The sequence below is a fragment of the Galbibacter mesophilus genome (genome assembly GCF_023721415.1).
GTDB lineage: Bacteria > Bacteroidota > Bacteroidia > Flavobacteriales > Flavobacteriaceae > Galbibacter > Galbibacter mesophilus.
This window is the reverse complement of record NZ_JAMQVC010000003.1, coordinates 288,358-346,028: the sequence shown is the minus strand read 5'-3', so window position 1 is coordinate 346,028 and position 57,671 is coordinate 288,358. Positions and strand designations below refer to the sequence as shown.

The 57,671-nt window shown below is 37.4% G+C and carries 50 protein-coding genes (1 of these 50 running past the window's edge); 9 read left to right on the top strand and 41 right to left on the bottom strand.

The features are described 5' to 3' along the window. Window positions 1-20: 20 nt before the first annotated feature. The 9 genes from guaB to NDQ75_RS13155 all read right to left on the bottom strand — a co-directional run bounded on the left by guaB (window position 21) and on the right by NDQ75_RS13155 (window position 11,443). Window positions 21-1,493: an IMP dehydrogenase gene (gene guaB / locus NDQ75_RS13195; RefSeq protein WP_202029392.1), complete on the bottom strand. Its 1,473-nt coding sequence runs from the start codon at window positions 1,491-1,493 to the stop codon at window positions 21-23. 439 nt (window positions 1,494-1,932) lie between these two features. Next, window positions 1,933-4,368: a TonB-dependent receptor domain-containing protein gene (locus NDQ75_RS13190; protein WP_202029393.1), complete on the bottom strand. Its 2,436-nt coding sequence runs from the start codon at window positions 4,366-4,368 to the stop codon at window positions 1,933-1,935. Beyond that, on the bottom strand, window positions 4,349-5,698 hold the full coding sequence (locus NDQ75_RS13185; protein WP_202029394.1) for an HTTM domain-containing protein: 1,350 nt from the start codon (window positions 5,696-5,698) through the stop codon (window positions 4,349-4,351). Before NDQ75_RS13185 ends, NDQ75_RS13190 begins: the two co-directional genes overlap by 20 nt. A 28-nt stretch (window positions 5,699-5,726) precedes the next feature. Then, window positions 5,727-6,830 (bottom strand): imelysin family protein, encoded by a 1,104-nt coding sequence (locus NDQ75_RS13180; protein WP_202029395.1) that lies wholly within the window; start codon window positions 6,828-6,830, stop codon window positions 5,727-5,729. Between the two features lie 24 nt (window positions 6,831-6,854). Next, complete coding sequence (locus NDQ75_RS13175; protein ID WP_202029396.1) at window positions 6,855-8,066, bottom strand: DUF4856 domain-containing protein; 1,212 nt, start codon at window positions 8,064-8,066, stop codon at window positions 6,855-6,857. A 135-nt stretch (window positions 8,067-8,201) separates the two neighbouring features. Next, window positions 8,202-9,065 carry a hydroxymethylglutaryl-CoA lyase gene (locus NDQ75_RS13170; RefSeq protein WP_202029397.1) on the bottom strand — a complete coding sequence of 288 codons (864 nt, stop codon included), beginning with the start codon at window positions 9,063-9,065 and terminating at the stop codon, window positions 8,202-8,204. Beyond that, window positions 9,065-9,724 carry an HAD family hydrolase gene (locus NDQ75_RS13165; protein ID WP_202029398.1) on the bottom strand — a complete coding sequence of 220 codons (660 nt, stop codon included), beginning with the start codon at window positions 9,722-9,724 and terminating at the stop codon, window positions 9,065-9,067. Before NDQ75_RS13165 ends, NDQ75_RS13170 begins: the two co-directional genes overlap by 1 nt. A 78-nt stretch (window positions 9,725-9,802) precedes the next feature. Beyond that, the gene (locus NDQ75_RS13160) at window positions 9,803-10,420 is read right to left on the bottom strand and encodes a LysE family translocator (protein WP_202029399.1); all 618 of its coding nucleotides are present in this window, start codon (window positions 10,418-10,420) and stop codon (window positions 9,803-9,805) included. Then, on the bottom strand, window positions 10,421-11,443 hold the full coding sequence (locus tag NDQ75_RS13155) for a quinone-dependent dihydroorotate dehydrogenase (protein ID WP_202029400.1): 1,023 nt from the start codon (window positions 11,441-11,443) through the stop codon (window positions 10,421-10,423). It abuts the gene before it with no gap. 135 nt (window positions 11,444-11,578) lie between these two features. On the opposite strand from NDQ75_RS13155, the gene pepT reads away from it, so the two are divergent. Next, entirely contained in the window at window positions 11,579-12,817 is a 1,239-nt protein-coding gene (gene pepT / locus NDQ75_RS13150) for a peptidase T (RefSeq protein WP_202029401.1), read from the top strand. Continuing rightward, entirely contained in the window at window positions 12,804-13,394 is a 591-nt protein-coding gene (locus tag NDQ75_RS13145; RefSeq protein ID WP_202029402.1) for a YdeI/OmpD-associated family protein, read from the top strand. The genes pepT and NDQ75_RS13145 overlap by 14 nt, the downstream gene beginning before the upstream one ends. A 227-nt stretch (window positions 13,395-13,621) precedes the next feature. Here the strand turns inward: NDQ75_RS13145 and yajC are convergent, their stop codons facing one another. The 4 genes from yajC to NDQ75_RS13125 form a co-directional block, all read right to left on the bottom strand. Next, window positions 13,622-13,915 (bottom strand): preprotein translocase subunit YajC, encoded by a 294-nt coding sequence (yajC, locus tag NDQ75_RS13140; protein ID WP_202029403.1) that lies wholly within the window; start codon window positions 13,913-13,915, stop codon window positions 13,622-13,624. Window positions 13,916-13,925: 10 nt separating this feature from the next. Beyond that, window positions 13,926-14,393 (bottom strand): DUF1573 domain-containing protein, encoded by a 468-nt coding sequence (locus tag NDQ75_RS13135; RefSeq protein ID WP_202029404.1) that lies wholly within the window; start codon window positions 14,391-14,393, stop codon window positions 13,926-13,928. A 92-nt stretch (window positions 14,394-14,485) separates the two neighbouring features. Further along, a complete protein-coding gene (gene nusB, locus NDQ75_RS13130) occupies window positions 14,486-15,427 on the bottom strand; it encodes a transcription antitermination factor NusB (RefSeq protein WP_242513714.1) in 942 nt (313 codons plus the stop codon). Window positions 15,428-15,592: 165 nt separating this feature from the next. After that, complete coding sequence (locus NDQ75_RS13125; protein ID WP_207190469.1) at window positions 15,593-16,696, bottom strand: Glu/Leu/Phe/Val family dehydrogenase; 1,104 nt, start codon at window positions 16,694-16,696, stop codon at window positions 15,593-15,595. Between the two features lie 133 nt (window positions 16,697-16,829). Between NDQ75_RS13125 and NDQ75_RS13120 the strand changes: the two genes are divergently transcribed. Together NDQ75_RS13120 and NDQ75_RS13115 are read left to right on the top strand one after the other, a co-directional pair. Further along, complete coding sequence (locus NDQ75_RS13120; protein WP_202029405.1) at window positions 16,830-18,587, top strand: ABC transporter ATP-binding protein; 1,758 nt, start codon at window positions 16,830-16,832, stop codon at window positions 18,585-18,587. A gap of 76 nt (window positions 18,588-18,663) precedes the next feature. Then, a complete protein-coding gene (locus NDQ75_RS13115) occupies window positions 18,664-19,047 on the top strand; it encodes a PUR family DNA/RNA-binding protein (protein WP_202029406.1) in 384 nt (127 codons plus the stop codon). A 47-nt stretch (window positions 19,048-19,094) separates the two neighbouring features. Here the strand turns inward: NDQ75_RS13115 and NDQ75_RS13110 are convergent, their stop codons facing one another. Together NDQ75_RS13110 and NDQ75_RS13105 are read right to left on the bottom strand one after the other, a co-directional pair. Next, the gene (locus NDQ75_RS13110; protein WP_202029407.1) at window positions 19,095-19,433 is read right to left on the bottom strand and encodes a tRNA-binding protein; all 339 of its coding nucleotides are present in this window, start codon (window positions 19,431-19,433) and stop codon (window positions 19,095-19,097) included. Window positions 19,434-19,448: 15 nt separating this feature from the next. After that, on the bottom strand, window positions 19,449-19,751 hold the full coding sequence (locus NDQ75_RS13105; protein ID WP_202029408.1) for a phosphoribosylpyrophosphate synthetase: 303 nt from the start codon (window positions 19,749-19,751) through the stop codon (window positions 19,449-19,451). Window positions 19,752-19,913: 162 nt separating this feature from the next. Between NDQ75_RS13105 and NDQ75_RS13100 the strand changes: the two genes are divergently transcribed. Further along, the gene (locus NDQ75_RS13100) at window positions 19,914-20,474 is read left to right on the top strand and encodes a thioredoxin family protein (protein ID WP_202029409.1); all 561 of its coding nucleotides are present in this window, start codon (window positions 19,914-19,916) and stop codon (window positions 20,472-20,474) included. 563 nt (window positions 20,475-21,037) lie between these two features. Beyond that, on the top strand, window positions 21,038-21,679 hold the full coding sequence (locus NDQ75_RS13095; RefSeq protein WP_202029410.1) for a peroxiredoxin: 642 nt from the start codon (window positions 21,038-21,040) through the stop codon (window positions 21,677-21,679). A gap of 163 nt (window positions 21,680-21,842) precedes the next feature. On the opposite strand, the gene dsrP is transcribed toward NDQ75_RS13095, so the two are convergent. The 6 genes from dsrP to NDQ75_RS13065 all read right to left on the bottom strand — a co-directional run bounded on the left by dsrP (window position 21,843) and on the right by NDQ75_RS13065 (window position 28,373). After that, window positions 21,843-23,117 (bottom strand): sulfate reduction electron transfer complex DsrMKJOP subunit DsrP, encoded by a 1,275-nt coding sequence (gene dsrP, locus NDQ75_RS13090; protein WP_202029411.1) that lies wholly within the window; start codon window positions 23,115-23,117, stop codon window positions 21,843-21,845. Between the two features lie 16 nt (window positions 23,118-23,133). Beyond that, window positions 23,134-24,198: a 4Fe-4S dicluster domain-containing protein gene (locus NDQ75_RS13085; RefSeq protein ID WP_202029412.1), complete on the bottom strand. Its 1,065-nt coding sequence runs from the start codon at window positions 24,196-24,198 to the stop codon at window positions 23,134-23,136. 78 nt (window positions 24,199-24,276) lie between these two features. Then, window positions 24,277-24,906, bottom strand: a complete 630-nt coding sequence (locus NDQ75_RS13080; RefSeq protein ID WP_202029413.1) for a cytochrome c3 family protein — start codon at window positions 24,904-24,906, stop codon at window positions 24,277-24,279. After that, the gene (locus NDQ75_RS13075; protein ID WP_251762030.1) at window positions 24,903-25,592 is read right to left on the bottom strand and encodes a cytochrome C; all 690 of its coding nucleotides are present in this window, start codon (window positions 25,590-25,592) and stop codon (window positions 24,903-24,905) included. Before NDQ75_RS13075 ends, NDQ75_RS13080 begins: the two co-directional genes overlap by 4 nt. Window positions 25,593-25,735: 143 nt before the next feature. Continuing rightward, window positions 25,736-28,060 (bottom strand): molybdopterin-dependent oxidoreductase, encoded by a 2,325-nt coding sequence (locus tag NDQ75_RS13070; protein ID WP_202029414.1) that lies wholly within the window; start codon window positions 28,058-28,060, stop codon window positions 25,736-25,738. A gap of 61 nt (window positions 28,061-28,121) precedes the next feature. After that, a complete protein-coding gene (locus NDQ75_RS13065; protein WP_202029415.1) occupies window positions 28,122-28,373 on the bottom strand; it encodes a hypothetical protein in 252 nt (83 codons plus the stop codon). Between the two features lie 278 nt (window positions 28,374-28,651). Here NDQ75_RS13065 and NDQ75_RS13060 point away from each other — a divergent pair, with 278 nt between their 5' ends. Next, window positions 28,652-29,935: a chloride channel protein gene (locus NDQ75_RS13060; protein WP_202029416.1), complete on the top strand. Its 1,284-nt coding sequence runs from the start codon at window positions 28,652-28,654 to the stop codon at window positions 29,933-29,935. 6 nt (window positions 29,936-29,941) lie between these two features. Continuing rightward, on the top strand, window positions 29,942-30,313 hold the full coding sequence (locus NDQ75_RS13055; RefSeq protein ID WP_202029417.1) for a group III truncated hemoglobin: 372 nt from the start codon (window positions 29,942-29,944) through the stop codon (window positions 30,311-30,313). Here the strand turns inward: NDQ75_RS13055 and NDQ75_RS13050 are convergent. Continuing rightward, window positions 30,302-30,925, bottom strand: coding sequence for an HPP family protein (locus NDQ75_RS13050; protein WP_202029418.1), 624 nt, complete (start codon window positions 30,923-30,925; stop codon window positions 30,302-30,304). The genes NDQ75_RS13055 and NDQ75_RS13050 overlap by 12 nt on opposite strands. A gap of 123 nt (window positions 30,926-31,048) precedes the next feature. Beyond that, complete coding sequence (locus NDQ75_RS13045) at window positions 31,049-31,993, bottom strand: NAD-dependent epimerase/dehydratase family protein (RefSeq protein WP_202029419.1); 945 nt, start codon at window positions 31,991-31,993, stop codon at window positions 31,049-31,051. 234 nt (window positions 31,994-32,227) lie between these two features. On the opposite strand from NDQ75_RS13045, the gene NDQ75_RS13040 reads away from it, so the two are divergent. Further along, window positions 32,228-33,127 carry a MerR family transcriptional regulator gene (locus tag NDQ75_RS13040; RefSeq protein ID WP_202029420.1) on the top strand — a complete coding sequence of 300 codons (900 nt, stop codon included), beginning with the start codon at window positions 32,228-32,230 and terminating at the stop codon, window positions 33,125-33,127. A gap of 46 nt (window positions 33,128-33,173) precedes the next feature. On the opposite strand, the gene NDQ75_RS13035 is transcribed toward NDQ75_RS13040, so the two are convergent. From NDQ75_RS13035 to NDQ75_RS12955, 18 genes are all read right to left on the bottom strand, one after another. Next, window positions 33,174-33,731 (bottom strand): TlpA family protein disulfide reductase, encoded by a 558-nt coding sequence (locus NDQ75_RS13035; RefSeq protein ID WP_202029421.1) that lies wholly within the window; start codon window positions 33,729-33,731, stop codon window positions 33,174-33,176. Window positions 33,732-33,833: 102 nt separating this feature from the next. Then, window positions 33,834-35,252 carry a hypothetical protein gene (locus NDQ75_RS13030; RefSeq protein ID WP_202029422.1) on the bottom strand — a complete coding sequence of 473 codons (1,419 nt, stop codon included), beginning with the start codon at window positions 35,250-35,252 and terminating at the stop codon, window positions 33,834-33,836. A gap of 59 nt (window positions 35,253-35,311) precedes the next feature. Next, complete coding sequence (locus NDQ75_RS13025; protein WP_202029423.1) at window positions 35,312-35,995, bottom strand: Crp/Fnr family transcriptional regulator; 684 nt, start codon at window positions 35,993-35,995, stop codon at window positions 35,312-35,314. A 250-nt stretch (window positions 35,996-36,245) separates the two neighbouring features. After that, window positions 36,246-38,159, bottom strand: coding sequence for a glycoside hydrolase family 97 protein (locus tag NDQ75_RS13020; protein WP_202029424.1), 1,914 nt, complete (start codon window positions 38,157-38,159; stop codon window positions 36,246-36,248). A 1-nt stretch (window position 38,160) separates the two neighbouring features. Beyond that, a complete protein-coding gene (locus NDQ75_RS13015; RefSeq protein ID WP_202029425.1) occupies window positions 38,161-39,660 on the bottom strand; it encodes a sulfatase family protein in 1,500 nt (499 codons plus the stop codon). 12 nt (window positions 39,661-39,672) lie between these two features. Beyond that, on the bottom strand, window positions 39,673-41,997 hold the full coding sequence (locus NDQ75_RS13010) for a GH92 family glycosyl hydrolase (RefSeq protein WP_202029426.1): 2,325 nt from the start codon (window positions 41,995-41,997) through the stop codon (window positions 39,673-39,675). A gap of 24 nt (window positions 41,998-42,021) precedes the next feature. Continuing rightward, window positions 42,022-42,840 (bottom strand): sialate O-acetylesterase, encoded by an 819-nt coding sequence (locus NDQ75_RS13005; protein WP_202029427.1) that lies wholly within the window; start codon window positions 42,838-42,840, stop codon window positions 42,022-42,024. Window positions 42,841-42,857: 17 nt separating this feature from the next. Next, window positions 42,858-44,018 carry an alginate lyase family protein gene (locus tag NDQ75_RS13000; RefSeq protein ID WP_202029428.1) on the bottom strand — a complete coding sequence of 387 codons (1,161 nt, stop codon included), beginning with the start codon at window positions 44,016-44,018 and terminating at the stop codon, window positions 42,858-42,860. Continuing rightward, the gene (rbsK, locus tag NDQ75_RS12995; protein ID WP_202029429.1) at window positions 44,015-44,926 is read right to left on the bottom strand and encodes a ribokinase; all 912 of its coding nucleotides are present in this window, start codon (window positions 44,924-44,926) and stop codon (window positions 44,015-44,017) included. Before rbsK ends, NDQ75_RS13000 begins: the two co-directional genes overlap by 4 nt. Window positions 44,927-44,933: 7 nt before the next feature. Then, window positions 44,934-45,935 carry a GRP family sugar transporter gene (locus tag NDQ75_RS12990; RefSeq protein WP_242513715.1) on the bottom strand — a complete coding sequence of 334 codons (1,002 nt, stop codon included), beginning with the start codon at window positions 45,933-45,935 and terminating at the stop codon, window positions 44,934-44,936. 117 nt (window positions 45,936-46,052) lie between these two features. After that, a complete protein-coding gene (locus tag NDQ75_RS12985; RefSeq protein ID WP_202029430.1) occupies window positions 46,053-47,861 on the bottom strand; it encodes a carbamoyltransferase family protein in 1,809 nt (602 codons plus the stop codon). Further along, window positions 47,858-48,238, bottom strand: coding sequence for an SxtJ family membrane protein (locus NDQ75_RS15995; protein WP_394368767.1), 381 nt, complete (start codon window positions 48,236-48,238; stop codon window positions 47,858-47,860). Before NDQ75_RS15995 ends, NDQ75_RS12985 begins: the two co-directional genes overlap by 4 nt. A gap of 1 nt (window position 48,239) precedes the next feature. After that, window positions 48,240-48,389, bottom strand: coding sequence for a SurA N-terminal domain-containing protein (locus NDQ75_RS12980; protein WP_262895560.1), 150 nt, complete (start codon window positions 48,387-48,389; stop codon window positions 48,240-48,242). Between the two features lies 1 nt (window position 48,390). Beyond that, on the bottom strand, window positions 48,391-50,289 hold the full coding sequence (locus NDQ75_RS12975) for a tetratricopeptide repeat protein (protein WP_202029431.1): 1,899 nt from the start codon (window positions 50,287-50,289) through the stop codon (window positions 48,391-48,393). 68 nt (window positions 50,290-50,357) lie between these two features. Then, complete coding sequence (locus NDQ75_RS12970) at window positions 50,358-51,767, bottom strand: alpha-amylase family glycosyl hydrolase (RefSeq protein ID WP_202029432.1); 1,410 nt, start codon at window positions 51,765-51,767, stop codon at window positions 50,358-50,360. Window positions 51,768-52,199: 432 nt separating this feature from the next. Continuing rightward, complete coding sequence (locus tag NDQ75_RS12965) at window positions 52,200-53,816, bottom strand: sulfatase (RefSeq protein WP_202029433.1); 1,617 nt, start codon at window positions 53,814-53,816, stop codon at window positions 52,200-52,202. A gap of 9 nt (window positions 53,817-53,825) precedes the next feature. Next, window positions 53,826-56,291 (bottom strand): hypothetical protein, encoded by a 2,466-nt coding sequence (locus NDQ75_RS12960; RefSeq protein ID WP_202029434.1) that lies wholly within the window; start codon window positions 56,289-56,291, stop codon window positions 53,826-53,828. A gap of 28 nt (window positions 56,292-56,319) precedes the next feature. Further along, window positions 56,320-57,671 carry the final stretch of a LamG-like jellyroll fold domain-containing protein gene (locus NDQ75_RS12955; RefSeq protein WP_202029435.1) on the bottom strand. 3,814 nt of this gene lie beyond the right edge of the window, so only the last 1,352 of its 5,166 coding nucleotides appear in the window; its start codon lies beyond the right edge, outside the window; its stop codon occupies window positions 56,320-56,322.

The window sequence follows — 57,671 nt, the reverse complement described above, 5'->3', positions numbered from 1 at the left end:
TATATTAACCTCATCGATTATTATCGGCTATAGTTAGGAGCCTCGTTCGTAATGGTTACATCATGAGGATGGCTTTCGTGAATTCCACTAGAAGTAATCTTTACAAAGCGACCGTTTTCTTTTAGGTCTTCGATACTTCCTGCACCGCAATACCCCATTCCAGCACGTAAACCACCAATAAACTGGTGCATACTTTCAAAAAGCTCTCCTTTGTAAGGCACGCGTCCTACAATACCTTCTGGAACTAATTTCTTCAAATCGTCTTCCACATCTTGGAAGTATCTGTCTTTACTACCGTGTTGCATAGCTTCAACAGAACCCATTCCACGATAGGATTTATATTTTCTTCCGTCGTAGATAATCGTTTCTCCCGGAGATTCTTTTGTTCCTGCTAAAAGCGAACCAAGCATAACACAATCTGCTCCTGCGGCAATCGCTTTTGGAATGTCTCCTGTATATCGAATCCCACCATCAGCAATTACCGGAACTCCCGTGCCTTTAAGCGCATTGGCTACTTCTAAAACTGCAGAAAACTGCGGAAAACCAACACCTGCAACAACCCTTGTTGTGCAAATAGAACCTGGTCCGATACCTACTTTAACGGCATCTGCTCCATTCTTAACTAAATATTTTGCTGCTTCTGGAGTAGCAATATTTCCAACAACAACTTCCAAATCTGGAAATTCCTGCTTTACTTCCTTCAAAATAGTTACAACTCCTCTTGTGTGGCCATGTGCAGTATCGATTACGACAGCATCAACACCAGCGTAAACCAAAGCTTTTGCTCTATCTAAAGCATCGCCGGTAACGCCAATGGCAGCTGCTACACGCAAACGACCAAAAATATCTTTATTAGCAATCGGTTTTTGGGTAAGCTTGGTAATATCTCGGAACGTTATAAGTCCGATTAATTTATTGTCCTTTCCAACTACTGGAAGCTTTTCAATTTTATGTTGCTGTAATATTCCTTCCGCATCATCCAAAGAAGTTCCCTCTGCGGCAGTCACCAAATTTTCGGTAGTCATTACCTCAACAATCGGGCGTCTATTATTTTTCTCAAAACGAAGGTCACGATTGGTAACGATCCCTTTTAAATATCCATTCTCATCTACAATTGGAATTCCGCCTATACTGTGTTCTCGCATGCTATTTTTAGCATCCTCAACTTTTGCAGTAAGCGGCAAGGTAACAGGATCTATAATCATCCCGCTTTCGGCACGCTTAACCTTTCTAACTTTAAGGGCCTGCTGCTCGATGGTCATGTTTTTATGCAAAACACCAATTCCACCTTCCCTAGCAATAGCAATCGCCATTCTGCTTTCGGTAACGGTATCCATAGCAGCGGACACAATCGGTACGTTAATCGTAATGTTTCTTGTGAATTTTGTTTGAATGTTTACCTCGCGTGGTAGGACTTCAGAGTAGTTTGGTACGAGTAGTACGTCATCGTAAGTTAACCCTTCGCCAACAAACTTTGCATTGTGAGCTTCCATATTGCAACTTCTAATTTAGTTGCACGCAAATATACTGCTTTTTTCAGTAACAATCTAACCAATAATCAATTTATGAGTATCTTAACTTTATTCTTAAAAACCACTATTTTTCAGTTCATTTTTATTAAAAAAACCATCAGTATCCTAAATATTATATGTTCATTTTTTCCATCGATGAAAAAACGAACCAAATCCCGAAGCTTCGGGATTAGGCTTGCTATAAAAATATAAGAAAATGCTACGGAACCCTCAGCCACTGATAAAAATAACTCTTCCTTCCTACGGTCGACCTCAAACAGATTTTTATCATTTATCCACACTACTTCCTCGATTTTCGATATTTTTCTAAACAGGCAAAACAACCTTAAACAGTTAAAAGTCCGTCTAAATAACTAGTTTTCCATTCATTTTTATTAAAAAAATAACTCTTTCCTATCGATTACCATTTAAACTGAAGTGTTGTGTACCATGTTAAAGGTTCCGCAGGTAAAATACCAGGACCAGGATAACCTGTAGCTCTTCTTGTAAAATAACTGTTGTTTAAAACATTATTGATACCCGTTTCCAGTTTCCATCTTTTATAACTGTAAGCCAAAGAAACATCCATAATATCATAGCTAGGAATTTCACCGATAATTCCAGTGGGACTTGAGAAATCTCTTGATTGGTTAAATGCATCGGAATATTGACTGGATAAATAGGTGTATTGCAAACTTCCCTGCAAATTCTTATAGCCAAACCTCAAACCCGTTTTTAAATTTACATGTGGCACAAACTCCACTTGGTTGCCTTCAACATTTAACTCCTGAGAACTGACGTATTTGGAGTTCGTAAACGCAATGTTTGTAAACACGTTTAATTGCCATTGACTCATACCTTTTAAAAAGGTTGAAGCCATATCCCAATCAGCAAAAGTTTCTATTCCGTAAATAATGGCGTCGCCAATATTTCCACGGAATTCTCTTTCTTCAAGATTGCTTATTTTTCTGCTTATCACACCAATTCTATTGTTGTAAGACAAAAAGTAAGCACTTAAATCGTAAGAAATGAATTTTGCCAATTTCCCCCTAGCACCCAAGTCGGCTGTGTAGCCATCTTCATCTGTAATGTCTGGATCTACTTCAAACGATGGATTTACTATACGAATATCGTTGTACGTTACCGATCGATAGTTTTGAGAGATATTTCCATAGAGTTCAACTGAAGTACTTGGTTTATAACTCAAACCTAACCCTAAAAGCACAAAACTCCTATCGAACAACCGGTTATCCTCAAAAGTTTCATTTTTAGTAGGGTTACCTGCCAAATCCACCTGAATTTCTTTGTAAGTCCCCTCACTTTCAGTTTTAATATATTCAAAACGGAAACCTGGTGTTACGGAAAAAGCGTCGGTGATATTGAAGATGTTTTCACCAAAGACGGAAATATTTCGGTTTGGAAACGTAAAATCGGACTGTCTTGGATAATTAGGAAAATCATCGGTGTAAAAATTAAAGTCGGCATCGGCGTTAGCGCTTCCCGGACCTTGTTTTTCTGCATTATTTGCTTGGTAATATTTAGAACCGATTAAAAAAACTGCATCTTTTTCAGCAATCTTGTAGCGATGTAAAAAACGTGCTTCGGCGCCCCAGTTTCTAAATTTCCCAGAAATGAAATCTCTTGGCGAATTTCCTTCATCGGGTTGATCGACCCGGTTTTCCCTAAACCCAAGCGCATTTCTTGAAGCGTCCAGTCCGAACAGGTTTAAACTGAAATCAGATTTGGAAGAAAATTGATGTTCAAACAGTAAAGAAAACAATTTCCAATCAACTTCGAACCAATTTCTGTAACGATTACTGAAAGTGGGATCTTCTTCAAATTGAGCATCGGTTAAACCGCCGGGCTGCTTTGCTAAATAATTCAGTAACGTAGTTTCAAAACTTATTTTAGTTTTTTCTGAAAATCGATACCCTATATGATTATAAAAGTTTCGCGAATTAAATTGCGAATTCGGTCTAAATCCGTCGCCTTGTTTGTAATTAAAAAAGGTATAATATTCAAAGTCGCCAACGGTACCGCCGAGGCTATTAAAACTGGTAAACAAACCGTACGAACCCAGCGTTTGCCTACTTACCCACTCTATTTTTTTATTGGGGTTGGGCTTTTTCATTTTAAAATTTACGAGTCCGCCAAACTGTGTGCCATACTGAAGGGAAGCCGCTCCCCGAACCACTTGAATTTCACTTAAAGCCTCCGCTGGCGGGGTGTAATAACTTTCTGGATATCCAAGCACATCGGCACTTATATCATACCCATTTTGTCGGGTATTAAAGTTGGCCGTTCTGTTAGGATCAAGTCCGCGTCCACCAATATTTAGTTGAAGTCCGGCATCACCATTTTCATAAATATTTAAACCTACCACCTGCGCATAGATTTGTCTAGGGTTGTTTGCCGCTGTATTTCCTATAATTTGATCAATATCCACTACCTCACTTTTCTTTCCGGCGTAAATAGCAGTTCCCTCAACATTCCGTAACTTTTTTAGAGCAAAAACCCTTTCCTTTTGTCTCGTTAACACTACTTCGGAAAGTGTTTCATTGAGTTCTTCAAGCTCGTAGTTTTTAGTAATATTGGAAGTAACAACGAGCGTGTCTTCAACAATTTTATAATCATAAGAGAAAATGGTGATTATATGTTTTCCCAAGGTTACATTTTCCAAAATGTAGAAGCCGTCTGCGTCAGATTCCACCAATTGTTGCGACTGGTGATCATAAATTTCTACACCTGCGATTGGTTTATTTTCTGAAGAAATAACCCCTTGAATGGAGTATTGCGCCCAAAGTGCTGGAGTGATACAAAATAGTAATACAAAAAGTTTATAATCCTTTAATTTCATCTTTAAAAGGTAAAATCCAGTCTTTATGACGGAATGATTCTTTAATAGTTAATAAATTGGTGGTGCTGTCTATAAATCTTTCGCTTCTCCGCCCGTTAAGGGTGATAAAGCTTTCCACGTACACTTCTAGGTTTTCATGCCCTTGACTGGCAAAATGATTTCCTAAATAATGAGCGTACTCTAAAATAAAATCCGCTTGCGCGGCCATTTCTTTTTCTTGAAAAGGAGTGAGAAAATCGCTGTTATCTACATAAAACCATTTACCTGTATCTCCATCAACGATTTTAAATTGCACATAACCCGTTTTTTCTATCAGCATGACGCGCCATGAAAAGCGAAAACCTTCCTCTGTCCAAAACAATTCACCTGGATAAAGCACATAACGCCATGGAATAAGCAATTGGAGAAAAAAGAAAAAAGCTAAGAAAGGAACAATTATGTTCGTCTTTTTCATTTTCAATTTCTCAGCAGAAACAGTTCCTTTTTTAATTCTGAATACGTATTGAATACCCTTTATGATTTTGTGATGAACTCTGGCATCGAAGAAAATTAAAGCACTTACAATCATAATAAATGGAAACATCCCTATTGGGAAAAAAATACGTGTAAGCACATGAAAGAAAACCACGGCAGCAAAAGCATAAGGCCTTGTTTTTTTGTTCAATAAAAAGAAGGGAATCAATAAATCGTACAAAGCACCGCACCAACTCAAAAGGTAAAGCATCCATTCTTGTTTTAACAAACTCCCAATAACAGGTAAATCGTATTGCGTTGGCAACCAAATTTTTAGCGGCATTGCTCGCAATATCCAATCGCTGTTCAATTTTGCTAAACCTGCATAGATATAAACAATGGAAAGAAGAAGCTTTATACTATCTATTGTCCATTTTGGCACTTGACCAAACGATTTTCCCTGCTTTGCATCCAACGAAAAATAAGCATTTGCTGGAAGGAAAATCATTATAAAACTAAGCAATGAGATAAAATAATAATGATTTAGATAGGTAGTTTTATCCATCAGCTCGATATACGTAAAGCTCAAAAAGAACAATATTATGGCCATTCTGTACTTATAACCAAAAGCTACTGCCAAAGCAGCTAACGCACAGATACCAAATAAAACATACGTATATACACCAAAAGGTTTTACCCATTCAAAACCATAATAGGAAAAGAAAAATTTAGGTTGAATGTAAAGTTGTTCTATCCATCCTTTACTCCAAAAACGTACGATGCTTAAAAACATCATCACACCAAAGAAAATACGAAAGACCGCCAAAGGGGCGGTCTCTGTATAGACTGATAAATAACGTTTTATGGAATTATTCATTTCAAAAAAATGTAAAACTGACTTGTTTTTAATCCCCGTCGTTATCTTGATAAGAAATGGTTACATTTAGTGCTGAAACCATGTCGTTTTTGAATAAAATTGTATTAATCTGAAGTAAATCCCTTAATCCGATAAGTGCATTGTTATTAGTCTCTACTTCCGTAGAAAAGCTGTCTTTTAATTTATCACTTTCACTCTTTATTAAACTGAACTGCTCCAAAATATCATCTGCCAAAATCTTTTTATCCAAATCATTTAATGCACTGTACAAACCAGCGCCCGAACTGTTTCCGCTACTACCTTTATAGAAATTGGTTGTAGCCAATAAAGCCTCCGAAAAAAGTTCTTTTGAAAAATCGTTTGCATAATAAGCCTCTACTCTTTCTGGAAATTTATTACCTGAAAGCGCTCCAGCAGGAATACCAATTTTACCACTTCTTAAAAATCTTTCATAATAAGAGATGTAGGCGTTAACTGTTTTGCTAAAAGAAGCGTTCACCGCATCGCTATCGTCACTTACATAACTGTCGCGATAACCATTTTCCCAAGCATTCAATACTTGACTCGCTAGGGAATTTATTCTTTGGGAAACATCCAACAGATAAGCATTAGCTTTTTCTCTTGAAGTAAAATACGCAATTACTTCTTCGTCTGTCCCGCCTGTTCCGTACAAAAGATAGTCTAATGCAGGGAAACCTTGCTCTGCGTAAGTAGATGGCAATTCTAAATTATAATCTTGTTCACCACTTGTCTTTGCATCAATATTTGCAGTTTGCGTAGGATAAATATTGGTGAAGTTTCTAAGCTGAATTTTTTCAGCCTGACCAATTTCGAACATAGATACTTTTTGCCAATTTTTATAGGCTGATTTGAAAGCACTTCTAAGATTGGAGAGGTTTTCTATAGTATTATCAGCAGCAAAACTTTCAGCAGCAACAGATAATTCCGAAGTAGCACTCGTATATAATTTATAGTTTGGAATTATAAAATTATCTGCCCAATTCGTTAATATCACTGAACGATTGAAATCCCCTTGGTTTCCACCAGAAGCATCTCCATCTTCATTACCATCGGAAGTACATGCAACAACAAAAAGAATACATATTGCTGCTATCCATTTATTAAATTTCATAATTCTAAACCGTTTAAATTATAATTAAGCTTGCTCTAAACCAAAGTTAAATTTTGCAGCAATTTTCACTGAAATTTCTTCTAAAACCTCAGGAGAAACATCCCAAAAACCATTTTCACCTTCAGTAATTTGAGCAATAAATCCTTCAACTTCTTCATTTGTGAAATACGGTGCTCCCGTCTCTGGATTGTGTGTAAACTGCAAGCTGTACAAGAATCCGTATCCCTCAGAAAGGTCGTGAAAAGCAACTCCATAATCTTCTGCTTCAATGGCAGCTTTACCGCCCATTAAATAGTGAACAGCTCTAACTCCAATTACCAGTGATAATTTTTCTTGAATAATAGCAGCTTGTTCATCCCTTACCGTGTAATTTTTGGCAACGATGGCAGCCCTACCCAATTTAAATGCATTGAAAACATCATCTGCAATTCCTTGAAAATCTTCATCTGATTCCAAACTTGCCAAATACTTATTTAAGAATGAATCATCCCCTAGAGTTGCATTTGGATTCTCAGGATTTCCCGAAGCACCATAAACGTAGCCAAAAGCTTCGTCCCATTTATGCTCCATAGTAGTGTAGTTTTTTCCTTCCTCTACTACATCATTATCATTGTTTGCTTGGTTTTCACCCGCATCCAATACTTCATTGCTTAGGTAGTTATTTAAAGCTTGATCCAGCATTAAAGCTCCGATTAACGACTTTGCAAATACTTGGTTATATTCAATTCCATCTGCACTTACATACCTAACCGTAGTAGAACCCACACCTGTAATCTGCCCCGCAACACCTTTTGATGCGATTACATCCTTATTTGGTGCAACCTCTTCAACTTGTGCTTTAAGGGAGGCCTCGAGGTCTGCTTTTATTTGGTTGCTTAAAACTGTATTAGTAGCAAAATAAGCTGCTGAAGCCGCTACTTTACTTTTAATATCTTTAGTAGATTCATTTAAGGAAGCCTCTGAAAACGGATTGTTTTCATTGGTGTACATATTCAACAATAACGCTTCCGAAATATTATCAAAATCCATCAACGCAGCAGATAATTCTGTTGCCATGGCAATTCTAGTTGTTTGGCCGGAAAAACTTACTGTGCTCTCGCTTCCTCTCTCAAAAGTATAAGCAGATGGCGCAGTAACTTCGTTGGTGTTATTACCGTTCATATTATCATCGTCGCTGCTACAGGATGCGAACAATACAGATCCTACAAACAATGATTTTATTAAAGCTGATTTCATAACTCTATTAATTTAGACTTAGTTTAAATAAATTATCAGCAGCAAATATAGTTCTGTTAATAGAATTAACAAACTTATTTAGATTTAATTTAAATAAATATTATTGATGTAAACGAAGTGGAGATATAGAGAATCTTAATGATATTCCCTGAATAATTTTAACGCTTCGTTATAAGCACTTTCAAAACTCATAGCTTTTATACCTGTATCTGCCTTTTGTGAGTTTGCGTAAGAAAATAGCTTTTCAGTAGGCATGTTTCCAGTTAATTCATCCGCAGCCATTGGACAGCCTCCAAAACCTTGTATAGCTCCATCGAAACGTCTGCAACCGGATTGGTAAGCGGCATGCACTTTTTCATGCCACGTGGTTGGTGTGGTATGTAAATGTGCCCCGAATTCAATATTTGGATAGGCGGGAATTAAATTGGAAAATAAATAGTTAATTGTTTCTGGGTTGGAAGTCCCAACGGTATCTGAAAGCGAAAGAATTTCTACCCCCATTGCTGATAGCTTTTCTGTCCACTCTCCTACAATTTCAACATTCCAAGGATCTCCATACGGATTTCCAAACCCCATGGATAAATAAGCTACTACACGTTTATTATTTTTATCCGCATGATTTAGAATTTCAGCAAGAACTTCAATACTTTCGGCAATGGTTTTGTGGGTATTTCGCATTTGAAAGTTTTCCGAAATAGAAAAAGGATATCCCAAAAAATCAATTTCCGAATGCTTGCAGGCATCTATGGCGCCCCTAACATTCGCTACAATTGCCAAAAGCTTGCTACTGGTAGCGGAAAGATCTAGCTTCGATAACACTTCTGCCGTATCCACCATTTGCGGAATGGCTTTAGGTGAAACGAAGCTACCAAAATCAATTGTATCAAAACCACAGCGCAACAACGCTTGAATGTATTGCACCTTCTTCTCCGTCGGGATGAAAGTTTTAATACCTTGCATGGCATCGCGCGGACATTCTATGATTTTTACTTTTTCCACTAATTGGTCATTTTCGTGATAACTTCGGGAGTTAATTTTGAAAAGTCATCGATTACAACATCGGCTTGGGAGAGATTTTGATTACCGGAATTCGGATTTTGGTATCCAATACAAAACATTTCTGCGGCTTTCGCGGCAGCTACTCCGTTTTTACTGTCTTCAATAACCACAAATCTTGAAGAGTCTAATTTATAGTTCTCTGCCACTTTTAGAAAAATGTCAGGAAATGGCTTACTACGCTCCAACGATTCCCCGCTAACCAAAAAGTCAAAATAATCTTTAACAGCTAGTTCTTCCGTAAATCTTTCAATCAATTTTAGCGAGGAAGAAGAAGCCAAAGATAAGTGATAGTTCATTTCTTTAAGACGCTTAATTAGCGAAACAACTTCTGGAACGGCTTCAATTTTTAAATTCTCTGCTTCTATGAAGAAAATTTCTTTGTGAAAATTCATCAATTCCCTAGCATTTGTCTCAATGGTAAAATCCGCTTTTATTTTCTCCCACATGGGCACGGCTGCCATCCCCACTAACGTTTGATGGTACGCATCTGAAAAATTCAGGTTGAGTTCACCAAACACCTTTTCCAAAACCTCTTTATGTGCCGGTTCGCTATCAATGATAACGCCGTCCATATCAAAAATAAAATGATCTTTTATCAAAATAAACGCTTTAAATCAAAGGTACAGAACCTACCCTGCTTACACAAGTGTTTTAGCTTTCTGCTAAGAAGGATTTTTTTATAAAAAGAGAAAGATAGCAATCCCCACAAAAACAATTATTTGCATCCATTTTAAAACCTTACCAGTACTTTTGTTTACTGATAAAAAATGAGATAATTTTCCGGCCAAAAGAGCAATCAAGGAGAAAATTACAAAGGATACCATTATAAATATAGCACCAAGCATGTAAAATTGCCAAACGGGATCAAGTGTTTTACTGAATAGAAATCCAGGAAAAAAAGCCAAAAAGAAAATAGAAACTTTTGGATTAAGTACATTCATTATAAAACCTTGCTTAAACAAAGCGGCATGGGATTTCTTTGGAACTTGCACCTCGCTTGTTTCAATTTCACCACTACTTTTATACACTTTGTAAGCCAAAAACAACAGATAACAAGCCCCGGCAATCTTTAATAGCGTAAACAGAATAGGTGAATTTTTTATAACTGCCGAAACACCAAAAGCAACCAAAGTGGTGTGAATGATACAACCCGACATGAGTCCGACTACCGTGGCCAAACCACTTTTCACTCCATGTACCATACTTTGCATAAGCACATAAATATTATCCGGACCCGGAGCTATAGCCAATGCTGCCGTTGCCAAAACAAAGCCGTATAAAACTTCAAGGCTCAATTAGGACTGTTGTTTCAAAATTGCCTTGTTGATCCTTTTTATTAGTAGCGGACCTTCATAAATAAATCCGGTATAAATTTGTACCAAGGCTGCTCCTGCATTCAGTTTCTCCAAAGCATCTTCTGGGGAATTAATTCCACCAACACCAATTATAGGAAAAGCACCAGCACTTTTTTCAGCTAAAAAACGGATAACCTCTGTAGCTCTTTTAGCTAACGGTGCTCCACTCATTCCTCCCGCTTCTTCTTTGTTTTCAGAAGACAAGCCTTCACGACTTATGGTGGTATTGGTAGCGATAACACCTGCTATTTTGGTCTCTTTTACTATGTCAACAATATCCAATAATTGATCATCGCTAAGATCTGGAGCGATTTTTAATAGTATAGGCTTTGTTTTTTCCTGCTTTTCGTTAAGCAATTGCAGTGTTTGCAGTAATTCCGTTAACGGTTCTTTATCCTGTAACGCCCTCAAATTTGGCGTATTCGGGGAACTTACGTTCACTACAAAATAATCAACATAAGGATAAAGAGCTTCAAAACAAATTTTATAATCTTCAACGGCACTCTCATTTGGGGTTATTTTATTCTTCCCGATATTACCTCCAATGAGTACATTGTTATTCTTTTTCAAACGCTCCACGGCTTCTTCCACACCACCATTATTAAACCCCATTCGGTTCACAATAGCTTTGTCTTCTATCAATCTAAACAACCGCTTTCTTGGATTGCCTGGCTGCGATTTTGGTGTTAGCGTCCCGATTTCAATAAACCCAAAACCAAAATTAGAAAGTTCTTTGTAGAGTTTAGCGTCTTTATCGAAACCAGCCGCCAAACCTACTGGATTAGGGAATTTTAATCCGAATACCTCTCTTTCCAATTTTGGATCGTTCAATTTGAAGCAAGACCGAATCAAGGAAGGTACGCCCGGAATTTTATGAATAAATTTTATGGCTGAAAAAGTGAAATGATGAACGTTCTCTGGATCAAAAAGAAAAAAAATGGGTCTTATGAGCGATTTATACATGGAATGCTTGTTTGCGCAAAAATAATTAATCTAGAAAATCTAATTCTTCTTTTTACCGAATTAATTTAAATATCTTAACCTTGATCTATTTTAAAACATTTAAACTATTGTGTTATTTTTGAAAAAAACTACGCTATGCAAAATATCATCGACCGATTTATCAGTTACGTTAAGATAGACACTCAATCAGACCCCAATAGTGATACCACCCCCAGTACAGAAAAACAGTGGAATCTTGCCCGTAAACTAGCCGAGGAACTAAAGACCATCGGTATGGAAGATGTAACTATTGATGAGAATGCGTACGTAATGGCTACGCTGCCTTCCAACATCAATCGGGAAGTGCCTACTATTGGATTTATCTCGCATTTCGATACGTCGCCAGATTTTAGTGGCACCAATGTTAATCCGCAAATTGTAGAAAACTATGATGGCGGCGATATTATCTTGAATGAAGAGCAAAATATTGTCCTCTCCCCCAACTATTTTGATGATTTAAAACAATACAAAGGGCAAACGATTATAACAACGGATGGAACTACCCTTCTGGGCGCCGATGACAAAGCGGGTATTACAGAAATTGTTACCGCCATGGAATATTTAATAAACAATCCACACATTCATCATGGACCCGTGCGGGTTGCTTTTACCCCCGATGAAGAAATTGGCAGGGGCGCACACAAATTTGATGTAAAGAAATTTGGCGCCAAGTGGGCATACACCATGGATGGCTCCCAAATTGGAGAACTGGAATACGAAAACTTTAACGCAGCGGGTGTAAAAATAACCGTAAAAGGTAAAAGTGTTCATCCCGGCTATGCCAAAGGAAAAATGGTAAACGCTATAACTATAGCTACGGAAATTCTTTCCATGATGCCTAAAAAGGAAATGCCTCAGTTTACACATCACCGAGAAGGTTTTTTTCATTTTTATGATTTTAATGGGAATGTGGAACATGCAGAAATAAATGGTATCATAAGAGATCATGACCGCGATAAATTTGATGCCCGAAAAGAACTTTTAGAACGTATTATAAGTGATTTCACCGATCGATTTGGAAAAATTATTACTTTGGAGATTAATGATCAATATTATAATATGAAAGAAAAAATTGAGCCGGTAATGCATATCGTAGATATTGCAGAACAAGCCATGCTCGATTTAGAGATAGAACCCATTATTAAACCTATTCGCGGTGGTACCGATGGGTCGCAACTTTCGTACATGGGACTTCCTTGTCCGAATATTTTTGCAGGCGGTCACAATTTCCACGGAAGGTATGAGTATGTTCCCGTAGAAAGCATGAAAAGAGCTACGGATGTTATTGTGAAAATTGTAGAGCTAACCGCTAAATATTATAATGATGAAGATTAACACAGCAGACGAGTATCTGCAAAACCATCCTGAATGGATAAGCGAATTAACCCTGTTACGTTCTATTTTGATTGATACAGAACTTACAGAAACCATTAAATGGGGAATTCCAACGTACACCATAAAAAATAAAAACGTGGTTGGTTTGGCAGCGTTTAAAAACCACGTTGGTTTATGGTTTTTTAATGGTGCCTTGCTTAAAGACCGTGCCAATATGCTCATGAATGCTCAAGAGGGAATAACGGTTGCACAACGTCAATGGCGGTTTCAATCAATTTCTGAAATTGACAAGAATTTGGTTGCTGAGTACATTGCTGAAGCTATCCAAAATCAAAAGGAAGGCAAGGAGGTTGTTATTCCGAAGAAGAAAAAGGTGATTTCTGAAATGCTAAAAAACAAATTATCCAGCGATGAAAACCTGAAAGCAAATTTTAAAAAGCTAACTCCAGGAAAGCAAAACGAGTATCACGAATATATAGAATCTGCAAAAAGGGAAGCAACTAAGGTAAGTCGCATTGACAAAATCATTCCAATGATTTTAAACGGTGTTGGATTGAACGATAAATACAAAAAGTAATTCCTGCGAATGCCATTGGAATTAACCCTAGCCTCTTAAAATTCGGAAAAAAGACCCTGCCATAAGTAGGAGCTTATTCAACCAACAAATCCAAATGCACTTTTGCCTTTTGGGGTTTGTATGGGAACTTCCTTCTGTAAAAAAAAGACCCCGACGCATACGGTCGGGGTAATTTCAACTAGCAAATCCCGATGCGCCACCTGCGGCTTTCGGGATTTGGGTTTCAATTATTTCTTTGCAGGCGTAGCAGGTGCGTTTAATTTCTGCGAAAGCTCTAAAGAAAGTGCAGAACGCTCAAACTTCATTTTTCCAGCCATCGTTTCAATTACGCAAGTAGTATCATTGTTTAGATCTACTATTTTTCCGTGCAATCCACTTTTAGTAATTACACGATCTCCGCGCTTTAACTCTTGTGCAAATTTCTTTTCTTGTTTCTGTTTTTTAATTTGCGGACGTATCATAAAAAAATACATCACGGCAAAGATTAAAATAAAAGGGGCAAATTGTTGTAATGCTTCCATTAAGTTGTATTTATGCTTTTGGCGCTGCAGAATCTGCTGCTTCTACAAAAGCTTTGATTTTTAATTGTTCCGTACCTTTTTCAGTATTGGCAGTAATCGTAATTGTTTTTGTTACTTGATTCTTACCGCTACCATTGTATTTTACAAGAATCTCTCCTGTTTCCCCTGGTGCAACTGGTTCTTCCGGTTTTTCAGGAATAGTACACCCACAACTACTTTTGGCATCTGTAATAACCAAAGGAGCATCTCCCGTATTGGTAAACTTAAACACTTTCTCTACAGTTTGTCCTTGTGGGATATTACCGAAATCGTGTTCAGTTTCTTCAAATTTCATTACAGGCAATTTCTTAGCAGCTTGATCCCGCTCTTCAGCCTTTGCTACATTTTCAGAATCTACCTTATCTGCAGCTTTGTTGTCTTTACATGCGGTAAAGCTAAGCGCCACAGCCATAGTCGCTAATAAAAATACTTTTTTCATCGTTAAATGATTTAAATTATGAGTGGTTATTAATTTGCGTTTTCTTCTTAATTTTCCGTTACAATATAAGCTTCAAAAGTAAGAATATTTTTTTACATCAACCCCCTACCCGACTTATTTAACGAATTATTTGCTTGATATTCTTTTACCAATTTATCAAGAATTCCATTGATAAAAATACTACTTTTTGGAGTACTGTACTCTTTCGCTATTTCCAAATACTCATTTATAGTAACTTTCACCGGAATGGATGGAAATTTAAGAAATTCGCAGATAGCCATTTTCAATAATATAGCATCTAGATCTGCAATTCTATCGGTATCCCAGTTGGGAGTTTTGCCTTCTATTTCCTGTTGAATTCTTTCATCATTCAAAATGGTTTTCTTGAACAATAGGCTTGCAAAAAGTTTATCATCGTCATCTTTAAATAAAGAAGGATGGAAATAATTCTCAGCAGCATCACCTTTCAGCTTTTTAATCATTTTCAACAACAACGTGTTCACTAAAGGAAGGTCATCTACCCAAGTAAGTTTTTTATCTTCAATATACTCGTATAGCTTTTCATTTGGTGCGATTACTTTTTGAAAAAGGTCGATAATCACCTTTTTATCATCTTTAAAATCGGTGGTGTCCTTGGCTAAATATTCAGCGTAGATTTCACTTTCCAAAATAGCTTTGTAAATAATTTTTACATACTCTTCATCCAACTCCCAGCTAATACCGCGATTTTCAAGTTTTTCAGCCAAAATAGCATCATTTACTAACTTAAGCAGTACTGGATTATCTACAAATTTTCTTTTCGGATTCTTTTCTTCCTTGGTGGCAAGGTATTTTTTTTGAGAGAGTGTAAGCTGTTCATCAGCCATTTTTTGTATTTCTACCAGCAGGCTCAAGAGCGTTAAGTACAAGTTGTACATATTCTCCATGCTGGATGATAAAAATTTTTCTTCTTTACCTAAATCAGTGTTTTGTGATTGTGTGAATGCATAAATGGATTGCATTACCTTAACCCTGATGTGTCTTCTTGTTAACATGCCTAAAGAACTTACTTTTTAGCGCTCTTAAAAAAAGAGCGCACTACTATTTATTTTTTTTACCCCAATTTTAAATGCTCAGCGAGCCTAAAAAATAAGGGCGAAAGATTTTTTTCTTTCGCCCTGCAAAAATAGTACTATTTTGGATATTCTCTTAGAAACCGCTTATTTTTTTCCAGCTAATTTTCTAGCGTCAATACGGTTTTGCGCAAGCTGTAAAGCAGACGCATGTGTAGTGCAATTATTGTTGTCTGCATGACTGAAAATATCCAAGGTTGTTTGGTAGATATTTTCTGTTTTGCGAAGGATTTCTTTTTTATCATATCCTTCTAACTCTGCATACACATTTATAATTCCACCAGCATTAATCAAGAAGTCGGGTGCATAGGCAATCCCTCTCTCCTTCAATATAGCTCCGTGGATTTTCTCGTCTGCCAATTGGTTGTTTGCCGCACCGGCTACAATCTTAGCATTTATGGCATTTACGGTAGCATCGTTAATAGTAGCACCTAACGCACAAGGAGCATACACGTCTAGCTGATGGTTGAAAATTTCATTCCCTGGTACAATGGTCGCTTTATACTTTTTCGCTAATTCAAATAATCGCTCTTCATTGATATCGGAAATAAACAATTGAGCACCTTCATTATATAAATGATCTACTAAAGTTTCACCAACGTGCCCTACTCCTTGTACTAATACTTTTTTATCTTCTAAACTATCGTCTCCAAACTGATATTTCGCAGCGGCTTTCATTCCCATAAAAACACCATAAGCGGTAATTGGTGATGGGTTTCCGGCTCCTCCTTTTTCTTCGGAAATACCGGTAACATAAGGTGTAACCTCTCGTACGGTATCCATATCTGCTGTTTCCATACCTACATCTTCCGCAGTAATGTATTTTCCACTTAAGGAATGTACAAACTCCCCAAAGCGCTTCATCAATTCTGGATTTTTCTGGGTTTTGGCATCTCCGATAATAACCGCTTTTCCACCACCAAGGTTTAACCCTGTGATAGCCGACTTGTAAGTCATACCACGTGACAAGCGAAGCACATCGTTTAACGCCTCCCATTCGTTCTCATAATTCCACATTCTGGTACCACCAAGTGCCGGACCCAAAACTGTGTTATGTATCCCAATTATTGCTTTTAATCCTGTATCTTTGTCGTTACAAAAAACAATTTGCTCATGATCGTTAAAAGAAAGTTGACCGAAAACCGGATCAACTTTTTTAAGTTCTGTCGGAGCTATAATTTCTGAAACCATCTTAATTTCTATTTTTGATTGAATTTTAATATCGTCAATTAAACAGTGCAAAAATAAGAATATTTCAATATCAATGCTAAAATTAGCGTTCATATTGAGGATTTATTAAAAAAATCGATTTTCGAGAAAAGTAATGAAGGAACTAAAGTATATTAACAAATTCTTTAAGAAGTATAAGTGGAAATTAATCATTGGCGTATTAATTACCATTCTTGCCACCGTCTTTAAATTGGTTTTACCCGAATATGTAGAGCGATCGGTGAACGAAGTAGAGAATTATATCTTAAATGAAAACAGTAATTTATCTGAAGTAAAAAACAAACTTCTTACCTATATTTTAATAATTATAGGTTCTGCATCGCTTTCTGCCCTGTTTACTTTTTTAATGCGACAAACCATTATTAATATATCCAGATATATCGAATTTGACTTGAAGAATGAGGTTTTTGAGCAATACGAAAAGTTGTCTCTGAATTTTTACAAGAAAAACCGTACTGGGGATTTAATGAACCGTATTAGCGAAGATGTAAGTCAAGTGCGGATGTACGCAGGACCAGCCATTCTTTACAGCATACAAACCATCACCCTTTTCTTGTGCGTAATACCATTAATGTTTTACACGGCACCAAAACTGGCAGCTTATACGCTTATTCCGCTTCCAATTCTATCGGTGCTTATTTACAACATTAGTAAGATTATACATAAAAGAAGTACCGTTGTTCAGCAATATTTATCCAAGCTTTCCACTTTTACCCAAGAATCGTTTTCTGGTATTTCGGTAATTAAGGCATACGGAATAGAATCCAGAATCGACCAACAGGTAGAAGAGTTGGCTTTGGAAGGTAAAAACACCAACATGGATCTTGCCAAAGTAAATGCTTGGTTCTTTCCACTAATGTTGCTTCTTATTGGAGTGAGCAACATTTTTGTAATCTATGTGGGCGGTATTCAATATATAAACGGGGAAATTGCCACAACGGGTGTTATTCTTAAATTCATCATTTACGTAAACATGCTTACTTGGCCAGTAGCTACGGTAGGTTGGGTAACTTCCATCGTACAACGTGCGGAAGCTTCCCAAAAACGCATCAACGAATTCTTGGATTTACAACCGGAAATTGAAAACACAACGGAAACACCTTCAGAAATAAAAGGAAGAATTGAATTTAAAAACGTTTCTTTTACTTACGACGACACAAATATCACTGCCCTAAAAGACGTTTCTTTCACTATTGAAGAAGGAGAAACTTTTGCCATTATCGGGAAAACGGGTGCTGGAAAATCTACCGTGTTAGACTTAATTGGTAGGCTGTATGATGTTACCTCCGGAAGTATTCTCATTGACGGCAAACCGATTAAGGAAATTAATTTAGATAGCTTGAGGAATGCCATTGGTGCGGTTCCGCAAGATGCTTTTCTATTTTCAGACTCCATTAAAAACAACATTAGGTTTGGTGACAAAAATGCCACACAGGAAGACATTGAAAAAGCAGCTAAAAAAGCGGCGGTACACCAAAACATTGTTGAGTTCACCAAAAAATATGATACCGTTCTTGGCGAAAGGGGAATTACGTTAAGTGGCGGACAAAAACAACGGGTTTCCATAGCGCGTGCCCTACTTAAAAACCCGAAGATTTATTTGTTTGATGATTGCCTATCTGCCGTAGACACCGAAACGGAAGAGGAAATATTAAACAACCTGAAGGAAGTATCCCAAAAAAGTACCACTATTATTGTGAGTCACCGTATATCATCTGCTAAAAATGCCGATAAAATCATTGTACTTGAGGACGGTAAAATAACCGAGCAAGGAACTCATAATCAGCTTATAAACCAAAATGGATACTATCACGAATTGTACCTAAATCAATTATCTGAAAAAGAAAACTAGAAAATTTGTTGTTTCATTTCATTTTTTTTCACATTTTTGATTTTGTTAACAATTATAAAAAGAATTTAGAGGGATTATGAGCGATAAAGGTTTTGCAGAGAAAGATGAGATTTTCTCTAAAGTGTTGAGAGCCGGAAGAAGAACCTATTTCTTCGATGTTAGAGGTACGAAAGCGGGCGATTATTACCTAACTATTACTGAAAGCAAAAAGTTTACTCACGACGACGGGTCTTACCACTACAAAAAACACAAAATCTATCTTTACAAAGAAGATTTTACAGCTTTTAAGGAGAATTTGGAAGAGATGATAGATTATATCATCGATGAAAAAGGAGAGGAAGTAATTTCTGAACGTCACCAAAAGGACTTTAAAAAAGACCATTTTGAAGAGGATGAAGAAGCTGAAAAAGTAGGAGTTACTACCGAGAAATTTACAGACATTAGTTTCGACGATATATAAAACAATAGAAAACCGCACAAATTATTTTTGAGCGGTTTTTTGTTTTGTTACCCGATTTTAATTCCGTTTTCCACTTTATAATCCGGGGAAAGTAATGTAACATCATTATCTTCTCCAACAGCTCCTATTACCAAGCACTCACTCATAAAGTTGGCTATTTGTTTTTTAGGAAAATTAACAACTGCTATTACTTGTCTATTCAATAAATCTTCCTTGTTGTAACGTTTGGTTACCTGGGCCGATGTTTTTTTGATTCCAATAGTAGCTCCAAAATCAATCCACATTTTAAATGCTGGATTTTTTGCTTCAGGGAAATCTTCCACCTTTATCACAGAACCCACACGCATTTCCACCTTCTGGAAATCGTTCCAATCTATTTCAGACATACGCAATGTGTTCTGCTATTTAATTCTCAATTTTTCAATCAATTCTTTAGATACATTTCCAGAATATGCCCCATACGCATCTACCAACAAGCCTTTATCACCATCTGAAGTTTCGATAACATAGAGAACGGAATTATCGCCAGGATTGGTCATTCCTTCAAAACGGTAGTGCTTTACCACTTCCAATTCTTCTGCTTTATGCACCTTTTTTTTCGATTTATTTTCCACGCCTGCATCACAAAGATTAAAATCTTCGGTATAGCCTTCCTTTTTCAGATTTTCTATTGCTACCGATAAACTGGTATATGATTTCTCCATTTTCAATGATTTTATTTGGTTCTTTTAAAAGTTACAAATAGGGCTTAAAGCCGCCAAAACTTTAATCTTTTTTTATGATTTGAAATACTTTTTTAAAAGTAGTAGTTAATCCTTTTCAAAAACCAACATCTTATTTGTAATTTACATCCAAACAAAGAAATTATGGCACGAACAGAAAGTAATATGTTACCGTTAGGAACAAAAGCACCAAATTTTAACCTTTTAGATACCGTATCTGGTAAAAAGCTAAAACTTAGTGACGTTTATGGCGAAAAAGCTACTGTGGTAATGTTTATCTGCAACCATTGCCCGTACGTAAAACATCTCAACAAGGAAATAGCTAAACTTGCGAAAGATTATTCAGACAGTGATGTTGGTTTTGTAGCTATTTCCAGTAACGATGTGGAAAATTATCCAGAAGATGCGCCCGATAAAATGAAAATTAATGTGGAAGAAAATAGCTTTGACTTTCCCTATCTATATGATGAAACCCAAGAAGTAGCTAAGGCATACGATGCCGCTTGTACTCCCGACTTTTATGTTTTTGATAGAAATTTGGAGTTGGTCTATCGTGGTCAATTTGATGATTCCAGACCTGGCAACAGTTTACCCATTACAGGAAGGGACATTAGAACGGCTATAGATGCCGCTATTATGGGAAAACGAATCTACAAAGCACAAAAACCTAGCATGGGATGCAATATAAAATGGAAAGCTAGTTAGTTTTTTCTTCGGAAGGAATATCCCTATTTGGGCAAATAAAATTTGATAGTTTCCGTTTTAAAGAATATCAAACCATTTTCAGAAAACATTTACAGCCTGTAAGCTCCAAAAAACTTACAGGCTTTTTTTTTGCACGACTTTCAGAAGTCATTGTACAACTTACAGATGGCTTTGTACGACTTACAGAAGGCTTTGTACAACTTACAGATGACGTTGCACAACTTACAGAAGGCTTTGCACGACTCGGAGAAGTCATTGCACGACTCCGAGAAGTCATTGCACGACTCCGAGAAGTCTTTGCACAACTCGGAGAAGTCATTGCACGACTCCGAGAAGTCTTTGCACGACTCCGAGAAGTCTTTGCACGACTCCGAGATGGCTTTGCACGACTCGGAGAAGTCTTTGCACAACTCAGAGAAGTCATTGCACGACTCGGAGATGGCATTGCAGGATTTTAATTATATCCCCCTTCGTTAGGTTTAACAATCTTTTATCAGTGTATTTTTCAAATGGATTTATTAATCTAGTAACTTTGTAGGGTATTAATTAAATCAGAAACAATTATGGCAACACTAAGATTAGGGGATAAAGCGCCAAACTTTACTGCGCAGACATCCGAAGGAGAAATAGATTTTCATGAATATTTAGGCGATGGATGGGGAGTACTTTTCTCTCACCCTGCAGATTATACGCCTGTTTGTACTACAGAACTGGGAACAGTTGCTAAGTACAAAGATGAATTTGAAAAAAGAAATACCAAAGTAATCGCACTAAGCGTTGACGGTTTAGAATCGCACAAAGGTTGGATAAAAGATATTAACGAAACACAGGGTACCACGGTTAATTACCCCATTATTGCAGATGAAGACCGCAAAATTGCGGAACTGTATGATATGATTCATCCTAACGCAGATGCTACCCTTACGGTGCGCTCTGTATATATTATCGCACCTGATAAAAGCATCAAACTAATGATTACCTACCCCGCTTCAACCGGTAGAAATTTTGATGAATTATTAAGGGTAATCGATTCGCTGCAATTAACGGCTTATCATAAAGTAGCCACTCCTGCCAACTGGAAACATGGTGAGGAAGTTGTTATTAGTCCGGCAATATCGAGCGAAGATGCGAAAGATATTTTCCCAAAAGGTTTTAAAGAAGTGAAACCATATTTACGTTTAACACCGCAACCAAATGTGGATTAAAGGTTAAACAATAGCAAAAACAAAACCGACTATCATTCATTTTTCTGAAGATAGTCGGTTTTTCTTTTTTATAATAAAAAATTTAAGCTGCGATTCTTTAATTGTGACGAAGTCTTGACTCCTATTTCTATCAGCGGAGCACGGTCTTAAATCTTTTTATATCCTATGCTTTATCCGTATCCAAAACCGTATTTTCATAATGGTCTTTTTTAACTACAGCGGTTTCCTTATACCGCAATCTACCAGTTTCTATAGCAATGGCCGTCTTGGCCAAAATGGTAAAAATAAATGCTCCTAAGGCCCAAATACCTAAAGTAACGGCAATTTCTATTCCCGTTGGTGTGTATTCGGCTATTTTTCCATAAGGACCGGGAATAAACCCTGGGATAATCAGTCCAAAACCTTTATCCACCCAAATAGCAATAAAAAGTATAAAACATGCAAAGTACAGCAGTATATTATTTCTTCGGAAGATATGAATCGTTAAAATGGTGGTAGCAATAAGGTTTAAGCAGATGGAAGTCCAAATCCACGGTACCAAAGCATTTTTTCCATGCAGTCCGAAAAATAAATAATACGCACTTTCGCTATGGTGTGTAGGCGCATAAAATTCTTTAAAAAGTTCAGACCCCAACATAATCAGGTTTATTTGTGCCGCCACAGTAACGATAATACTAATTTTCCTGATGGTTTTATCGGGAATTTTAAAGTCTGTTGAAGACCTTATTATCGCCAAAATGATAATGATAAGTGCAGGGCCGGCAGCAAATGCCGAAGCTAAAAATCGCGGACCTAAAAGGGCGTTATTCCAAAATGGACGCGCCTGTAAACCTTGATACAAAAATGCCGTAACCAAGTGAATCCCCACCGCCCAAAAAACAGACAACAAAGCGCCTGGAACATATACATTTTTCTTAGCTTCTTTCCCTTGATAGTGGCGAAAGAGAATGTAAAGCGGCACGGTGATGTTTATAAACAAATACCCGTTAAGCACAATTACATCCCATGTGAGCATAGAATTAGGAAAGTTAAAAACTCCAATACCGGGAATCATATGCCACAACACCGATGGACCACCCATATCTGCCACCACAAAGGCCAAACACATAATTAAAGCGGCTACGGCTAAACCTTCCCCAATGAGCACCGCCTGTTTAAAATCCATGTCTTTAAGCACATAAGTTGGCATTACCAACATTACGGCAGCAGCAGCTACCCCAACTAAAAAAGTAAAATTGGAAATGTACAAGCCCCAACTCACACGGTCGTGCATCCCCGTAACGCTAAGCCCTTCCTCTAGTTGAATGGAATAGCAATACATTCCAATTAACATAACCAAAGTAAGTGCTCCCATCCATAAATGATACCGCAACGATCCTTGGGTTATTACATTGAAACTATCTTTCACCAAGCTTCTAAATACTTTAAAAGTTGCCATTTCCTTTATTTATAAATTAATCCATGTAATACCAGAATTTAGGCTCTGTACCTAAATCTTCTTTTAAACGAAACACCTTTTTATTCTCTATCACCCAACGAATAGTACTATTGGGGTCTAATAAATTCCCAAAAACCCGTGCTCCCGTTGGACACGCATCTACACATGCAGGATTTTTACCTGCCCGAGAGCGTTGCACACAAAATGTACATTTCTCCATCACTCCTTTCTTACGCAAACGGTTACCGAGGTAATGTTGATTTTTATTCACTTCCTCTTCTGGCACTTCCGGAGTGCTCCAATTAAATCTTCTTCCATCGTATGGGCAGGCGGCCATGCAATATCTACACCCAACGCACCAGTCGTAATCCACTACTACGAGTCCGTCGTCCTCGCGCCACGTCGCCTGAACAGGGCATACTTCTATACACGGCGGATTGTCGCAATGAAAACACTGCGTACCCAAGTAAAAATGTCCTTCCGCAGGAACTTCGTGGTAGTAATTGTCATCTGCTTCATCAAACTTCAATCCTTGACCGTCTTTTAACTCATGAATCCGTATGTACTGCATTTCAGAATTCCTATCCTGATTGTTTTCCTCCACGCAGGCACTTACGCAATTCATATAACCCTGACATTTAGAAATATTAAAAGCATAACCAAACAAAACATCAGGTTCAGCATTTTTTGAAGACATATTTATTTTATCCCCTTTTCGTAACTCATAAGACCGCACCAACCTATCAACGGTAGCTTTCTTTTCTTCATCGTTCATCAATTTATAGTTGCCCTTAAACTGCTCTTCCCAGTCTATTTGTGCCTTTTCTTTAGTTTCATCACCGGCAGTAACACTACAAGAAGAATGTACAGCGCCCGCACCAATCATTAAACTGGCAGTTAGCTTTTTAAAAGCGCTACGTCTGCTCATGGGAACATCAAACACTTGATCGAAACCATCTTTTTCTGGAGTCGGCGCTGCTTCGTGCGACCCACAACCACCACTTTTACCGCATCCGCAAGTAGAGGCGCTTTCTTTCTTCCTTCCTAAATTGAGTGAAAACCATTTTTTTTCAGTGTTCATAACTATCGATGTATTATTTGGTTTGGATGATGATTGCTATTTTTATGTTCTTCTTTTTTCTATCTGTATGCTTTCCGTTTATTTCCGCTGTAATTCTTTATGTACATTAAAAACCTCTGGCCACCTTTTATTGAATTTCGGCTGATGCGGGTTGTGGCAATTCACACAACTATTTATAGCCCTCGGTGGCGCCCAACCGCTTATATTTTTACCGTGTGCACCACCTTTCCAGTCCTTAAACTGACTCGTATGGCATTGCGCGCACACTTGATAACTCTTGTTGAAACTAATGGCTTCTCCAGTTAAGCTGTGTAAATTATTCATATTTGCACCGCTATGGCAGGTGAGGCAATTCATAGTTTTCGCATCGCCGTGCACAATTTCAATATCCCAATGCGAACGAGGCAATAACACTTCTGGATCTCGCATTTCAGCCAATGGTTTTGCATGGCATTCCGTACATTCATACATCGTTAAATGCTTTTTTCGCTCCGGAATAAGGAAGGTTTTGTCCCCCTCTGTTACTTCAATTAAATCTTTTTCAGCTATATATTCTTCGGAAGAAATACTCGTTCCTTTGTAGTGTTTACCTTCTGCTTCTATTTTTTCTATTACTGAATGATAATCAGATTCTTTATGCTTCTTGCAAGAAATGAAAAATACAGAGCACAAAAGAAGCACCGTCATTATTTTGATAAAGGCTCTCATGGCAAACTAAATTTAGTAGTGTTCATTTCCCTATCGGTTACCTCTTGCATTTTTAAAACATGGCATTGCATACAATTCTCCCGCTGCGGATGCGTAACCCTAATTTCTGCCGGAGCCGCTGGCCCTGCATGGCAAGACAAACAATTTTCCCGCATTTGTATGTGATGAGGAACTACTGGTGGACTTCCAGGCAATGCATTGTTATTCCCTACCGATGCGTGTTCTTTCTTTATAAATTCGGTTTTAACAAACAGTGCCTCGGTATTTTTGGTAACGTGGCATTGCCTACAATTTATCATTTCAGGGTGCGGTGTTATGGGCGCATACGCATCAAATTTAGACACAAACCCACCCGATTTATGGCACTGTAAACACGTTACGCTTCCCATACTTCGCTCCTCTTTTACAGGATGCGGTATGGATGGCGGTGCACCATCGTAGGCGCGGTTATCATAATACGTTTCCAAAGACCGCTGATGCGCTTCATCGTAGGGCATTTCTTCATATCGTAATCCTCTTTCAGAACCACTAAATACACCTCGATCTATCGGCAAATACGAATGCGGCTTTTCCTTTTCAACCGAAACGTAAGATTCCTCCAAGCCAGACCAGTAACTTTTGTTCCAGACAATTATGAAGGCTACAAATAACACCGAAAAAAATATGATTATCCAAATTCGCTTCACACGTTTAAATTTTATTAATCATCTATTAATAATCTCATTATAAAATTGAGAACGTGTGTAACCACTCCGTTCTCGCATTAAAAATTTTAAACATTTTCTTTTTCAAAGTAATTTTTAAAATTTCTTAAAGCTCGTTTCATCTGCTAAGCTTTTTCAACTTTAACGGCACATTTTTTATAATCGGGTTGCTTCGAGATAGGACAAAAAGCATCCAAAGTAAGCTCGTTTATAAGCATGTGTTCATCAAAAAACGGAACGAACACTTGCATGGGTTCAGGAACCCCTCTTAGATTGATAGCTGCAGGAACCGTAATCTCACCTCTTCTGGTGGTTAACTTAACCAAATCCCCAGTAGCTATATTTAGGCGTTTGGCATCTTCTGGGTTTAACTCTACATAGGCATGCGGCATCGCTTGGTGCAATACGGGAATGCGTCGTGTCATGGAGCCTGTATGCCAATGCTCCACTACCCTTCCGGTACACAACCAGTATGGATATTCTTCATCTGGCATTTCGGGCGGTGCTTCATAAGGTCGTTGCCAAATAACCGCTTTTCCATCTGGATTTCCGTAGAAATCAAATTCACTACCCTCTTTACATGCTGGATCGTATTTTTCATTAAAGCGCCATTTGGTAGATTTGCCATCTACATAAGGCCATTGCATGCCTGGATTCTCTTTCAGCACTTCGTAAGGTGCCATGTTATGCTTTTTCCCAGCGTGATGTTTTCTGTATTCATTATAAATCTCTTCAATATGAGATTCTTCTTTGTAGTTAAACTGCTTCTCAAACCCCATTCTTCTAGCTACCTCAACCAGTTGCCATGTATCGCTCATGGCATCCCCTGGCGGAGTCAGCATCTTTTCGAAATGTTGTGTTCGCCTTTCAGAATTACCATACATTCCTTCCCTTTCAATCCACATGGCTGAAGGCAGAATTACATCGGCAATTTCTGTGGTTGGCGTTGGATAGACATCAGACACTACAATAAATCGATCTTTCTTTTCCGTAGCGTCCCTATACCGTTTTAGTTTAGGCATGGTTACCATAGGATTGGTTACTTGTATCCACATAAAACGGATATCGCCTCTGTCTAATGCCCGAAACATTTCTACCGTATGATAGGTAGGTTTTGGTGAGATATTTTCAGCAGGAACTCCCCAAATTTCCGCCGCAAACTTTCGGTGCTCTTCATTCATCACTACACCATGAGGTAACTTATGCGTAAGGGTTCCTACTTCCCGAACGGTTCCACAGGCACTGGGCTGTCCTGTCAAGGAAAACGGACTGTTACCAGGCGTTGAAATCTTTCCGGTAAGTAAATGGATGTTATATATTAAATTGTTCATCCAAGTACCGCGGGTATGCTGGTTTGGTCCCATACACCAAAGTGACATCACTTTAGTGTTAGGGTTGCCGTAATAGGCAGCCATGTATTTTATATCTTTTACACTTACTCCTGAATATTTTGAAACTTTTTCAGGAGTATAATCTTCTAAAAAGTTTTTAAACTCCTCAAAATCGATTAGGGCTGGCTTATCATTAAAAGCATAATTATCTTCTAGACCATAGCCCATTTCGGTCTCGCCTTTTTTAAACACGCAATGTTTAGACACAAACGATTCGTTTACGCGACCTTTATTGATAAGTTCATAGCAGATCGCATTGGCCACTGCCAAATCTGTTTGCGGATTGAAAATAATGGATTTATCCGCTGCCATGCTTGTTCTTGTAGTTCGTGTTGCAAAGTCTATTATCTTGACACCTCGTTTTTGCCGCTGATCCAAGATTCGGGAAAATAGCACTGGGTGCATTTCCGACATGTTGTTTCCCCAAAGCACGAAAACATCAGCATAATCTATATCATCGTAACATCCCATGGGTTCATCTATTCCGAAGGACGACATAAATCCAGTTACCGCACTAGACATACACAATCTCGCATTGGCCTCCACATTATTAGTACCAATACATCCTTTAAAAAACTTAGAAGCTGTATAACCATCGGGAATGGTCCATTGACCAGAACCGTATATAGCTACTGAATCTTTTCCGTGATCTTTTATTGTACTGGACATTTTTGAAGCAATTAGATCGAGTGCTTCTTTCATGGAAGTTTCTACAAACGTGCCATTCTTTTTCACCAAAGGCTTCGTAAGTCGGTCTTTTCCGTAGAGTGCCATAATGGAATGATATCCTTTTACGCAACAAAGACCTTTATTTACGGGAGAGGCTGGATCGCCTTTCACCGCTACCGCTTTTCCGTTTTGAGTACCAATGAGAACACCACAGCCAACGCCACAAAATCGACACGGTGATTTTTTCCACTCTAAATTGTCAAGCCCCTCCAATCCAGCTACTTGATCTTCAGCAAAAAGAATTCCTGGAAACATGGTGGCTGCTGTGGTCATGGCCGATAAAAGCGCCATTTTTTTTAAAAACTCCCTACGGTTAGTTGCTACTTTCATGCGATACTAATTATATTTTTCCATTTTTTTCAGTGTGAATGCCCAAACATTAATCCGTGGATTAAGAAGTTGAAGAAGTTATGTTTTCTGGAGAATAACCCGAGACCATCGACATGAATTTTAAAGATTTCACACCATTGATTTTTTCTTTTAGCTGCCCCTCTTCCTCTTCATTTTGAGTATCCGTAACCAAAAGAATGATTTCTTCGTTGGTCGCTTCGGCCACTTCGCAGCCAGCAATCGATTTTAAAGATTTTACCAAGGTTTCCTTTTCCCCGTCGTAAGGCAAAACGATATAACTTTTTATAGGCATATCTACAATGTTGATAATTCACAATAAAAGTAAGGGGGAAGAATAAAAGAAAATATGACATTTCTCATACACCATTAAGATTATATAACAATGCCGTTTTCTTAAGCATTAAATTACAAATAAATAATATAACTCTTTGTATATGAGATGTATTTAGAATCATTTTAAGTTTATTAACTCAAGTAGTCTTCAAAAATCCAGAAATGAAAAAGCTTCATCTTTTCTATTAATTTTAAAATGCCATACTTTTGCCAATTATTTAATCATAACAAAAAAGCATGGCATCCTTCAAAAGGAAAAAGAAACATTTGCGGTACATTAACCTATTAGATCAGCCAGTTAAGTTTAACCCTTTTGTTTTCAGCAGAGCCTTTCTATTATGGACCTTATTAGGATTAGTCGGCGGAATTGTTGCTGGCGTATACTGGATTATCCTCGAACACCTTACTCATATACTTCATTTTTTCAACGGCTGGCAGGTAATTCCGGTAATGGCACTTTCCGGACTATTGGCAGGACTAATTATTTATTTTATAGGTGATCCAGGTGAAATACATCTTATAGTAAACAATATTAAATTCAACAAAGGAAAACTCGACCCTAAAAACAATCCTTCCATGATTTTGTCTTCGCTGCTATGCGTTGCCTCAGGTGGAAGTCTTGGTCCAGAAGCACCACTTGTACAAGTAACAGGTTCTATGGGCACTTGGTTTGGTAAAATTTTTAGACTGAAAGGGGAAGAACTTCGTTCCATGAGTATAGCTGGCATGGCTTCGGGGTTTACAGCTCTTTTTGGAGCTCCGCTGGGAGGTAGTCTTTTTTCTTTGGAAATTTTAACCCATAAACATGCTTTAGAGTATTACAAAGCTATTATACCCGCTTTGGTATCCAGTTGCTTTAGTTACATTGTCTTTGCTGCAATAGCCCATTTAGGTTTTGGCCCTATTTGGGAATTACACTCTTATAATATTGAAGGGATATTCGATTTTGGATATGCCATTCTTTTGGGACTATGCGCTACCGTCATTGGCTGGGTTTTTATTTACTGCACAAAAACATGTAAATTCTTTTTTGAAAAAATAACGCTACCTATTTATGTAAAAACTGCTATTGGTGGACTTTGCCTTGGTATAATCGCTTATTTTTTACCAATTACACGTTATTTTGGACATCATGAAATTAACCAATTACTAACCCTTGATAGCCCTTTGTATTATCTAGGAATCATTCTAATTTTTAAGATTTTAGCTATTGCCATAACGGTAACTTCCGGTTGGCGCGGAGGTTTTATTATACCCCTCTTTTTTGTAGGGACAACACTGGCTCTCATAATACACAAAATGTTTCCTTTTATAGATTTATCTTTAGCCGTTGTGAGCTGTATGGCCGCTATTAATGTTTGCGTAACGAGAACCCCTATGAGCACCACGATTTTATTGACTACTCTAACTGGATTTTCATTTTTCATCCCAATATTATTTGCTAGCTTAACAGGATATTTCTTAGCGCCTAGAATTCCATTTATCCATTCCCAGATGGATAAAAAACATGAAAACCATTAAATAATCATGACAAAAAAGGATATTTCGAATTTAGAAGATATTAAAGTGCTCGTAGACACTTTCTACGGGAAGGTAAGGGAAGACAGCTTGCTTGCTCCTATTTTCAATAAAGTAATCCAAGACCGATGGCCAATGCATCTCGAAAAGATGTACACTTTTTGGGAGACGGTTTTACTGCAAAACCACACCTATTATGGGAGTCCGTTTCCACCCCATGCGAAGCTGCCCGTTACAAAGGAACATTTTGATAAATGGAAAGCTTTATTTCACGAAACTATTAATGACAATTTTGAAGGGGAGAAAGCAACAGAAGCCAAATGGCGAGCCGATAAAATGGCGGAAATGTTTCTTTATAAAATTGAATACTTACGAGGTTAATCCCCTCTTTTTTAATATTTTTTTCACTCGAATTCTACTTCTGAAGTTAAAAATACGTGTGAAATTTCTATTGGTAGGATAATGCCTGTCTTTAGTAATATTATTGAATACCAAGGCTACCAGTAATAAAATCAAACAACCTGTAAAAACAGGAAAAACTACATACATATATCCTAAGCCCTTTACTTTTTCTGAGCCAATAACAGCAATTAAGGCCGTAGCACCTCCCGGTGGATGCAAGGTTTTGGTTATTTGCATTAAAACAATGGATAACGCCACTGCCAATGGTGCTGTTATCCAAATAATATCGGGCAATAGTTGAAAAACAGTTACTCCAATTAACGCAGAAACTACATGGCCACCAATTAAATTTCTGGGTTGCGCTAATGGACTATAAATTGATCCATACACAAGTACGCTCGAAGCCCCGAAAGAGCCAATTAAAAATAAATTTTCATAATCTGTCAGGGAATCACTGTGAAAAAAAGCCATTAGTCCGATACCCACAAAAGCACCTATAAACGACCAGAAATGTTCTTTTACGTCTATTAGGGTTTGTTTATAAACTACGTATCGGGTAATTCTTGCCCCTTTTTTTAGTTGCTTCTTCAAAACATCTTCTTTTGGAAACTAGTTTTTTGCTTCAGCCACAAAAGTAAATGTTATTGTTTTTTTGGACGAATTAATTAGAAAATTAAACAAAGTTTTCTAGGAATCTCAGTTCTAAAACTATCATTATTTATTTGGTGCCAAATGCGATAAAATATCTTTGGCCATTTTTTCCAAATCATAGTCATGTTGCCAATCCCAATCCAATCTTGCACGGGTATCATCGATACTATCGGGCCATGAGGCTGCAATTTCCTGACGAAAGTCTGGATTGTATTTTATTTTAAAATCAGGGTAATATTTTAAGAGTACTTTATAGATATCTTTAGGTGAAAAACTAATAGCAGACACATTGTATGAAGATCGAATCGTAATATCTTCTTTAGGGGCATCCATTAGGTCTAAAGTTGCTTTAATAGCATCTGGCATATACATCATAGGAAGGTACATGTCTTTATCTAAAAAACATTCGAATTCTTCTCCATCAATGGCTGCTCTAAATATATCTACCGCATAATCCGTAGTACCGCCTCCTGCTGCAGATTTGTAGCCTATCAAACCAGGATATCGCAAGCTTCTTACGTCTACCCCATATTTTTCAAAATAATAGGCGCACCAACGTTCTCCAGCCAACTTGGAGATTCCATAAACGGTAGTTGGATCCATAACACAATCTTGAGGCGTGTTATCTACGGGTGTATTTTTTCCAAAAACGGCAATGGAAGAAGGCCAATAAATTTTATTGATTTTTTTCATCCTACCCAATTCCAATACATTCAACAAGCTATCCATGTTCAATTTCCATGTAAATAGCGGGTTTTTCTCGCCTACTGCTGAAAGAATGGCGGCTAAATGATAGACCTGTGTTACTTTATATTGTTCAACCAAAGACTCCAAACGTTCTTTGTCTAAAACATCTAAAATCTCGAAAGTACAGTAATCAAACTTTTCTCCTGCTTTTTCGTTAATATCTGTAGCAATAATTGCTTCATTTCCATATTTAGCTGCCAACGCGTTAGACAATTCTGAGCCTAATTGACCTCCTGCTCCCGTAATAAGAATTCTCTCCATTATAAAAGGTAATTTTAAAAATATCGCAAAAAACAAGTTGATATAAAACCCCATTTTTTCATATTCGCAAATATCTTTAATTTTCTGGGAGATTTTAAAAAATCTGACATTTTTTTTAAGTGACTTTTCGCTGTTCAGATCGGTTATTTCGGCAGTTTTTTATACGTTTTAACGAAGTTAATCGAAGAAATAGTATTTTAATCGTTATTTTTGTTTAAAGATTTCACCTAAACTATGAACATAGTAAAAGATCACTTCAGTATTAAGGACCTAGAAAATTTATCTGGGATTAAGGCACATACAATTAGAATTTGGGAAAAGAGATATGGACTACTTTCACCTAACCGTACCGAAACAAATATAAGGTATTACTGTATTAAAAATCTTCAAAAACTTTTAAACATCACGGCACTGTACAACAGTGGTTATAAAATTTCTAAGATTGCTAAACTTCCAGAAGAGGACATTCCTTTTCTAGTACGGGAGATTATCGCCAAAACTAATAGTAATAGTCATTCTATCAGCGAAATGAAAATGGCTATGATGAATTTCGACCAACAATTGTTCTATACCACGTACAATAATCTGTTGGCTGAAAAATCTTTTAGAGAGGTCTTTTTTAATGTTTTTGTTCTCCTATTAAACGATATTGGTGTGCTTTGGCAGACTGATACGATTACTCCTGCACATGAACACTTTATTTCACACTTGGTTAAACAGAAAATCTTAATCAACATAGAACGACTTCAACAGTCTTTACCTACCAACAGTACGAGGTCTTTTGTACTATTTCTTCCAGATAACGAAATTCACGAAATTGGATTGCTCTATATGAATTATGAGATATTGTTACGGGGATATAAATCGATTTACTTAGGACAAACGCTTCCGTTGGATTCCTTGGAAAATGTTGCCTTATTGGAAGAAAACATCACCTTCGTTTCTTACTTTACCACCACACCTGCCACAGAAGAGGTTGAGCCCTACATACAAAATTTTAATACGCTGCTTAACGCCAACAAAAATCATGAATTATGGATTTTGGGTCAACAGGTAAAGAATTTGGAATTATCGAGCGAATACAACAATATTCATATTTTCCATGATTTAAAAGAGGCAACCGAAAGACTTTAGTGATAAGATTCCGATACTGTCATCAACAGAATTGTAAAAAACTGTTTTACCTTGATAGTAGTTCATCTAATTTTTGCCTTACTTTTTCGCTGTACCAATCTGCTGCGCCTTTTTCATCTATCAAGATATTTCCGTTGGCATCAATGAGGTAGGTTGCCGGAATAGAGATATGTTCTAAGGCTTCGGGAGATTGTGAAGAGTGATAAACTGGAAAGGAATAATCGTTCTTATTTAAAAACTTTTTAATGGTTTCCTTTTCTTCATTGCTTATGAAAATAAAAACTACTTCATTTTTATAGTTGTTATATAATTTCTGAAGAGAAGGCATCTCTGCAATGCAGGGAGGACACCAAGTAGCCCAGAAGTTTACCAAAACTACTTTTCCTTTAGTCTCTTCAAAATTAAATGCATTCCCATCTAAAGACCATAACTTCCATTGATAAGTGTCCAAAACTTTAGTGTCACCTTCTTTTTCAATAGTCGGACTAAAAGCGAATACCCTGTTAATATAAACCTTTATCTGTGTACCGATAGGTGTAAATAAAAGTACCGCTATTAAAGCTAAAAAAATGAGGTTACTGATTTGACTTTTGGTAATTTTCAAAACAATTCGATTTAAAAAGAAAAAGTGTATTTCCTTAACGAAAATACACTTTTCCCATTACTTTAAGCGCTCATAAGACGTTATTACTTTTTCCGAAGTAAATTATGGAGCCGCCCTATTAACCGTTATTGAATTAGAAAGATCAAAGCAGCCGGCCAAATTACTTGCATTCATACCTACTTCTGCCCCCATCAAGCCATCTTCGAAACGTAAATACCAGATTAAACAAACTCCAACACCTGCGTCGTCAAAATTAACACCTTCCAAGGCTTCCAATGTAGGTGGCAAACCAAGGATATTACCCATATCATCCGTTACTACCCAAGTGCTATTTGTTCCAGAGGCATTCGAATCGTCTAGTGTTATTCCACTTACCATATCGGGTGTTCCATCTACAACAAAATTAAACGGCCCACCGGAAATAGTTCCTGCCATGGGTTGGTTTCTGTCCACTTCAATTGAATTTGAAAGCGCAAAGTTCCCGGTAATATCCGCAGCATTATTACCAACTTCAGCTCCCGTAATTTCTCCATCCCATCTCGCATACCATATCAAGCAAACTCCAGGACCCGCACCATCAAAGTTAACTCCTTCTAATGCTGCCAATGTAGGTGGCAAGCCAAGAATATTACCCATATCATCCGTTACCACCCAAGTGCTGTTCGCTCCAACCGCCTCCGTATCATCTAAAGTAATACCGGACACCATATCTGCCGTTCCATCAACACAAAATGTAAATGGTCCTCCAGCAATAGTCCCAGCATTGGCTCCTTGGATTCTATTTACGGTTATTGAATTAGAAAGATCAAAGCAACCTTCCAAATCGCTGGCATTCATTCCAGCTTCAAGTCCTTCAATGCCTTCTTCATATCGTAAATACCAAATTAAGCAAACACCTTCGCCAGCACCATCAAAGTCTACTCCTTCCAAGGCCTCCATTGTTGGGGGTAAACCCAAAATATTTCCTTGATCATCAGTAATCACCCAAGTGCTCATAGAACCTTTAGCTTCGGAATCATCCAATGTAATACCGGACACCATATCAGGCTGACCGTTAATGTAAAACTCAAAAGGACCACCGGAAATTTCTCCCGCATTGGTTTCTGTACGAACCACTTCGATAGAGTTGGAAAGGTCGAAAGTTCCATCTAGGTCGTTGGCGTTCATCCCCATTTCCAATCCGCTTAGACCGTCGTCATAACGGATATACCAAATTAGGCATGTTCCATCTCCTGCTCCGTCGAAATCTACTCCTTCCAATGCTTCCAACGTTGGTGGTAGCCCCAAAATAAGACCTTGGTCGTCGGTAATTATCCAAGAGCTATTATCTCCTACTGCTTCAGAAGCATCTAAAGTTATTCCACTTACCATGTCTGGATTACCATCTACACAGAAGGCAAAAGGACCACCGGAAATCATTCCGGCATTGGGTACCATCATTGGTGTACCATCGTCGTCGTCGCTACAGGATATGAGAAAGACTCCCATAACCACCATGGCGAATAATGCTTTTTTAATCATAACTATATATTTTTAATTGTTGATATCTCTAAAGTACCCAATACCAACACGAAATAATGTTAGCTAGCTAACACTTGTTCATTTTTATATAGAATGATCTCTTTTCGATAATAATCCAAAATGTTTTGTTCTTTGAGTTCACAGAACAAGCAATTTAAATTTGGCCTTGAAGTACCTAAAAGACTGGCCATGTCTTTTTGGGTGTAAGGATGTTTAATAATATGGTTCCCTGTATTTGGGCAGTCGTACCCGTATTCATTAGAGAGCTCCTTAAGAAATTCCATCAGGCGGGTCTTAGTGTCTTTAAAAAGCAATATGGAAAGTCGGCGTTCAATTCTTTTAAACCGAAGTCCGATAAACTTATGTATTTTTAAGCTGAAGGACTTATTTTCCTGCATCAGATCGTGAATGGTATCTACCGTCAACACACAAACGGAGGTGTCTTCAGTAATGGAAAGGGCAAACTCATTTCGATTCTCTTCTCCAATAATCGCTTTCTCGCCAAAAACATCCCCTTTCCCGTGAATACTTTTAACCACTTCCCTCCCATCTTCGGTGTAATAACCAATTTTTACTTTACCACTTTCAATAAGAAAAATTTTATTGGAATGATCTTTTTCAAAATAGATATATTCATCTTTGTTGTAATGCTGAAAGGTATGATTTTGTTTGTATCCGTTAAACTTGTGAGGACAAAGTAAGTTGAAGAGATTTACATCTATTAAAGACCAAGTACAAGACATTTTGGGAATGGTTTTAACGGTTAATTATCCCTTTGGTAGCTAATGTCTTGAATTCCTTACAGATAAAGAACCTTTATTTTTTTCCGAAAAATGAGATTCGATGTAAAAACTGAATATTTCAGAATTTCGATTGGGAAGGAAGACGGCAGACGGAAATCCGAATTTGGAGGCTGAAAGCCAGAAGCTAGAGTTCAGAAATTTTGTGTTGTAAAAAACTGAAACCTACCTACTGGCTATCGCCTACTAAAAATTACAATTCCTCCAAATGTATAGCATTACCTCCACCTGGAGCCAATTTTACGGTTATTTTAGACGCAGCGTTCACTTGCTGTTCTGTAATTTTATACGTTTCTTTTTCATTTAAGTAATGTGTACTTTCTGCGTCTCCATAAATGGTTGCTTTGTACGTCTTGTTTTCCGGAAGAAAGTCAAAATCTATGGTTATTTCCCTCGCTTCTTCATTGGTTATAGAACCAACAAACCAATCATTTCCTGCTTTTCTCGCAACTACAATATAATCGTTTATGGAACCCTGAAGCACATCTAAACTATCAAATTGAGCAGGCATTTTTTTAATGCACTCGAAAAGGTCTTTCTTCTTTAAATAAGCTTCTGGAGCGTCCGGGAGGATCATCCAACCGGTATAAACAACAATATTTTTAGCAACTTCTGCAGCAACAGTTCCCGGTATTTCTTCAAAAACTTTGTTTCTGCTATGGGCATTGTTTAGATCAAACCAACCATTGGTATAATCCAGCGGACCGGCAATTGTATTAATAAACGCTGAAGAAACCATGGTTCCAGGCATATACGAACGGTGTCCATCGGCTTGGGCATGACAATATTCTTTGGTAACCATATTTGGCCACGTGCGTCTATCTCCGCTTGGTTTAATCGGACTGTCATGAAAATCTACCATTAATTTATACTTGGCACACATTTCAATAACTTTTCTGGTTTGGATTACCTTTTCAGCTTCGGTTCCTTTCATAAATCCGTATTTAACACCAGCTGCTCCCCAAGCAGAAAACTGACTCAATACCCGTTCCAATCCAAATTTCTTTGCTCCTTTATCATTCAAATACAAGATAACACCTACGTTCTTGTCTTTCGCGTACGCCATACATTCTTCAATATTAATTCCTTCACGGGCATTGGTAGGATCTGAAGTATCACTGAACTCCGCACCGTACCAATCGGCATCGATAAGCAAATACTGAACATTGTTTTCCGAAGCAAAATCTATTAATCTCTTATGAGAATCAGTGTTTAGTCCGTACGTATATCCATCATCTGTGGTGTAGCCCCAAACACGCCAATCCCACATAGATTTTCCAGGTTTTATCCAAGAAGTATCTTCTATTTTGCTGGGATCGTTCAGATTTACAAGGATATTGGACTCTACCAAATCACCAGGGTGTTTCCCCAATAAAAATACGCGCCAGCTCGTTTCTACTTCTTCTTTGTTTTTCGCATAAACTGAATGAAAACCAACAGTTTCGTTAGAATCATTAACCGATAAATTAAACGGTGCGTACTCCAACACCTCAGCCTCATGAATCGCGACATAAACACTATCGTTAACATTTAAAACAGCAGGAGTCATCAGTGAGTCCACTTTTTCTTCGGATAATTTTTTAGGACCTATATTTGGAAACTCTCCATTATATGCCCAATAAGTTGGATTGTTACTGAATTTAATTTGCGTAGTTTCACCGGTAATTTCAACTTCTTCGGAAGGGCTTTCTACAATATATTTATAGGCATACCCATCATCAAAAAGTCTAAATACAATTTTAAAAGATCCTTTTTTACCCGAATCAAGTGTAATTACATACTGATTGTAATTATTTCTTATTTCCTTGAATTTCCCGTTAACCGTTTTCCAAGTTTCGTCAAAAGAAATTTGCGAAACCTCTTTGATGGCATACCCTTTTTTTAAGTCAAAACCACTTCCTTGAATTCCTAATTGTTCTATGGTTAGCACCGAATCTTTTCCAAAGAGCTGTTGTAAATGCAACCCTCGCTCGTTACTTTCAACCAAAATTTCTAGGTTTCCGTCAGGGGATTCCATGACAGTTTTATCCTTTTTTAAACTACAGGAAATAAGTAGGCCCGTTAACAAAACAACAGGGAAAAAGCGTTTTAATATGGTTAAGTTCATTTTATTTTGTTGCATTTTTTATAGCATTCAATTTTTCTAAAAGTGATTTTTCAACCGCTTCCTTATTTTCGTATTCATTTGTTTGTTGAGAAGGATCTTTTTCTAAGTTGTAAAGTTGCTTCCCTTTCTCGATTTGGGTAGTATCCGGAGCTTCTAAAAATCCGCCGCTGCCTTTGCCGTCTACCAATACCCAATTGTTATCACGAATGGCGAACATTCCTTTTGCCGAGTGATAAACCATGGTATTTCTTAAATCTTTTCCTTCGGAATTTCCTAAAAGAACTGGTAAAAAAGACTCACTATCCTTTATTTCATTTGTTGGCACTTCAGCGCCTACCAGTTCGGCGAAAGTCGCTAGGAAATCGGTGGTAGAAACCAATTGGTCACTTTTTTGATTTGCTTTTATTTTTGCAGGCCATTTTACAATAAACGGAACTCGGTGTCCTCCTTCATAGATATCACCTTTACGACCTCTCCATTGATCATTTGCCTTGTGATTGTATTTTGCCATGTTCTCGCTAGAAAATTGTGATCCGTTATCAGAAGTGAAAATCACCAGGGTTTCCTCCTCTAGATTGAGTTCCTTCAAAACCTTATTGATTCTTCCCACAACATCATCAACTTCCGCAGTTAAATCACCATAATTTCCAGCCTCACTTTTTCCTTTAAAACCATCTTTCGGAATCCATGGTAAATGGGGAGCTGTTAACGGAAGATACACGAAAAATGGATTGTCTTTTTCTTTTTGCTCCTTTATTACCGCAATAGCCTTTTCCGTAAAATTGTTTAACACATCATAATGATCAAAATCGGGGGAAACTGGCCCTTTTCTCCAAAAATCATCTTTGTAAGTTGGGGAAGTTCCTTGTGAGAAACCATTAGGCTGTTCTACTACTTTATTGTTTTCGATATAAACATAAGGTGGAATGTCTAAACTGGCGGCGATTCCGTAGAAATAATTAAAACCAAGGTTAATCGGACTCTTACGTAATTCCTTATTAAACAAAACAGAATCGTTTTCACTCTTCTGCCAATCCAAACCAATATGCCACTTTCCAACCGCGGCTGTATTATAACCATTGGCTTTTAAAAGAGAAGCAATGGTCGTAGAAGTGGTATCAATAATTAAAGGATCGTAGCTCCAAGTAACTCCATTTTTTAAAGAGCTACGCCAAGAATATTGCCCTGTAATAATTCCGTATCGTGTAGGCGTACAAACCGATGAATTGGTATGGGCATCGGTAAAAAGCATCCCTTCGTTGGCCATTTTATCAATATTCGGTGTAGGAATTTTAGAATTTGGATTATACACCTGTGGATCTCCATAGCCCAAATCATCCGCTAAAATGAGTACAATATTTGGGTGCTTTTTTTTGTCTTCAACAGTATTATTTTCTTCTGAATGAGACTTTTCTTTACATGCCGAAAACAGTAATACCATTAAACATAGCAGGTTCAATTGAAACATTATTCTTTTTAATTTCGTTGAAAATTCAGTCATAATAATCAATTTTTAGTTCGCTTTGTTTGATAATGGAAGTGAAGGCGGAAGATCTTCTGAAGCCCATTTTGAAGGTTTGGAGCTCATCTTTAGTACCAAACGTCCTCCATTTGCAATTTCCTCGTGTTGTAACCAAGCTCGGTTTAATGGTTTTCCATTTAAAGTAGCCGATTTAATATGAATTTCTGAAGACTTTTTTCTTTTTGCTTCCACTGCGAAAGTCTTCCCATTCGGTAATTCAATTTCTGATTTTTCAAACAACGGAGTCCCGATTAGATATAAATCCTGTCCTGCATTTGGATAAAAGCCCATGGAATTAAAAACATACCAAGCTCCCATCGAACCCGAGTCATCATTACCTGGAATCCCATCTCTACTTTCATCGTAATTATTGGTGAGAATATGGTGAATACGTTCTGCCGTTTTATGCTGTACCCCGGCATAGGTGTACAAGTGCGGTGTTAAAAATCCAGGTTCGTTACTTACCAAGAAAAAGTCCTTTTCAAAAAATGTGTCCAAACGATCGATAAATGCTTTTCTACCTCCAGTAGCTTCAATTAATCGCTTCGTATCGTGTGGAATAGCCAAACTGTATTCCCAACTTGTACTTTCGTAAAGAAAAGCTTCCCAGTATCCCGTGGTAAATTCGTCAAAGACAATCGTTTCGCCACCATCTGCGGCCCTATTCGTCAAAGAGAAGTTTTTGTGCCATTCTCCATTTGACTTTTTCGGCATAATAAAACCTTTTGCTCCATGCGACTCAAATTCATAATCCCATAAATTCAACCAATTGGATGCTTTTTTAATATACTCTTCGTAAATAGAATCTTTCCCCAAACCTTTTGCCAACATAGCAATGGCATAATCGTTGTATGAATATTCAATGGTTCGGGAACCTGATCTTTCATAATCCGTGGAAACATAACCCAAACGGTTGTAGTCTACCAATCCGCCTCTACCCTCTTTTCTTTCATCATCCCCTGGTGGCACCGTTGCATTTTTAAGCATCGCTTGTAATGCGAGTTCGTAATCTATTCCTTTAAGTCCTTTTGCGTAGGCATCGTAAATCAGTACATCGGCATTAGAACCACCTTGGGTTCTCCCGTTATCGTTTCCACTTCTTGCATCCGGCAAATATCCTTCGTGTTGGTAAACATCCAAAAGCGAATTAATCATTTCTACTTGTCGGTTGGGCGTAAGAATCGTCATAAGTGGATGCGGAGTTCGGTAAGTATCCCAAATAGCGTAAAAATCATCGTATTGAGGTGCTTCGCTTTGCCATTTAGGATTTTCGCCATGGCGATCAACAGGCATCAAATAGGTGTGATACAAGCTCGTATAAAATGTAATTTTTTCTTCTGAAGTTGCACCGTCGATTGCTATTTTAGAAAGTATTTCGTTCCAAGCGTTGCTAGCTTCCGATACCGTTTTTTCGAAGTCCCAATGCGAAAGGCTTTCTTCCAAGTTTTGCTTAGCTTTCTCTTCACTTAAAAAAGATATTCCAACCTTTACTAAAATGGGTTCATTTTCATCCGTCGCAAACGTGAACCAAGCTCCTGTTTTCTCTTGGGTATCGGCTTGTATCTTTTCGTTTGGGTATAGTTTGCCGTTCTTCCAAGTTCCCATTTCAGCGGCGGGTTTACTTATTTCCGCATGAAAATACACGGTATAAGCCCCTCCAAAATTCCATCCGTGGCGAACTCTATTATAACCACTTACTTCTGTATTGGAATGAATTTTAATTTCACTCCCTACCAGCTCTTGTGCCTCTCCCCACTGATCGCCAAAAAACAGAAAGTGACCTGCATCAAAAAGCAAGTGCGACTTATTGGATTTTGGAAATGTATATTTGTGAAAACCTGCTTTTTCGGTTACCGTAACCTCTGCTTTCACCTGTTGGTCTTTCAAAAAAGCGGTGTAATACCCTGCGCTGGCTTTTTCATCTGCGTAAGTCGAACCTTTATGTTCAAAATTCATTTCCCCAACCCACGGCTTTACCAAAATGTTTCCGTATTTGGCTCCACCACCAGTTCCAGAAACATGCGTGTGACTGAAACCTTCAATTAAACCTCCTGAAATATAGCCTGAATTACTATGCCCGTGGCAATCGGGGCCCAGTTTTACCATTCCAAAAGGCAAGGAAGCTCCTGGAAATACATGTCCTGGACCTTCTGTACCAATAAACGGATCGACGAAATCAACGGGTTCATTTGTTTGTTTGTTGTTGTTTTTTTTCTGCGCTGTTAATGAAACAGCGAACAACATGGCAAATGCCACGATACCATAACTTTTACACTTAGTAACTTGATTAAAAATTGACGTTTTCCTTCTTTGCATTGGTTCGATTTATATTATTAAATATTAGTTAGCTTGCTGTTCGTTTATCAATTTTACGTATGCATTTGCATATTTTTTTCCTAGTATGCGTAGTGCTTCACTGTTAAAATGAAGCGAATCGCCTTTATGGGGAAGTTCATTCGTTTCAACCAATTCTGTATTTTCATCTTGCCTATTTATTTCAGCTAAAAGATGATTTATAGAATCTGGATATTTCTGAAACCGTTTTTCACTTAAAAAACTCCCGATTTCCCCCATAATTATTGGAAGTGTATCATTCTCACCGACGTTTCTCATTTTAGAAAAAAGCTTTTGCACATTTTCCTTATAGTCTTTCACACCTTCTTCATTGGCATTAGATTCCCCTTGATGCCACAGAATGGCTTTCAAAGTTCCTTTTTGTTGTGCAATTTTCACTTTTGATTTATAATTGGAAAACAATTTTACCTGTTTATGAATGGAATCTCCTACCCATTGCTCAACAGAACTCCCTCCAACTGCGCAAGGCACGAGACCAATGGAGATCGAGTCTCCAACTAATTTCTGCAATTTATTTGCAAAAGAAATGCCAATATCTAAACCCTTTTTTTTAGGTTCGTAATAATGCAAGGGTTCTTTCGCCTTTTCCCAACTATTTTTATCATTCAGCACCCAGATATTGGAATTGATAATCGTATCAAGTGCTTCAATTTCTCCCCTCCCTGCCATATTGGATTGACCCGCCATGACAAACACCCAAAAATTTTCTTTTTCTGAAATACTTTCTTTTGTTTCTGAAGTACAACATACAGCGAACACACAAAGTAGTATTCCGAAGAAAGTCTTTACAATTTTATTTTCCATTAGGGCAAAATTCATATTCATGGAAAACTAAGCGTTGGAATTGGGCTTTTTATGTGAGACACATCTACTTTTTCAATTGATGGAAAAAGTTCTTCAGCTAAAAAAACAACCTTGAAATTCTTTTCATTTAATTTTATTATTTGCTGGTATTTCCATGCTTTCATATCATTAAAATAAGGTTGTAGATATTTGTAAGCATTTTTCAATTTCATTACCGAAGATGGTGCTACTTCAACTCCTGAAGTAATTGCCATTTGGTACAGTTGAAGAAATCCGTATAGATTCATGCTAGAGTAAGAAAAGCTTCTAGTTCGTGCTAATTCGTGAGGTTGTTTACCGTCTTTTTCCACTTGGGAATTCAAACGTTCTGATAACCCGAATTTTAATATTTCTGATGCCTTTTCATTATCTCCCAAGTATAAATAAATTCCAGCAGCTTGAACATCATGCCAAGTACCATGGTTGTTAAACTCGTCTTTTTCCAGTTTTCCAATTTTGCTAGATTCCAACCACTGAACATAATCAGCAAACCAATTTTTCAAAGGTTTTTCTACATTTTTCCATTGTGAAGAACGTTCCAAAAGCCGAAAATAGTCCATTAAGATTCCAAACGCCCGAGTTTCAATAATACCGTATCTTCTTCCCGTTGCTCTGCCCGGTACCGCCTGTCCGTAATCTAGATGCGGATTCATTTTTGTTTCAGGATTTATAAACCAAGTTTCTATAACTTCTACAGCCTTTTTGGCGTAAACTTCATCATCTGAATAAAAATAAGCTAAGCTAAGTGCTTTTACTTTCAGCATCATTTCGTCCAGATATTTTCTGTCGGTAATTTTTTCAATTTCCGGGTTTTTCTCGCCGTCCCTCCTCACATATGGCAAACCGTCTGACGTTTTTGGATTAGGCCACCAATACGGACCCACACTTAAATAATCGTGTTTGTTACCACTAAAAGGCACCGTATCCTTGTCCATTACAGTGCGTGTTTCAGTTGATAACAAACTGTCTGCCATCGATTGTAATTCCCTATAAGCTAATTGATAAAAAGATTCTTTCTTTTGAAGTTCTTTTTTGGCTTTGTATAGCTTTTCTTCTGGAAGGATTTGCAAGTCTAATACTGAATTTTGGCTGTACAAATCAAAATTCAAAAAAAGTATGAATAGAAAAAAATATCTCATAATACTTCTACTTCTTTAAGGGTTGGGCAAGATTGTTGCGCACCCATTTTTGTTACTGAAAGAGCGCCTGCTTTATTGGCAAACTTTATCGCTTCTTCCATTGTTTTCCCTTTGGCGATTGCTGAGGCAAAAGCGCCGTTAAAAGTATCTCCGGCCGCAGTGGTATCTACCGCTTTCACCTTTTCAGTTGGGATAAGTTTACCTCCATTTTCATTGAAAAGATAAGCACCTTGAGCGCCCATAGTGATGATTACATTGGAAACTCCTTTTTCAAATAGGACTTCGGCGGCTTTCTTTGCCGATGCTTCATCAGAAACCTTTACGTTTGTGAGTCCAAAAGCCTCTGTTTCGTTGGGAGTTATTGCGAAAAGGTTAGGAAAAATAGTTGTTGGAATATCGGTAAAAGGTGCCGGATTCAATATTACTTTCTTGTTCATTTTATGAGCTTCTTCAGCCGCATAAACAACCGTTGGTAATGGGATTTCCAATTGCAATAGCACTACCGAAGCATTCTGGATTGCATTTTTAGCCGTATCAATATCTTCTTTCGAAACATGCAGGTTTGCTCCAGAGGCAACCACAATTGAATTTTCTCCACTTTCATCTACTGTGATTGTGGCGATGCCAGAGGCAACCTCTTCCACTTCTCTAAAATGAGTGGTATCAATTCCCACGGAAGCCAATTCATCGTTGGCTTTTTGCCCGAAAACATCATTTCCTCGGCAACCCACAAAAGTAACAGAAGCTTCCAATTTAGCTGCTGCCACCGCTTGATTTGCTCCTTTGCCACCAGCATTCATTAAAAAAGTACCGCCCAAAACCGTTTCGCCAGGAGCCGGCATTTTTTTGGTTTGAATAACCATGTCGGTATTTGAACTCCCAATTACAACAATTTTATCGTTTTTCATGACTGTTTTATGCTTCTCCGGCTTTAATTATTAGTCCTAATCCCAATAGAAAGAAAAGAAACATTAAACTTAGTAGTCCGGTTGTTTTCTTTGTTGGATTTTTAAACTCTTTCCAAATAAAAACGCCCCAAAGTGCACCAACAAGCGTTGCACCTTGTCCCAATCCGTAGGAAATTGCGTAACCTGCTTTTCCAGCAGCGATGATACTAAGCGACATACCAACGCACCAAATTATACCCCCTAAAATTCCTGTAGAGTGGGTTTTCAAGTTTCCAGAAAAATAATCTTTATAGGAAACAGGAGCCCCTTCAATAGGCTTTTTCATGAGAATGGTATTGAATAAAAAATTGCTGATTAAAATTCCGATAGAAAAAAACACCACTGCTGTGTAAGGAGTAAGTTTTCCAGTTTCAGGATTCACAAAATCACCTGCCATGGAATCGGCAACAAAGCGATAGAAAAGCGACATAAGAATACCTGCGATAATTGATAAGAGAATTCCTTTTGAAGTTACTTTTTTGCTCCCATCCGAATGGTTTTTATAAGCCATCGCATCCAAAACAATGGCTACTCCTACCAGAAAGACACCACCAAACAATAATGCAGGGTCTCCTTGAGGTGCGCCCAAATAATTTACTACCACCCCTAAAATCAAGGCAATTCCAATTCCAACTGGGAAAGCCACTGACATTCCTGCGATAGCGATAGCGGCTACCAGAAGGATATTGGCAAGATTAAATATAACCCCTCCAAGCAATGCCTTTAAAAGATTAGAACTATCCGCTTGCTGTACATCCATTAAAAAGCTTCTTCCTGCTTCACCATTACTGCCTAAAGTAAATGCGAATAAAAGGGAAAGAATTACAATCCCAATTACATAATCCCAATAAAACAATTCGAAACGCCAATTTTTACTGGCCAATTTTTGGGTATTTGCCCATGACCCCCAGCATAGCATGGTGATAATGGTGAAAATAACAGCAATTTGATAAGTTGGTACGATGTACATTTTAAAAAGGTTGGTTAGTTTTGTTTCTAAATTTTATTAAATAATTTATGTCTAAAATAAGTATTGTGTTAACGTACACATAAAAAAGTAGTAAATCTTACTTGAATAGTACTTTTCCTATTTTTTTATGTAAAAATTATTGATCACTAAAATATCCATGTTAGTTTTTAAGAAACAATCTATAGCATCTTTAGGAGAACAAACTATAGGCTCGTCTTTTACGTTAAAGCTTGTATTAATTAAAATTCCATGGCCTGTCAATTTCTTATACTCATTTAAAAGTTTATATAATTTGGTATTCTGTGTTTTGTTTACGGTTTGGATTCTGGCTGAATTATCCACATGGGTTACAGCTGGAATTTTCGATCTAACTTCGCTCAACCTAGTATAAATATTCTTAGATGGGAGCGTAGGTGGCTGTTCCCCAAGTAATTTTTTCTTCACTTTTTGTACAATAAGCATATAAGGGGAAGGCTTGTCTAGATTGAAATAATGTTCGGCATCTTCTTCAAGTACAACAGGCGCAAAAGGTCTGAAACTTTCTCTAAACTTGATTTTATTATTTATTTTGGATTGCATTTCTGGATTTAAAGCGTCTCCCAAAATACTTCTATTACCTAAAGCACGTGGACCAAATTCCATTCTTCCTTGAAACCAACCGACTACCCCTCCGATAGAGATATCACTGCATACTTTTGCAAACAGCTCCTCATCTTGAAGCTCTATTATTTCGATATTTTTAAATTTTTGCAAACATATCTTCACAACATCATCGGAGAACTCAGGCCCTAACAATGATCCTTTCATTGCATCAACACCCTTTATGTTTCTTTCTTTGTCTAAAAATATATGTTCCATAGCATAAGCGGCGCCTATTGCCCCTCCAGCATCACCTGCAGCAGGTTGGATCCATAAGTTATCTACCTCTGGAAGGCTACTAATTTTACCATTTACAACACAATTTAAAGCAACTCCGCCAGCCAAAACAATATTACGAACTCCTGTAATAGTAACAGCTGTTTTTACAAGCTTTAATACTATTTCCTCCGTTACTGACTGTATTGCGTAAGCAAAGTTGGCGTGCTTTTGAAGTATTTCTTCTTTTTCTCCCCTTCTTTCCAAATCAAACAATGCCTTCCATTTTTTATCATGCGTCATCACCAAATGGGTAGCAAATGCAAAATAATCCATATTCAACATTATAGATCCATCATCCTTTATATCGACAAGGTGTTTTTTTATCAAATCTATAAAACTCTTTGTAACTTCACTTTTAGGGTCTCCATATGCAGCTAAACCCATTACCTTATACTCTCCATTATTGACTTTAAATCCAAGATAATAGGTGAAAGCTGCGTACAATAAACCTAAAGAATGAGGAAAATTCTGTTCCTTAAGTAATACTATATCTTTTCCTGAACCTTTGGATATTGTACAGGTAGCCCATTCTCCCACCCCATCAATGGTTAAAACTGCGGCTTCTTTAAATGGGGATGGATAAAATGCACTTGCCGAATGCGAAAGATGATGTTCTGAGAAATAGATTTCTTGTTTTAAAATACCACATGATGAGGCCAATTCATTTTTAATCTTTCGTTTTAAGAAGAGTTTATCCTTCAACCATATCGGCATTGCCTTTAAGAAACTACTTATTCCTGATGGTGCAAAAGCGTGATAGGTCTCTAACAATCTTTCAAACTTCAGTAAAGGTTTTTCATAAAACACTACAGCAGTAATATCCTCTTGTTTTAGATCATATTCTTTTAATAACCATTTTATGGCGTTCACTGGAAATCGCTCATCGTTTTTCACTCTAGTAAATCGTTCTTCCTGAACAGCACCGATAAGATTTCCGTTTACCAATAGGGCCGCAGCACTATCATGATAGTATGCTGAAATTCCAAGTATGACAGATCTATTACTCAAAATGGATGTTTTAAATCTTCTGAAGAATATTTATGATTTTTGCTTTTAAATGCTGAAGAATAATTTTTATTGAATGCCAATAACATTAAGTTATCTTTTTTAAGAAATCGCCTAATATAAGCTATTGGTGTTATTAAAAAATAAAATAAACCTGCCAATATAATAAAGGAAAAAAGTAAACTTAATAATTCAGCCAATTTAAACCACAAATAAGTTATCGGTTGAAAAATAATGGGAAGTATTATTCCCAGTAATAGGACTCCAATTGAAAGATATAAAAAAAGCTGATTCTTTGAATAAAAAAAGGATATAATCAAACCTATTCCAATTAATATTGCAACTTCAATTCTTTGTATTTTATCGAAAGACTTGTTCATTCTAAAACAATGAATAAATAAATGGAGCTAAAGCAGAACTTGCAGTCACTACAACCAAGAAACTTATTATGAACAATATTAAAAAAATAGGGACAAGCCAATATTTTTTTCTTTTTCTTATAAACATCAAATATTCTTTAATTAACTCCATTTTACTGTTCAATTTTACTTTTTAAAGAAATAGCCGAAGCATTATTAGGCTGAATATTTAAGACTTCATCGATATAAATAACAGCACTTTCCTTTTTCCCGATTAACAAGAAACTTTTAGCTATACTTAAATTCTTCTCAATGTCTAATTCACTCGCTGGAATCCCGTTATATCTAACAATCGAATTTATAGCAGTCTTAAGGTTTTTAAAAAGGTTGTTTGAAGAATCTTTAGTTAATACCCTATCTATGTAAACTAACGAAGCTTCAAAGGCCTCCATTTTAATAAAATTAATTGCTATCTTCTTTTCCAATTCTATGGAAGGTTTAATCCGTAGCGCTTTATCGAACAATTTTCTTGCTAAGTTTACATCATTCAAGTCCATCGCCAACCCCGCTGCTTTTAAATAAAAAGCACTATTATTCGGATATTGCAAAATTACTGCTTGACATACTTTAATAGCATTTTTATAATCCCTTTTATTGTAATAATGTTCATAAAGGTCGTTCATAGCTTCCTCCCAAGAAATTTGTTTCACTGATAATTTCCCTGCAATTGTTTCTGGAACTGACTTTTCTGTATCGGGATAATCCTCAATAGGTTGATAAAACGGCCATCCTTCCTTCAACATCATGGTTTCATAAGCTCCTTGTAGTGAGTCCACTATTGTTATTGGCATCTCATTCCATAAAACATCATAATCTAAAAACCTTTCATATTTATTAGAAACCAATTTTGAATTGAAAATCGATTTATAAAAAGAGTATCCCAAAATAGAATATCCCTTTAAATTTGGATGCACATGTTCTAACATTAATTCACTACCAATAATGCTGTGCGGAGAATAAGATTCAAATTCACGATAGGTTTCCACTAAAGTAACTTGTTCATATTCCTTACTCTTGTCTTTAATAATTTCGTTGAAAGCTTCGGGTGCTCTAAAACGTAATAAATCTAACTCCTTTGCCAGAATAAATTCTTTTTTAGCAAGCCCATAATTTTTTCCTATGTACGCTTCTTTTGCTTTTTTATAATGCTCAATCGCTGAAGACTCATTGTTTTCCCTAGAACTTATAAATGGTTGCAAATCTTTTTCATTACTCACTACAGTACTAATAAAAGTTGCTATGTTATTCTCATTAAAAACTCCTAATATTTTGTCCAAATTATATTGGAATTGATAAATACCGTCATTATATAGCTCCGAATCCAAAGGAATTTCTTGGTCCTTAACCATTCTCTTCATAAGGGTTTCAGAAAAATCCTGTTTCCCTTGTAGCATTTCTCTCAAAGAAACATACCCATTAAATAAAAGCTGAAAACTTCTAAGTTCTCTTAAATTTAAAACAAAATACGCCAAACGAGGATGTCCGCTTAATGAATTTACTGAACCTACTCCCAAAGTTCCATAGTACTCATTATGCCCCGCATAAATTAAAACGGCATCTGGTTGGTATGGTAAGATTTTTTCAGAAAAGTCCCTAAGCGTATAACTATTCACAGCGGTAATAGATAAGTTTATAATTTCAATTTGCTTAGAAGTATAAGTTTCATTGAGTGCAAATTGCAACCACCTATGAAAAGACCCGTTATTAATATAAGGGTACCCCACTCCTGTGGAAGCTCCTAAAACAAAAATCCGAAAGGTATTACCCTCTTTTTTTTCTTTAAAAACTTCATGAAATCCAGTTCTTGCGTTCTCTTTGGAGGAAAAATATTTTTCGGAAATTTTCGGATTCATCCTTATGAAACCAGGCTGTTCCTTTACTGATGTGAATAGGGAATAATCATTTCCATATTCGAACCATCGTAAGCAGTATTCAACAAATATGATAAATACCACTGATAACAAAACAGTTAAAATTTTAAAAATAAGTATTTTATTTCTTCCAAGTTTCATCTAATCCTTGCTTCCTATTAAAGAGATAAAAAATAGTTTACTAATATATGCTAAATCTAAAAACATTATTATTGCAATTTATAAATTTTAAAATCCCACGCATCTAATTTCAATTCGGAATAATCCAATTTTTCAACTTCTTCAGTAAACAAATTTATAACTTCTTCACTGAAGTTAATTTTTTCTTCATCAAAAGCAACGGTTCTATTTTCTTCGGAAATATTTACAACCACCAAAATAGTTTCATTTTCTTTTGAACGAATAAAACTGAAAACCTTTGGATCGTGTTTCACAGTATTTACACGTTGATAATCTCCATGAATTAGCAACGGTTGTTCTCTGTATATCTGAAGCAATTTCGTGTAAAAAGAGGTCCATTCGTTGTTTTCCCATTGTATTGTGCCTGGTGTTCGTTGCAAAATCCCTTGTTCTTGTCCGTTCCACAGCATGGGCACACTATTTGGAAGTGTAGTAGCTAGCACCATAAACCCTTTTAAGCCCTTGCCAAATTTCTTACCCAAAGGCACATCATCAAAATATTCGAAGTCGAACACCTTATCGCAATACTTAGCATAACCTGGCCATCCAAAACCACTACTTTGTGTATCATGGTTGGTGGCATGACGCATTTTTAAAAATCCTTCAGGATACATGGCTTGTTCTCGAGCCAATACGCCATCTAAAACTTCTACATTTCTTTTACCTTCTTTAACCGACCAGAAAGCGGTGGATAAAAACCAATCGTAAGAAGCGTCGTGAGATGGGTGGTTAATGGGCTCAAAACCTTCTGCCAATAAAAATACCGGTTTAATTTTATTCAATTCTTCCCTTAAATCATTCCAAAAAACAGCGGGAACACGATCGGCAACATCGGTACGGAAACCATCCAAATCGAATTCCTCAACCCAATATTTTGTCATGTTTATCATGTATTCCCTTGTTTCTGGCTTATCATGATCGAGTTGTGCGATATCCTGCCACGGATCTACGTACATTACATAACCTTTTTCATTTCTCTTGTAAAACTCTGGATGCTCATCAATTAAAACATGATCCCAGGAGGTATGGTTAATCACCCAATCCAAAATAATGTACATCCCCAGTGAATGTGCTTTATCGACTAAGGACTTCAAATCTTTTTTCGTTCCGTAATTCGGATTAATGGAATAGTGATCGTGAATGTTATACGGACTAGTTGGTTTTCCTTTTATTCTGTATTTTTTGGGAACAGGAATAGGAGCTCCTCCCAAACTATCTATAATTTCAGGTTTAATCCTAAATGACCCTCGTTGATGAATAGGCATTAACCAAATAATCCCCACACCCAATTCCTTCAATCTTGGCAATTGCTTTTCAAAAGCCTTAAAGGTACCTTCAGGAGTTACCCGAGTTATATCAGCTTCATAAATGGGCTGTCCCAGAGCCCATTTCGGTGTAGTAAAAGTGCCCTCCTTAAAGGAGAGCACTTGTGCTTGCATAGTTGCAAAACTTAAGCAAATAATTAAAAATGAGACTGTTTTAATTTGTTTATAAACTTCAGTAAAAGGTTTAAGGATCATAATTATTATTTAATGTTTTTGATAAAATTTCAAATTGGTCTAGTATATCATTACGTTGATAAATATGATATTTATCGATTCATAGAGTCTCCTTTCATTTCTTTTGCTCGCCCAAAAGAAACGAAACAAAGAAAACGGCGCCTTATCCGAGGAATTTTTTCAACCATAAAGTCGAAAAAACGTAATCAAAACTCCGCGTCGCTCCGTGCCTACGCTCCTGCTCTCGGAGCTTTTGATTACTATTCTGGGGATAAGGAGTTTTTAAAAAAACAAATTTCAATAGTATTCTGAAATGGAGCTTTAGAGTTTACCTGAAAATTTTTTCAGCATACTGGAAAAGTAAGAATTGCTTTACTCTATGTTTTCGTAAACCTTCCTCATTTTTTCTAAAACTGATATTGAATTTTTATCGTTTGCTAGATTGTTTATTTCGTTCGGATCTTCTTGAATATTATACAATTCTTCTTCTCCGTTATAGGTTCTAATATATCTGTGTGTTTTAGAAATAATCGCGGTATGCTGATCTCTGTATGAAGTAACATCGCCTTCTCCTCCTGCATTCGTTTTTGAAGACACATAAGAAACAGCGTATTGTTCTTCTTCCTTAGAATGATCATTTCCTTTTAAAATTGACGATAAACTTCTGCCGTCCAATGCTAATTGGTTGGTGTCAGCATTCGGATTGCCTTCTATTCCACATAATTCTAAAATAGTAGGATAAAAATCTACCAATGAAACAGGAATATTAGTCGTTTTTGCTTTTTCTATACCCGGTCCTGAAAACACAAACGGAATTCGAGTGGCCTTACCCCACAAGGTATTTTTAAACAACCATTTTTTCTCTCCCATGTGGTAACCATGATCGCTGGAAAAGAAAATAATTGTATTGTCTGCATAATCGCTTTTTTCCAAAGCAGCGATAATTTGCCCCACTTGATCGTCTACAAATGCTACACAGGCCAAATAAGCTTGCGTCCATTTCTTCAAACCATCTGGCCCTAAATTTTTAATCGCATTATAATTGTCATAACCATGCGCTCCAGTTCCATAGTCTGCTTTTTTCACCAGAATTTCAGCACAATCGGCAGTATCGTTTTCGACTGTTTCGGCTATTTTAATATCTTCCAACGGGAACATATCGAAGTATTTTTTAGGAGCAATGTATGGTGCATGCGGTCTATTGAATCCAACACAAAGCAAAAACGGCTTGTCGTGCTTTTTACCCAACTGCTCTTTTACCCATTTCGTACTCAATTCATCCGGCATTAAATCCCGATCGTCCTCGCTGTTGTATTTAAAATCTTGATAATACAAACGCCATCCTTTTCCTCCAGGAATATCATTTTTTGGATCAGGTTCGTAATTAGGAACATCTGCCAAAGAAGTTGGTAAAACATCGGTGTCCAAGGTCGGGAAACTTGGGTGTTTTACTCCCCAACCTTTTTTATTGTTTGGTAATCCTTTTCCGTCCCATGGAAACGGACCAAAACTGGCGTCGTAACCATGTAGATAATCACCATTTTTATCAACCCAAACGGTAGTATCTTGATGTTTATGATGGAAAATCTTTCCTGTTCCCATCACTTTGTAGCCATTCTCACGGAAATGTTCCATAAAAGTGATGGCATTTTTTAAATTCGGATTCTCTTTAAAATCGTATTGAGCACCACCAAAATAACCCGTGGTACTGGGTAGAAGTCCCGTTAGCACACTAGCTCTACATGGCGCGCAAAGGGGCGCGTTGGTATGTGCATTAGTAAAACTGGTTCCCGAAGCGATCAACTTATCTATATTCGGACTCTTAACTTGGGGGTGGCCTCCTAAAACAACGTCATTCAAATCATCTGCAAACAGATAAATTACATTGGGTGCTTTCTCTTCTGAAACCTCGGCTACCTTCTTCTCTTTCTTACACCCGATGAAACCGAGTGCTATAATTATTGCAATTGTATAAAAACGAATTCTCATATTTTTTATCTACTGAAATACTACATATTTAAAATTATTCGGATCTTTTGAACCGGCCAATCCTTCGGAAAGCTGTAACCAACCTTCACGCTTTTCACCATCGTTATCGTTTACCACAAAACTGAAAAGAAATCCGTTTTCTTGAATATTTTCCAGTCCGAATTCTTTTAATGGAATTTTAGAGGTATAAATGGTTTTATTGCCCTCCCGTTTTACAGATAGCTGTATGTTTTCAATGGCGTCCAATGAAAAACCAGAAGGTGCACTCCATGCCGTAACATCTACTTTTCCTTCTTCGGTTAGCGCATAGCCAATTTCCCAATAATTCATCATTTGTCTGGTTGTTATAGCAAACTGAATACCGTCCCCTTTATACTGAAGGATTCCGGTGTCTTTTTGTACATGGGCATCATCTGTAACCGTATAGTTTAAGATTAAATTATCACCTTCAACACCCAACCAAGCTTTCGCGCTCAAATCTTCGGCTCCTTTCCACGTAAGGTGGGATGTATTTGGGTCATGTTCATATTTATTTTTAACATCCCCGTACTGATCCAATACAATTGTTGGATTGCTTTCTTCCATTTTATTTGAAGCAAAAAGCGGATACGTAAGCGGAATGGTCATTTCTTCATCTAATTCCTTTCCTTCAACCTGCATACTAAGCTTTTTAGCTTCTTTTGGAACACTCACCAGAAGATTTCCGTTATCTAATTTTTGAGTTGTTAACGATCTTCCTTCCGAAGAAACCGTAAACGTCAAGTCCTCATTTTTCTCAATATTTCCAGTCGGAATTTCAACGGAAGCGTCTTTTGTAACCAGTAACCCTTTTTTGAAGAATAGTTTTGCCGGTAAGACTTCCGGAGCTTCTGTTGCATTTTTGAATCGAATAAAACTTCCGTCAGAAGTAATAGGAACTGTGGCGATACCATTTTCAGTGTTATACTTTTTGGCATTTCCCATAAGGTCTTCCACAATTACTTCTGTATTTTCAGAAACCTTGAAACGAGCCAATTGATCGGTAAGGGCTGGTTCTTCTTTCCAAGCATTTAATTGATATTCGTCTTTTCCTTTAAACAAATAGGCTTCAAAACCTTCCCCTAAATCAACATCCTTGTTATATTCCAAGGTATGCATACGGTGCACCATTTGGTTGTATACCGCGTATACTGCTTTTGGGTTATTATTCGCAGTAACCATTCCGTAATTTGCCTCGTGATGGTCTTTTGGATAAGCATCGTTGTTCTTCAAACTAAACCAGCAATATCCCATAGCATCGCGGGACATGGCAAATGTCATTTTTTTAAACAATACTTTTCCTTGTTCTTTTTCACCAATAAAAGTACTGTGCATAGCCGTTTCATTAAACCACAGCGGTTTCGGAGTGTTTAACTGATCACGAATCTCCTTTAGATTTCCTTCCACTTGATGTTTAAAAGAATCGAAAAGGCCGTGAATGTGTACGGCATGAATATCAAAATACTCCTGTCCCAAACGAATTGCATCCCTATGAAGATCGCCACGCTCTTGAAAAAATTGAGGACGCGGATACGTAGAAGCAAAACCTCCGGAAAGCACTTTTAAATTTGGGTCAACTTTTTTAATTGTTTTGTAAGCAGTTTCTAAAACGCCAAGATATTCCGGCGTATTTCCAATGAAAAAACCAAAATCGGGTTCGTTCCATATTTCGTAATATTGAATGGTATCTTTATAGCGGTTTGCTATGCTATCCACATAAATTTGCCAGTATTTTAAATTAGGGGGAACATTACTTTTTTTCTTTCTGTCTTTATAATTTTCGGCAGCTGCCCATCCCGGTGTACCGGTAAGCAACAACTCCCTTTTAATCCCTTTATCGTGCATAGCTGCCAATTCTCCATCGAGCTTTTCCCATTTCCAAGTATTGGGATCAGGTTGAATTTCATGCCAGCGAGCATATTTCCTTTCGTATTGCACACCCACCTGTTTTGCGATACTGTACAATTCTGGAAGTTCCTCCAATTCATCGTAGCGAATTCCAGCAATTCCAAATTTAAAGTTGGATGCGTATTCGTTATCAATAGGATCGATATAGGCCAGTGAAAAACGAAGTGTATCCGTTTTTTCAGCGGTTTTAAGGTATAATTCCCCCCATTTTATTCCTTTTTTCTGAAATATTTCTGAAGGGAAAAACATTTTTTCTGAAGCCTTACCGCCCACATTTATTTCTTTTTCTACTGAAACTTTATTACCGTCGTAATCTTTGATAAATCCGGTAACGCTTGCGCTAATTTCCTTCTCTATCTTATTGTTAAACGACAGGAAAGCACTTTCCTTTTCTTCCAGTCCGATTGTATTGGCAATTTTTGGTGTAACTACCTCTACCATCCAATCTTCTTGGTTGTAAAGAACCGTTGAAAATTCACTTTTTGCTTCCTCTTGTTTGCAAGAGACAATAAGCAACAGTAATAAAATAAATGTGGGGGTGTACTTCATGTTTTAATCTAATTTTTAATTATATAATTTATTTCTTAACCAATTTTGTTTGTACAATCTCTTCGCCATCCTGATAGATTTTCACCAAGTAAACACCTGGATTTAATCTGGTGGCATCGATGGACTGGCTTGTGCCCACCAATGTGGAAAGCACCAAGTTTCCGGTAAGGTCGAATACCTGTAAGTTCAGGTTGTTTGCTTCGGAAGTTCCGTTCAAGCTGAAACTGTTGTTTACAGGGTTTGGATAAACCTGATAAAGCGTTTCGTTGCTGCTCGCGCTCTGCGTGCTGAACGTTTCGCTGCCATCGTTGCAACCGGTAACAAAATAGTTACCCGCAAAGGTCTCCACATTCAGGTCGTCGCAAAGTATTTCACTACTGACGCCAAAGATCCTTCCGTAGAAAGCACCGCCCAATTGGAAACGAACTTCCACTTCCGTTCCGGCCTCTACCGTCCATCCGCGTTTGTGGGCAAAACCGTTCTGGTTGATGGCCGTTGCGTAGATAAACTGTCCGTCCTCACTGATGGATGTCGGAACGTAGTTCCAGCCACGGTATTTTTCAACACCTTTTACATCCGGCAATAAAGTTGTGTTGTCGCCCTGACCAGTTCTTCTGATCGTTTTCACGCTACAGTCGCTGTGGATTTCCCAAGCGCCCGCTTGTCCGTCGGTACGGATTCCAGCCGCTATCCCGATAACGTAGGTGCCTTTATTTCTTTCAAAACTTCTGTAGGTTACCTCGTTGATGGCAACGATTTCCGTAGCACCCACAAAGTCACTGATTTCAAATTCGCAATCGCCAAGGCTCAATCCGCCTTCAACCGTTACCTCAACGGTACTTACCGCCTCTGGGTTAAACTGCGAAGCCACTTCAATAATGGCCGTTCCGCTGGAAATTCCAGTTACCAGACCGTTTTCATCAACCGTTGCTATTTCTGGGTTGTTGGATGTGAACACCACACCTTCTTGAGAATAGAAAGGAATGTAGTTTGGTGTTGGTATTTCAACCGTTCCATCCACTTCTACGGAAAGTGTATCTACCGTTACAACCAACTGAGGAACCGCTCTTAATTCAGCAATTTCTTCTTCCGTTAGAATTCCCTCATAAACTTTGAATTCATCTAAAAACCCATCAAAATAAAAAGGATCGTTGTTGGATGCACTCTGATTGTTCCTTACTCCTCCCAAAGAAGGCGGATTGTTGTGTTGTGGAATAGTGGTAACACCAATTTGTTTTGTACCTACGTTCTCTCCATTTATGTACGCAGTTATAGTTCCACTGGCAAAAGTAACTGCCAAATGATTCCAAACTGCCTGATTTTCTTCATTAGAATAAGGAACACTTAACGTTGACAAGTTTCCTCCACCACCATATCTAA

Bases quoted from the DNA above. Each gene is read 5' to 3' on its own strand.
- guaB (WP_202029392.1), bottom strand. From the start codon at position 1,493: ATGGAAGCTCACAATGCAAAGTTTGTTGGCGAAGGGTTAACTTACGAT.
- NDQ75_RS13190 (WP_202029393.1), bottom strand. From the start codon at position 4,368: ATGAAATTAAAGGATTATAAACTTTTTGTATTACTATTTTGTATCACT.
- NDQ75_RS13185 (WP_202029394.1), bottom strand. From the start codon at position 5,698: ATGAATAATTCCATAAAACGTTATTTATCAGTCTATACAGAGACCGCC.
- NDQ75_RS13180 (WP_202029395.1), bottom strand. From the start codon at position 6,830: ATGAAATTTAATAAATGGATAGCAGCAATATGTATTCTTTTTGTTGTT.
- NDQ75_RS13175 (WP_202029396.1), bottom strand. From the start codon at position 8,066: ATGAAATCAGCTTTAATAAAATCATTGTTTGTAGGATCTGTATTGTTC.
- NDQ75_RS13155 (WP_202029400.1), bottom strand. From the start codon at position 11,443: ATGTATAAATCGCTCATAAGACCCATTTTTTTTCTTTTTGATCCAGAG.
- pepT (WP_202029401.1), top strand. From the start codon at position 11,579: ATGCAAAATATCATCGACCGATTTATCAGTTACGTTAAGATAGACACT.
- NDQ75_RS13145 (WP_202029402.1), top strand. From the start codon at position 12,804: ATGATGAAGATTAACACAGCAGACGAGTATCTGCAAAACCATCCTGAA.
- yajC (WP_202029403.1), bottom strand. From the start codon at position 13,915: ATGGAAGCATTACAACAATTTGCCCCTTTTATTTTAATCTTTGCCGTG.
- NDQ75_RS13135 (WP_202029404.1), bottom strand. From the start codon at position 14,393: ATGAAAAAAGTATTTTTATTAGCGACTATGGCTGTGGCGCTTAGCTTT.
- nusB (WP_242513714.1), bottom strand. From the start codon at position 15,427: ATGTTAACAAGAAGACACATCAGGGTTAAGGTAATGCAATCCATTTAT.
- NDQ75_RS13125 (WP_207190469.1), bottom strand. From the start codon at position 16,696: ATGGTTTCAGAAATTATAGCTCCGACAGAACTTAAAAAAGTTGATCCG.
- NDQ75_RS13120 (WP_202029405.1), top strand. From the start codon at position 16,830: ATGAAGGAACTAAAGTATATTAACAAATTCTTTAAGAAGTATAAGTGG.
- NDQ75_RS13115 (WP_202029406.1), top strand. From the start codon at position 18,664: ATGAGCGATAAAGGTTTTGCAGAGAAAGATGAGATTTTCTCTAAAGTG.
- NDQ75_RS13110 (WP_202029407.1), bottom strand. From the start codon at position 19,433: ATGTCTGAAATAGATTGGAACGATTTCCAGAAGGTGGAAATGCGTGTG.
- NDQ75_RS13105 (WP_202029408.1), bottom strand. From the start codon at position 19,751: ATGGAGAAATCATATACCAGTTTATCGGTAGCAATAGAAAATCTGAAA.
- NDQ75_RS13100 (WP_202029409.1), top strand. From the start codon at position 19,914: ATGGCACGAACAGAAAGTAATATGTTACCGTTAGGAACAAAAGCACCA.
- NDQ75_RS13095 (WP_202029410.1), top strand. From the start codon at position 21,038: ATGGCAACACTAAGATTAGGGGATAAAGCGCCAAACTTTACTGCGCAG.
- dsrP (WP_202029411.1), bottom strand. From the start codon at position 23,117: ATGGCAACTTTTAAAGTATTTAGAAGCTTGGTGAAAGATAGTTTCAAT.
- NDQ75_RS13085 (WP_202029412.1), bottom strand. From the start codon at position 24,198: ATGAACACTGAAAAAAAATGGTTTTCACTCAATTTAGGAAGGAAGAAA.
- NDQ75_RS13080 (WP_202029413.1), bottom strand. From the start codon at position 24,906: ATGAGAGCCTTTATCAAAATAATGACGGTGCTTCTTTTGTGCTCTGTA.
- NDQ75_RS13070 (WP_202029414.1), bottom strand. From the start codon at position 28,060: ATGAAAGTAGCAACTAACCGTAGGGAGTTTTTAAAAAAAATGGCGCTT.
- NDQ75_RS13065 (WP_202029415.1), bottom strand. From the start codon at position 28,373: ATGCCTATAAAAAGTTATATCGTTTTGCCTTACGACGGGGAAAAGGAA.
- NDQ75_RS13060 (WP_202029416.1), top strand. From the start codon at position 28,652: ATGGCATCCTTCAAAAGGAAAAAGAAACATTTGCGGTACATTAACCTA.
- NDQ75_RS13055 (WP_202029417.1), top strand. From the start codon at position 29,942: ATGACAAAAAAGGATATTTCGAATTTAGAAGATATTAAAGTGCTCGTA.
- NDQ75_RS13045 (WP_202029419.1), bottom strand. From the start codon at position 31,993: ATGGAGAGAATTCTTATTACGGGAGCAGGAGGTCAATTAGGCTCAGAA.
- NDQ75_RS13040 (WP_202029420.1), top strand. From the start codon at position 32,228: ATGAACATAGTAAAAGATCACTTCAGTATTAAGGACCTAGAAAATTTA.
- NDQ75_RS13030 (WP_202029422.1), bottom strand. From the start codon at position 35,252: ATGATTAAAAAAGCATTATTCGCCATGGTGGTTATGGGAGTCTTTCTC.
- NDQ75_RS13025 (WP_202029423.1), bottom strand. From the start codon at position 35,995: ATGTCTTGTACTTGGTCTTTAATAGATGTAAATCTCTTCAACTTACTT.
- NDQ75_RS13020 (WP_202029424.1), bottom strand. From the start codon at position 38,159: ATGAACTTAACCATATTAAAACGCTTTTTCCCTGTTGTTTTGTTAACG.
- NDQ75_RS13015 (WP_202029425.1), bottom strand. From the start codon at position 39,660: ATGACTGAATTTTCAACGAAATTAAAAAGAATAATGTTTCAATTGAAC.
- NDQ75_RS13010 (WP_202029426.1), bottom strand. From the start codon at position 41,997: ATGCAAAGAAGGAAAACGTCAATTTTTAATCAAGTTACTAAGTGTAAA.
- NDQ75_RS13005 (WP_202029427.1), bottom strand. From the start codon at position 42,840: ATGGAAAATAAAATTGTAAAGACTTTCTTCGGAATACTACTTTGTGTG.
- NDQ75_RS13000 (WP_202029428.1), bottom strand. From the start codon at position 44,018: ATGAGATATTTTTTTCTATTCATACTTTTTTTGAATTTTGATTTGTAC.
- rbsK (WP_202029429.1), bottom strand. From the start codon at position 44,926: ATGAAAAACGATAAAATTGTTGTAATTGGGAGTTCAAATACCGACATG.
- NDQ75_RS12990 (WP_242513715.1), bottom strand. From the start codon at position 45,935: ATGTACATCGTACCAACTTATCAAATTGCTGTTATTTTCACCATTATC.
- NDQ75_RS15995 (WP_394368767.1), bottom strand. From the start codon at position 48,238: ATGAACAAGTCTTTCGATAAAATACAAAGAATTGAAGTTGCAATATTA.
- NDQ75_RS12980 (WP_262895560.1), bottom strand. From the start codon at position 48,389: ATGGAGTTAATTAAAGAATATTTGATGTTTATAAGAAAAAGAAAAAAA.
- NDQ75_RS12975 (WP_202029431.1), bottom strand. From the start codon at position 50,289: ATGAAACTTGGAAGAAATAAAATACTTATTTTTAAAATTTTAACTGTT.
- NDQ75_RS12970 (WP_202029432.1), bottom strand. From the start codon at position 51,767: ATGCAAGCACAAGTGCTCTCCTTTAAGGAGGGCACTTTTACTACACCG.
- NDQ75_RS12965 (WP_202029433.1), bottom strand. From the start codon at position 53,816: ATGAGAATTCGTTTTTATACAATTGCAATAATTATAGCACTCGGTTTC.
- NDQ75_RS12960 (WP_202029434.1), bottom strand. From the start codon at position 56,291: ATGAAGTACACCCCCACATTTATTTTATTACTGTTGCTTATTGTCTCT.